The sequence below is a fragment of the Stenotrophomonas tumulicola genome (genome assembly GCF_014117215.1).
GTDB classification, from domain to species: domain Bacteria; phylum Pseudomonadota; class Gammaproteobacteria; order Xanthomonadales; family Xanthomonadaceae; genus Stenotrophomonas; species Stenotrophomonas tumulicola.
Genome location: NZ_JACGXS010000009.1, coordinates 57,672 through 113,509 on the forward strand (window position 1 = coordinate 57,672; position 55,838 = coordinate 113,509).

Consider the following 55,838-nt stretch of genomic DNA (forward strand, 5'->3'; position numbering starts at 1 on the left):
GGAGGTTCAGGCCGACGGCGGTGGGGCCGAGTTCCAAGCGCTGCAACGTCTGGCTGGCGCGCGCTTCGGCATAGGCATAGTGGCCCTGTTCGCCTTCGTGGCGGAAGCGTGCATACAGGGCTGCGGCGGTGGAGGCCGGTTGCAGCGAACGCGCGCGTGCGCTGTCGAACCAGCAGCCGTCGTCATCCTTGCGCAGTGGCGCGCCGCACAGGGGGGCGGGCACGTAGTAGCCGTTACCGGTGAGCAGGCCGATGGGGTAGGGGCTGTCGTTGGCATTCCAGGCGCGACGGTGGCCGGCCACGTGCTCTGCGCGCAGCAGGTCGGCACCGATGAACCAGCGGTCGCCACTGCGCGTGGTGCCGCCGGTGGCCGCCTGCAGCCGGTTCTGCGCGCCATCGCCATGGCTGCTGGTGCCGGTCTGGAGCATGGCTTCGGGGCCATCGGCGTGGTCGCGCAGGATGATGTTGACCACGCCGGATATCGCATCCGCACCGTAGATGGCGGACGCGCCGCCGCGCACCAGTTCGATGCGTTCGACGAAGCTGAGCGGGATGCCGCCCAGGTCGGTCAGTGCGCCTTGTTCCAGCGACACCATCGGGTAGCGCGGCAGGCGCCGGCCGTTGACCAGGAACAGGGTGGCGCGTGGCCCCATGCCATCCAGGCTGGTGGTGGCCGCCGCGCCCATCGGCAGGTACATCGAATCGCCACTGCGTGCGCTGCTCAGTGGCGAATGGCTGTTCATGCCCGGGAGCTGGCGCAGCAGGTCGTACAGCGAGCCATGGCCGCTGCGCAGGATGTCCTCGCGTTCGATCACCGCCAACGGCAAGGTGGTCTGCACGCTGGTGCGCGGCAACCGGCTGCCGGTGACCTGCAGGGTGGGCAGCGCCACCGAGGCGGGGCCGGTGGCTGCGGCAACGGCCGGCGTTGCTGGGGTGGGTGGCTTGGGCGTGGCCGGCGCAGGCGCGGCTGCCTGGCGGCGCACCACGTAGACGCCGGGCGTGCCGTGCAGCACTTTCACCGGCAGGCCCTGCAGCAACTGCTCCAGTGCGGCGTCCGGGGCATGCCGTCCGTGTACCCCGCGCGAGCGCAGGCCGCTCAGTTCGGCGGCATCGAACAGCAGCGCCTGGCCGCTGCGCTGCGCCCACTGCTGCAACGCGTCGGCCAGCGGCTGCGTGCCGATCTGGTAGTCCAGCGGCGGCGTCCGGGCTTCGCCGGCGATGCTGCCGCCGGCAAACAGCATCAGGCACAACGCTCCGCGGTGGAAGCGATGCAGCAGCGTGCCGGGCGCGGGAGGTGCCACGGCTGGATCAGTGCGCGCGCTGCAGGACCAGCGCCCCATCGCTGCGTGGATGCCCTTCGATGGCCCAGCCCAGCTGCAGCGCCTCCAGCAGTGCCTGCTGGTCGCCGGCGCGGAAGCGGCCGGTGAACGCCAGCGCGGCAAGCGATGGATCGGTGATGACCAGTGGCGTGGCGGTATAGCGGTTCATCTGTTCGGCCACTGTCTGCAACGGCGTGCCATCGAATACCAGCGTGCCCTGCAGCCAGGCCTCGGCGCTGCCTGCCGGCAATGGCGGCCCGGTTTCGATGCGGCCGGTGGGCAGCACCTGCAACTGCTCGCCGGGTTTCAACACTTTCTCGCTGGCCTGTGCGCCTGCGCTGGTAACAGCCACCGCGCCTTCCAGCAGTGCCACGCCGATGCGGCCATCGACGAAACGTTCCACCTGGAAGGTGGTGCCGATATCCACGATGGTGCTGGTGCCGGCCACTACCCGCAGGGGCTTGGTCGACGGTGCCACCTGCAGTTGCACGCGTCCGCGTTCGATGTCGATGTGCCGCTTGCGCCAGCCCACGCGCGTGGTCAGTGCGCTGCCGGCATCCAGGGTGGCCACGCTGCCGTCGGCAAGGGTCTGCAACTGCGGCACGCGGCTGTCGTTGGCAACCCGCTGTGGGGTGGGGAGGCCATCGAGCACCAGCAACGCACCCAAGCCCAATGCCAGGCACAGCCCGGCGGCGGCTGTTGCGGCGCGCGGCAGCAGCCGGCGGCGCGCTGCTGCCGGTGCGTGCCGGATGGGGGCTGGTTGGGGCGGGGTGGCCACGCGTGCGGCGGCGGCGCGCAGCCACGGGTCATTGGCATTGGCCGCGGTGTGCAGGTGCAGGGCCTCGGCTTCGGCCCAGGCGTGCAGGTGCGCGGGGTCTTCGGCCAGCCAGTCTTCGAACGCGTCGCGTTCGGCGCTGCTGCAGTCCGCGGCATCCAACCGTGCCACCCATTCGCTGGCACGGGCAAAGACAGCTGCGGCCGTGGTTGCTGCCGGCGATGCATTTCCGTGGTTGCTCATGGTGTACCTCCATCCTTGCCGGATGCGCCCGGCCCCAGGTCTTCGCGCAATCCCTGCAGTGCACGGGCGATGTGTTTTTCCACGGTCTTGGCGGTGATGCCGCAATGCCGGGCGATCTGCGAATAGCTCATGCCGGTGATGCGGTTGAGCAGGTAGACCTCACGGCAGCGCTCGGGCAGCCGGGTCAGCGCTTGCCGAAGCCTGCCCAGCATCTGTTCGGATTCGGCATGGTGCAGCGGATCCGGGCCGGCGGCGCGCGGTTCGTCCGCCATGCCCTGGTCGGCCAGCGACAGGTGCTGGCGCACGTGCGGCGAGCGTCCGCGGTCGGCCAGGCGGTTGCGCGCGATGCGGTACAGCAGCAGGCGCAGCTCATCCAGCGGGTGCTGCTGGTAGCGCATCAGTCGTTCCATGCTGTCCTGTGCGATGTCCTCGGCGTCTTCGGGGCTTGCGCCACGTGCGCGCAGGAAGGCGCACAACGGCACGCGCTCTTCGCGCAGGAAGGCGGCGAAGGCCTCCGGTACCCGGGGCAGCGCAGGCGTGCTGCGGATCAAGGGAGACGGAGTGGACAGGGGGCACCTCGGACTGCGCGCGACAGCTGGAATCCCCGAGTTTTACGCAATGCCGGCCGCAGGGGGAAGTGTGCAACGGCCGGGGCGCATAACATGAACGCATTTAGAAATTATTTCAGGCAGAAGACGGGGGAGGTTGGTGCGCTGAACCGTTGAGTAAGTGTTCCGCATGGTGCGGACCTTGGTTTCAACGGGGAACAACGAATGAAGCAATCGGTGCTGAGTGTCGCGTTGGCAGGCCTTCTGGGCGCGGCCGCGATGGGAGCTGCCGCGGATGCGGCGGCAATGGGATTCCACATCAACGGGGACAAGGTGTTCCTCAGCGGCGGCGTGACCTATGCCGACGTGGTGGCGCTGCCGGCGCTGCTGGCCAAGGCGCAGGCTGAAGGGCACCAGATCCGTGAGGTGGTGCTGCGCACCTCCAACGGCGGTGCGCTGGTCAGCGGTGAATACCTGCAGGCCGTGATCCGCACCGCAGGCCTGGACACCATCGTGTCCGGCCATTGCATCTCGTCCTGTTCGATCATGCAGTCCGGCGGCGTGCAGCGCTACATGGCCGGCGACCTGCCCACCGTGGATTCGGTGCAGATCCATGCGGCCAGCAGCGGCGGACGGGTGATCTACTCGCCCTCGCCGCGCATGACCGGCATCTACACCCGCAACTACGGCGGTGGCATGGACAGCAACCTGCTGCACAAGGCCATGTTCGAAGTGGTGCGGCCGAATGGGCTGCTGGTGTTCAGCGACCCCAGCCGCACCACTGGTGATTCGGTGAGCTTCGATCCGGATGGCAGCGGCGCCAACCGCGAGACCTTTCCCGGCCAGGACATCTTCAACAACAACATCATGACCGCGCAGGGCTACCACGACCCGGGCGATACGCTGCATGTCACTGCCGATGCCAGCGGGGACATCAACCCCGGTTACCTGCGCACCGGCAAGTTGCTGCAGGCCTTCGTGGACGATGACTTCGCGCGCTGGGACGACGACAACTACCAGACCACCTACATCAACCTGGCCCAGTCGATCTACAACGCGTCCGGTGACGGACCGCAGGGCATCGGTGCCGGCTCGATCCAGGATTACCTGGGTGATCCGGAAATGCAGGCGCTGCTGCTGTCCAAGCTGCGGTTGGACGAGCTGGATGCCAGCGTGCTGGACGATTCGGCCGGCGTGATCCGGGTATCCAACGGCGCGGTGTGGCAGACCGCTGCCACCACCGGCGCTGATTACATGCTGGTGGAAGACGGCACCATCGCGCTGGAGGGCGGTGCGCTGCGCGCAGCCGAAGTGCGGGTGCAGGCCCCCGGGGTGCTGGTGGGCCACGGTGACATCGCCGCGCCTACCCTGGACCTCGACGCCATGTACGGCGGCGCCGGGCCTTCCTGGCGCGAGGATGGTTTCAACCGCCTGCGTGTGTATGGCGCACTGATGCCGCGCGGTGGCGACCTGGTCACCCACGGCTACGTCAACATCATGCCCGGCGGCAGCGTGCTGTTCGACGTGACCGAGGCCGGTGGCACCGATACCGGGCGCCTGCGCGTGGGCAGCTTCTACGACGGCGGCGCCAACGACGGTGCGCTGGTGATCGCCGAGGGCGCGCACCTGGCCTTGAACGTGGCGCGTGGTTTCTATTCTGACGGCTACCGCCGTGACCTGGTGGAAGGGCCGATCTACGAACAGGGCTTCGATGGCGTGGTGCGGCTGGGTGATGCCGACTACAGCGCCAGCATCGCAGAGGGCGAGGTGTTCCGACCGCGCCACAACTCGCTGCTCAGCTTCAACGTCAACCAGGTGGAAGATGGGCTGTGGCTGACCGCCAACCCCGGCTTCGACCAGCTGGAACTGTTTGCCAATGCGCGCTCCGGCGATGGCCTGGGCCAGGTGCTGGCAGCCGCCGCCAACGGAAATCCTTCGGCGATGAAGCCGCTGCTGGGCGCGCTGCAGTTCGCCGACCGCGATGTGATCCAGCAGCAGGCCGGCGCACTGCGCGGTGATGCGCACGCCACCCAGCGGCTGGCTGACCTGGCACTGGTGGGCACCATCGGCAACGTGGTGCAGCAGCACCAGTTCGCCACGCGCAGCAGCGGTGGCGACAGCACCGGGCTGGCGGTACAGGCGGCGCAGGCCGCATCGGCGCAGCCGGGCATGGCCAGCGGCAGCCTGTTCAACCAGCTGGCGATGCATCTGGTGGAGCCGGCCACCACGGCAGGTGGATCCACCACCGATGCCGGTGGCCAACGTGGGCATGGCATATGGGGCCGCGGTTTCGGCGGCCAGGGGCGCATTGATGGCGGCGATGGCGTGGCCGGCATGACCCATACCATCGGTGGCGTGGTGGTGGGCGCGGACACGCGCCTGGCCGACGACAAGGTCGGCCTGGGCGTGAGCGTTGCAGCAGCGGACATGTCGACCAAGGGCCGCGATGGCGCGGCATTCACGGGTGACGTGCGTGCGCTGGATATCGGTGGCTACCTGGATGCGACCTATGCGCGCGGCTACCTGTCCGCATCGGTGCGTTACACCGACCTGCACCACGATACGCGCCGCAGCATCACCGGCATCGAGGGGTTGGAGGCATCGTTACGCGCCAAGCATGACAGCAGCGCGGTATCGGCGCGGCTGGAACATGGGTTCTCGTTCACCACGGCCGGTGGCGCGGTGATCCAGCCGCTGTTGCCGGTGCTGGATTACACCCGCCTGTCGCGTGCACGTTTCAATGAAGGTGACGCACCCGGTGCGCTGCTGGGCCGCGACGATGGCCTGGAAAGCATCCGCGTCGGCGCCGGGCTGCAGTTGTTCAAGACCTTCCAGGGCAACAACGGCGAGCGCATCACCCCGCATGCCCGCGTGGTCTGGCAGAAGGAGCTGGGCGATTCATCGGCACGCTATGCCACTGCGTTCACCGGCGCGCCAGACCTGGTGTTCGGCGCGGACAGCCGTGCACTGGGCGAACAGCTGCTGTCGTGGAACCTGGGCGTGACCAGCAGGGCCAGCGAGCGCCTGTCGGTGATGCTCGATTACGTGGGTGAACGCCGTGATGGGCAGACCCAGAACGCGGTGATGCTGGGCCTGGGATACCGGTTCTAAGGCCACCGCCGGCGCCTTGCCGGCGACGTGGCATGACTCCCGCCATGCACAGCGCGTGCATGGCGGTTCCTGCAGAAGCAAGCGCCGTCAACCGAAAGAGGATCCCGTAATGCGCAATCACGTAGCTACCGCCCTGGGTGTCGCCGTTTCCCTGTGCCTGGCCAGCTCTGCTGCCTGGGCACAGTCCTCCGCGCCGAAGGTCTGGTCGCAGGGCATGGATAATGAAACCGGGTACAGCAGCTTCATCGTCAAGTACCGCGACGGCACCACGAAGCGAACCTCTGCCGCTGCCGCGAAGGCGGGCATCAGTGCGCGCTTCGGCCAGCAGCAGCGCAGCAAGCGCTCGCTGGCTGGCGGCCTGGCCGCGCGGCTTTCCTACCAGCGCCGATTGGGCGTGGACGCTGATCTGTTGCAGGCCGACCAGGAGTTGGATCGCGCCGAGGCCGAAGTGCTGATGCGCAGGATCGCCGAGGATCCGGACGTGGAGTACGTGCAGCCCAATTACCTGATGCGTGCCTTCGCCGCGCCCAACGATCCGCGTTACGGCGAGCAGTGGCACTACGCCGCTGGTGCCGGTGGCGCACGTTTGGAAAATGCCTGGGACCGATCGACGGGGGCCGGCGTGGTGGTGGCGGTGGTGGACAGCGGCATCCTGCGCAATGCCGACCTGGATCCGAACATCCTGCCGGGCTACGACATGGTGTCCAGCACGCGGCCATTCTCCGATGCCAGTTGCCGGGGCAGCCAGATGCTGCCCGGCTGCGGCGGCTCGGACGATGGCAACGGCCGCGATGCTGATCCATTGGATGCCTCCAACGTGGGCCACGGCACGCACGTGGCCGGCACCGTGGCGGCGGTGACCAACAACGCGCGTGGCGTGGCCGGCGTGGCGTTCGATGCGCGCGTGGTACCGGTGCGCGTGCTGGGCAACCAGGGCGTGGGTGGCTCGGCCGACATCATCGATGGCATGTTGTGGGGCGCGGGCGTCGCGGTGCCCGGCGTGCCGGCCAATGCCAACCCGGCCGAGGTGGTGAACCTGAGCCTGGGTGGGCGACGGGCGTGTTCGCCGGCCGAACAGGACGCGATCAACCGGATGGTCAACCGCGGCACGATCGTGGTGGTGGCCGCCGGCAATTCCAATACCGATGTGTCTGGCTTCGCCCCGGCCAACTGCAACAACGTGGTGGCGGTGGCCGCCAATGATCGCAATGGCAACCGGGCGATCTATTCCAACTACGGGCAGCGGATCGACATCACCGCGCCCGGTGGCGAAACCTGGAGCTGCCCGGACCGCGGCGAGTTCCTGCCGCTGGACACCACGCCCACTGCGGCGGCCTGTGGCCGCGTGCTGGAGCATCCGAACCAGGGCGTGCTGTCCACGCTGGGCAACAATACCTACGGCTTCGATGCAGGCACCTCGATGGCGGCGCCGCATGTAGCTGGCGTGGTGGCGCTGATCCAGTCGGTCTCGGCGGTGCCGCGCAGCACTGCGGACATCAAGGACCTGCTGGCGCGCACCGCACGTGCGATTCCCGCCGCGCAGTGCCCGGGCGGCTGCGGGCCCGGCATCCTGGATGCGGACGCGGCGGTGAGGGAGGCTACGCGCTAAGCCAGGCGGCGCCGTTGCCGGCGCCGGTACCGGAAGCATGATGGTGCGTGGCAGGTGGGGTTGGTCGTGGGGCAGGGGGGTATCCCACCTGTTACCATGCGTAGGACCAGCCAGCCTGTCCACGCGCCTGTTGCGTGGGTGGCCGCCACAGTGCACCCGCACTGCAGACGCGGCCACGCGAGCCAAGGATTTTTCCCCTGACTCACACAAGGATGCTTCCGTGGATTCGAAATTTTCAAAGCAGCCGGGCATGGCCCGGTTCTACCGGGCAGCCGTGCTCGGCCTGGCCATCGCCATGGCCTTCGGCGCTCCTGCGGCCGTCGCCGCCACGCCCACTGCCGCCGTGCAACGCAACGCCGTGGCCCAGGGCCTGTACGAGCTGGCCTACAGCGCGAAGCAGGATGCGGTGTACGTAGCTTCTTCCGGCGGCTTCGGTGATGACGCCGGCCCGGCACAGGTGCTGAAGCTGGATCCGGACACGCTGGCCGTGCAGGCCAGCATCCCGCTGGAACGCAAGGGCTTCGGCGTGGTGCTGGACGATGCCAACGACCGCCTGTACGTGGGCAACACCGTGGACACGTCGGTGACCGTGGTGGATACCGCACAGGGCAAGGCGATCGGCATCGTGCAGTTGATGGAGAAGAAGGTCGGCAAGGACGGCAAGGCCAGCTATACGCATGATCTGCGCGAACTGGTGGTGGATGGAGCCAACAACCGCCTGTACGTCACCGGCCATTCGGGCGAGGGCAGCGTGCTGTTCGTGGTGGACACGCAGTCGCTGGCACTGCTGGATACCATCCCCGGCCTGGGCAATGCGAAGGCACCGGGCCTGGCACTGGATGCGCCCAACAAGCGTGTATACACCAGCAACCTGCTGGGCGAAGTGGTGGTGGTCGGCACCGACACCGGCAAGGTGGAGCAGCGTTACAAGGTAAGCGCCGAGCAGCCGATGAACATCGCGCTGGATCCGGCCGGATCGCGCCTGTTCGTCACCGACCAGGGTTCGGAGATGATCCGCAAGTACCAGGGCAGCAGCATCGAAGGTTTCGCCTCCACGCACCCGGGCAAGCGCGTGCTGGTGCTGGATCGCACCACCGGCAAGGAGCTGGCCAGCATTCCCGCCGATGCCGGCACGCTGGGCATCCTGCTGGATGCACCGCGCAAGCGCCTGTACGTGACCAACCGCGAGGCCGGTTCGGTGACAGCGTATGACAGCGACAGCTACAAGCCGGCAGGCACCTGGTCGGTACCGACGCACCCGAACAGCCTGGCGCTGGATGCGAAGAACAACGTGCTGTACGTGACCATCAAGAATGGCGAAAAGGACGAGAAGGGCACGCAGGAAAGCGTCGCGCGGATCGCCCTGTAACCGCCATCGCACATGATGGGTTCGGTAGAGCGGGGCCATGCCCCGCTTGATGCATGACAACCACTGATCACGTCAGCTGAAGAGCAGCGGGGCATGGCCCCGCTCTACCGGGCAGGGCGGCGGTAGTTGACGGGCCATGCCCGTCACCGGCAGAGGCAGCAAGGCATGACAGGACAGCGGTAGTGACGGGCCATGCCCGTCACCGGCAGAAGCAGCAAGGCATGACAGGACAGCGGTAGTGACGGGCCATGCCCGTCACCGGCAGAGGCAGCAAGGCATGGCAGGGCAGCGGTAGTGACGGGCCATGCCCGTCACCGGCAGAGGCAGCAAGGCATGGCAGGGCAGCGGTAGTGACGGGCCATGCCCGTCACCGGCAGAAGCAGCGGGGCATGACAGGACAGCGGTAGTGACGGGCCATGCCCGTCACCGGCAGAAGCAGCGGGGCATGGCCCCGCTCTACCGGACAGCGCGGTTGGTAGTGACGGGCCATGCCCGTCACCGGCAGAGGCAGCGGGGCATGGCCCCGCTCTACCGGGTTCGTGGTTTGTGCTCGCAGCGGGGGTAGTTGGTGCACGAGTGGAACTCGCCGTACTTGCCGCTCTTCTTCACGATCACGCCGGTGCCGCAGGCGGGGCAGCGTTCTTCGCGTACCGGCTTGCCATCAATCGTGGTCACCTGCACGGCACCTTCGCGTTCCAGTTCGTCGAGGAAGCTGGAGCGCTTTCCCACCACCGTGAACATCGCCACCGAGCGCCGTGCGCGTGTCAGCGCGACATAGAACAACCGCCGTTCTTCTCCCAGTGGATAGGTGTCGCCGCTGGGCATCGCCAGCGACAGCACGGGGTCATCCGCGCGCGTGTTGGGAAACGCGCCGTCCAGCATGCCGGGCAGGATCACGTAGTCGGCTTCCATGCCCTTGCTGCGGTGTGCGGTGAGGAAACCCACCTCCATCGTCGCGCCGAAGCGCGCCTTCCAGTTGCTGGGCAATGCAGCGCGGTCGGCGTTGTAGCGTCCCAGCACGAACACCTGCAGCCTGCCGTCACGGCCGGCCGGGATGGCACCGGCCAGGCAGGCCTCGTGCAGCCGCTGCAGGTACTGGCCGACGGCGTCGGTGATCTGTTCGCGTGACGCCACCTGGAAGGCCTGCAGCACCGGGCCGTGGCTGGGCGTGCTGGAGCGCACCTGCTTGGCAATCTGCGACGGGTTGGCGCTGATGAAGTGGCTGGACACATCGCACAATGCCTGTGGGCAGCGGAACGTCTGCTCCAGCCGCAGCACCTGGCCCTGCCCGAACCATTGGCGGAACCGTGTCATCACCGAGACGTCGGCACCGGCGAACCGGTTGATGGACTGCCAGTCATCGCCCACCGCGAACAGGAATCTTCCCGGCGCCTGCACCAACGCACGGCACAGGCGTGCGCGGGCCCGCGATGCATCCTGGAATTCGTCAGCCATCACCAGCCTGTAAGGCGACACGTAGCGCCCCTGCTCCAGGTGTTCGGCGGCCTGGTTGAGCATGTCCTCGAAATCGATGGCGCGCTCTTCATCCAGCGCATCGTCCCAGGCCTGCAGGACAGGACCGGCGATTTCCAGGAAGCGCCGATGGCGTTCCTTGAAGACATCGTCGGGCATCGCGCGCAGGCGCTCGGCCATGTCGCCCAGGCTGAGGCAGTTGCTCTTGGCGTGGCTGATGAAGGTGCGCATCAGGCCGATCAGCTCGGTGTCGGGCATCGGCTTCTGGCCGTCGTCCGGGATGTCGCGGTCGGGATTGGGGTCCACCTCGACACCGCCGGCAGACAGTGCGTCGTCCAGGTCCTCGAACGCCCAGCCCATGCGCAGACCGTGCGAGCTGGTCTGGATGGTGCGGCGGCCCGCGTGCTGCCGCAGGGCATCCTGCTGGCCGCCATGTGCGTGGCAGAGATCCGCATCCGGGTAATGGAAGCGGGCCGGCTGCTGGCGAAAGGCTTCGGCCCCGGCATCAAACGCGTGTGCCCGGTCGTAGGCGTAACGCACGCCGTTGTAGAAAAGCCAGTCGGCCAGCACGCAGTCTTCGACGCTGCGCACGCGCTCGCCCTGCAGCGTGCGCACATAGCCGGTGCCCTCCTTGTCCCAGCCATCGGCATCCATCGCACCGCCCAACAGGGGCAGGTCGCGGCCGAAAACCAGCCGGAACATGTCCCATTGGGTGCGGAAGGCATGCGAGCGATCCTTGAGCCGGTCGACCAGGTCGGCCAGCTTGTGGAAACCCAGCGCTGCGTCCACGGCCCAGTCCGGCACGAAGGGGCGGCGTCCGGTTGCGTTGGCGATGATGGCCAGGCCCAGGGCATGGAAGGTCCGGGCTTCAACTGCGGCGCCGGCCATGCCGGCACGTGCGAAGGCACGGTCCGCGCGCTGTTGCAGTTCCTTTGCCGCTTCCTTGTTGAAGGCCAGCATGACGATCTGGTGGGGTTCGGCGTAGCCGCGATGGATGGCATAGGCGGCCTTGGCCACCAGGGTAGACGTCTTGCCGGAGCCGGCTGCGGCCACCACCTGCACGCGGTTGTCGAAGCAGATCACCGCATGCGCCTGCTCATCGGTGAGGGGCCTGCTTTCCACACGATCCAGCAGCGACCGTGCGGCGTTGCGTTCAGAGGCCAGGATCTGCGCGTTCACTGCCTCGCTGGCGGCCGTCCAGTCCTGCTCCCACAATTCCAGTTCGACCAGCGCGGAGTCGCGTGCATCCTCGTCGTCATGCAGCGCGGGATCGCTGAACAGGTCGTGCAGCGTGTCGATCCCTACCTCGACCAGCGTGGGCGGGCGCATGGCCAGCAGTGCCTGCAGGCAATCGTGGCTGATCCAGCGGTGCTGCGCGCGGTGGTGCGTGAGCAGGTCCTCGGCATCGCCATTCCATTGCCGCATCGCATCGAGGTGGCGCACCAGGGTGGCACGGCGTTGTAGCGGCTGCCGTGCCGGATCGGCGTCGTCCAAGGCGGTGCGGGGGGATTTCCAATACGGGGCCATGCGTGTTCCGGTCCTGCCAATGCCTTCGGTGCTGCGCCAGCGGCCGACGACGGCATGGATGCAGCGTTGCATGATAGGGCAACGGCGATCCGCGCCGAAGGGTGCAGGCGGGAGCGCACGGGGCCGGTAACGGGCGTGCACGCCATGTCATGGCGGCCGGGCGATCTTTCACGATGCCCACAGGTTGCGCGCCGTAGCGTGGGGTCTTGTCCTGTTTCCATGGAGTTTCCATGACTGCTCCCCGCGTTCGCCTGCATATCGAAGATTCCGGCGGTGCTGGCCGCCCTGTCATCCTGATCCACGGCTGGCCGCTGTCGGCGGCGTCCTGGAAGGCGCAGTTGCCGGTGCTGCGCGACGCCGGCTATCGGGTGATCAGCTACGACCGGCGTGGCTTTGGCCGCTCCGACAAGCCCGCCGATGGCTACGAGTACGACACGCTGGCGGCCGACCTGGCGGGCATCATCGAGGACCTGGACCTGAAGGAGGTGTCGTTGGTCGGCTTCTCGATGGGCGGCGGCGAGGTGGCGCGTTACATCGGCAACCACGGCGAAGCGCGCCTGCACAGCGTGGTGTTCGCCGCCGCGGTTCCACCGTATCTGCTGAAGGGCAGCGACAACCCGGATGGCCCGCTGACCCAGGAGGCGGCCGACGGCATGGCGGCGGACCTTGGAAAGGACCGCGAGGCGTTCTTCGACGGCTTCACCAGGACGTTCTTCAGCGCCAACGGCAAGCTGAAGGTGACCGAGGCGCAGCGTCTTGAAGCGGTGGCCCTGGCCCATCAATCGGACCAGACCGCGGCGTTGGGCTGCATGCACGCCTTTGCCACCACCGATTTCCGCGCCGACCTGGAGCGGGTGGCGGTGCCGACGCTGGTCATCCATGGCGACAGTGATGGCACCGTGCCGTTCGAGGGCTCCGGCAAGCGCACCCATGCGGCCATCGCCGGCAGCGAGCTGATACTGCTGAAGGATGCGCCGCACGGTTGCAACGTCAGCCATGCCGATGAGTTCAACCTGGCGCTGCTGAACTTCCTCAAGAAGTAAGCTTGGGTCCGGATCCTTCTCGCGAAGCGGGATCCGGGCCCCTCTCTTCTTGCACGGATACGCATGAAAATCACGCTGTGGACCTGGCTGCTGCTGGCGGCCTGTGGAATTGCCCAGGCGGCTGAAGCCGACCGCCGCATTGCGGTGACCATCGACGACCTGCCGTGGGCGCGCCTGGATGAGATGGCGCCGCCGGACCTGCAGGCGCGCCACCAGGCGTTGTTGCAGCAGTTGCGCCTGGCCGATGTGCCGATCGTCGGTTTCGTCAACGAGAACAAGTTGGAAGCGGACGGCGTGGTGCAGCCGCAGCGCGTGCAGATGCTGCGTGACTGGCTGGATGCCGGCTACGCGCTGGGCAACCATACGTATTCGCACATGGATCTGAATGCAAAGGGCGTGGATGCCTTCCAGCAGGATTTCCTGCGTGGCGAGCAGGTGCTGCGGCCCCTGCTGGCCGAGCGCGGACAGGTGCCGACGTGGGTGCGCCACCCGTACCTGCGTGCGGGCCGTACGCCCGCGGACCGCCAGTTGATGGCGTCCTTCTTCGCCGGGCATGGCTATCGCATCGCACCGGTCACGGTGGACAACGGCGAATGGGTGTGGGCGTTCGCCTATGCCAACGTACTCAACGGACAGCCGCCATCGGCCGAACGCGAAGCGGCGCTGGAACGGCTGCGACGGGGCTACGTGCCGTACATGCTCAACAAGCTGGATTACTACGAACGGCAGTCGCAGGCCCTGCTGGGCTATGCGTTGCCACAGGTCTGGCTGATGCATGCCAACGAACTCAATGGCGCGGTATTCGCTGAGCTGGCGGCAGCGACGCGGCGGCGCGGCTATCGCTTCATCAGCCTGGATGAGGCGCTGCGCGACCCTGCCTATGCGCGTGGCACGGACGGTTACGACGGCCGCTATGGTCCGAGCTGGTTGCACCGCTGGGCGATGGCCGAGAACAAGCCAAAGGACTTCTACGCCGGCGAGCCCGTGGTGCCCGATTGGGTGAAGCGGTTGGCGAAGGTGGATTACGAGTAATGCGGCAGGTGCCGGGCCCTGCCTGCAGGATCGAGGACGCCGCTATCCTTTTTTCACGGCCAGCACGCCATCCAGCGCCAGCTCCGCCTTGAAGCCGGCCTTTTCCAATCGCCTGGCGACCTCGCGCGGCACATCACGGCCACTGGTGAGCCTGTTCGGTGCACCGGTGTAATGGAACAGCCGGCCGCCCTTGCGGATGACACGTGCGAGGTGGTCGTAGAACACCTGCGAATACAGTTCGCCGGCGATGCCAAAGCGCGGCGGGTCATGCAGGATGGCATCGATGCTGTTGCTGGCGACGTGTTCGATCTCGCGTGAGATGTCGCCCTGTGCGATCTGCAGCCGGCCACCGGCGGCCGGTGCGTCCGGATCCGGCGACCACGGGTTGAGCGTGCGCAGCCACAACACATCAGGATTCTTTTCGAACGAACGTACCTGGCCCACGCCTGCCTCCAGGCAGCACGCGGCGAAATAGCCCAGGCCACCGCAGGTGTCGAGTACCACCTTGCCGGCCGGCGAGACCAGCTCCACTTTGCGTCGCGCATCCTCGAACGGCGATACCTTGGCGGTGGGCAGCATCTTGATGCCGTCGATCTCGAAGGTCGGTGCGCCCCAATCGGTCGGCACCAGCTTGATCAAGGACGTGGCAAAGCGCGAGATCGGCGCGAATCCTTCCCCGTCCCAGAAGTACAGCGTACGGTCCTTCAGCTTGCCCGGCCACGGATAAGGCTGGCCACGGAAACCGAAACCTGCCGCCGACAGTGCGACGTCGTCCTGGCTGCGCAGCAGGTCCAGCGAGCCTTGCCACTGGCTGGCACCGCCGTCGAAGGCGCGTTGCAGGGCGATGGCGGAGTCGCGGGTCAGCAGGGGACCGGTGTAATGAGGCACGGCGGGGGGCGTCGGACGGGGCAGCACATCATAGCGGAGCGCCGCCGCCGTCCGGCCAGGCGGGGGCGGCAATGGGTCAATGGACGTGGTGCATTTCCAGCGTGACGTGCACCAGTTCCTCGTGGATGCCCAGCGCATCGCGCAGCGTGTCGGCGTCCAGCGTGGGGTCGCTGCTGACCACGCTGGCACTGACCGCATACTTGCCGCGGCCCACCTGCCATACATGCAGGTCGGCCAGGCGCGCGGCCCACGGCCCCTGTTCGATCACCTCGCGCACCTCCTGCACCACCGGTGCATCCATCTGCGCATCCAGCAGGATGCGCCCGCTGTCGCGCAGCAGTCCCCACGCCCATGCGGTCACCAGCAAGGCACCGACCAGCCCCATCACCGGATCCAGCCAGGCCGCGCCCCATAACTTGCCGCCCAGCAGCGCGATGATGGCCAGCACCGAGGTGGCGGCGTCGGCCAGCACATGCAGGTAGGCCGAACGCAGGTTGAGGTCGTGGCCGTGGGAATGCCCATGGGAGTGCCCATGATCGTGGCCGTGGGCAGCGGGAGCGTGGTCGTGCTGATGATGCGCATGGCCGGGGCTGTCATGCAGCCACCAGGCGCACAGCAGGTTCACTGCAAGCCCCACCACGGCGATGGCGATGGCCTGGTCATAGTGGATCTGCGCAGGTGACCACAGCCGCTGCAGGGACTGGAAGGCCATCAGCGCGGCCACCGCCAGCAGCGCCATTGCACTGGTATAGCCGGCGAGGATCTCGATCTTCCACGTGCCGAAGGCGAAGCGCGGATCGGCCGCATAGCGACGGGAGCAGCGGTAGGCGAACACCGCCAGGCCCAACGCCAGCGCATGCGAACTCATGTGCCAGCCATCGGCCAGCACCGCCATGGAGTTGAACCACCAGCCGCCGCTGATCTCCACCACCATCATCACCACTGTCAGCCACATGGCGCGGCGCGTGTTGCGTTCGGCCAACGGATTGCCATCGTCGAAGCGATGGTCGTGGCGGCGTGAGTCGGCGATGGCATCGAGCTGCATGGGGCATCCAGGCTGGTTTGGTTTATACCCCCATAGGGTATACCATCAGCTGCATGGCACACGTAACCAAGAACCAGAAACAGCTGCTCACCCGCGTACGCCGGATGGGCGGGCAGGTTGCCGCGTTGGAGAACGCATTGCAGCAGGGCGGCGACTGCGCCGATGTGCTGGTGCAGGTGGCAGCCGTACGGGGGGCGGCGCACGGACTGCTGATGGAACTGTTGGCCGATCATCTGGCCGAACACGTGGTCGGCGCCGACGATGAAGCGACCCGCGCAAGCGAAGCACAGGTGCTGGTGGAACTGCTGCGTCGCTACGGCAAGTAGGGCGGCCAGGCGTGGCCATCCACGGGATGGGCTTGCCGACGGACGATAATGTTATAAAGTAACATTTCCTGTCCCAGTGAAGCCGTAGCGCCGCATGAACACTGCACCCCACGCCGACCGTCGCCTGCCTGTCACCGTCCTGTCCGGATTCCTCGGCGCGGGCAAGACCACCCTGCTCAACCAGATATTGCGCAACCGCGAGGGCCTGCGGGTGGCGGTGATCGTCAATGACATGAGCGAAGTGAACATCGATGCGCAGCTGCTGCGCGAGGGCGGTGCGGCGCTGAGCCGCACCGAAGAGACGCTGGTGGAGTTCAGCAATGGCTGCATCTGCTGCACGCTGCGTGATGACCTGCTGCAGGAAGTACGACGGTTGGCGCAGAGCGGTCGCTACGATTACCTGCTGATCGAATCGACCGGTATCGGCGAACCGATGCCGGTGGCGGCCACCTTCGCGGTGCGCGATGGGCAGGGCTTCAGCCTGGATGACATCGCGCGCCTGGATACGCTGGTGACGGTGGTGGACGGCAGCAGCTTCCTGGCCGACTTCAGCTCAACCCAGCGGCTGGAAGAGCGTGGCCAGCAGGCCGGGCCGGACGACGACCGGGGGGTAGTGGACCTGCTGTGCGAGCAGGTGGAGTTCGCCGATGTCATCGTGGTCAGCAAGGTGGACTGCGTGGACGATGACCTGCTGCAGGATACGTTGGCCGTGTTGCGGGGCCTGAACCGGGATGCACGCCTGCTGACCGCCGTGCATGGCCAGGTGCCGCTTGGCGAACTGGTGGGCACCGGCCGCTTCGATTTCGAGCGTGCGCGCCAGGCCCCGGGCTGGGTGAAGGAGCTGCTGGGCGAGCACACGCCTGAGACCGAGGAGTATGGCATCACCAGTTTCGTCTACCGGGCGCGCCGGCCATTCCATCCCACCCGCTTCGCGCGGATGCTGCAGGCGGGGCTGCAGGGAGTGATCCGCAGCAAGGGCTGGTTCTGGCTGGCCAACCGGATGGACTGGGTGGGCGAGCTGCATACCGTAGGCGCGGCCACCCGCACGCAGGCCGCGGGATTCTGGCACGCAGCGCGCGAGCGGGTACGGGCGGGCGAGGAAGATACCCTGCCACGGCTGCCACCGGCGCCGCTGCCCTACAGTGAACTGGGTTGGGTGCGGCAGCAGGCGCACTGCTGGACCGCCCCGCTGCCTGCGGCCGATGGCAGCGACCTGCAGGGGCAGGCCGCGCTGCAGGCACTGTGGCATCCGCTGTGGGGTGACCGGCGGCAGGAACTGGTGGTCATCGGCGTGCACATGGACCAGGACGTGGTGCGTGCGGAACTGGACGCCTGCCTGCTTGACGATGCGGAGCTGCGTGCCGGGCCGATGCTGTGGCACGGCCTGCCACAGGCGTTTCCGGCGTGGCAGCGCGCCGTGTCGTAGCGCCAGGCCACGCCCGGCGGCAAGGCACCCTGGCCGTCGTCACCAGGCGTGCAGCTGCCACCCGCTTGCCGCGTCCACCCGCAGCACGTGGGTGGGCTGCATGGCCTGGACCAGGTGGGTATCGTGGCTGACCATCAGCAACGTGCCGTGGTACTGGGCCAGCAATGTTTCCAGCACGGCCAATGCATCGAGGTCCAGTGCATTGCCCGGTTCGTCCAGCATCAGCAGGCCAGGCGTGGGATCGGCATACAACGCGCACGCCAGCGCGGCTTTCAGGCGCTCCCCCGCGCTGAGCGTGGCGGCTGGCCGTTCGATCCGGCCGGCATCAAGCCCCAGCAGCGCGAGCCGGGTGCGCAGGTTGGCCACGGTTGCGTGCGGATTGGCCTCCTGCAGGGCAGACAGCGCGCTGCCATCGGCAGGCAGCGCAGTCAGTTGCTGGTCCAGCAGCGCGCAGGGAACAGCGAGCTGCACCCCACCGCTGCGTGGCGGGAGCCGTCCGGCCAATACCTGCAGCAGGGTGGACTTGCCACTGCCGTTGTCGCCCACCACCGCCACCCGCTGCCCACGCTGCAGCACCATGTCCAAGGGCGCATGGCAGCCGTGCGGCAGGACCAGCCGGGACAACTGCGCGATGCGCTGCGCGCCTTGTCCTGCGTCGGGCGCGAATGCCGCCAGTTCCGCTGGCGCCTGCACGCGTGCGGCGGCGTCGCGAACGCGCGCGGCGCTATCGTCCAGGCGTTGTTCCCGCACCTGCGACTGCCGCCCTGCGCTGGCCTGCGCGCGCTGTTTCTGCAGGCCCAGCAGGATGGGGGCCTGGTTTGCCCCGCGTGCGTCGCGGTCACCGCGTGCCTGCCGCCGCTGTGCCCGTTCCTGCAACGCGCGCGTTTGCCGCTGCTGCTGGCGATGCTGGTGCCGCGCATGGTCCAGCGTTGCCTGCAGGCCGGCCAGCTGCGCGGCCTTGGCCTGCGCATAATGCGAATAGGGCCCGTTGAAGCGATGCAGGCCGTGCGCATCCAGTTCGACGATGCACGACATCCGCTCAAGCAGGTCACGGTCATGGCTGATGACCAGCAGCCCGCCGCGCCACTGCACCAGTTGCTGCAGCAACTGCGCGCGGTGCGGGGCATCGAGATGGTTGCTGGGCTCGTCCAGGATCAGCCAGTCGGCGGCGCTGGCCCATGCCCCGGACAATGCCACCTGCATGGCCTGGCCACCGCTGAGGCGGCTGGCAGGATCCCCGGGTTGCAGGTCCGCTGGAAGCCCGCCGTCCACCCAGTGCTGGTGCAGGCGTTCGTGCAGGTCCCAGCGATCGTCGACCAGGCTGAAATCGCCTGGGTCGACGCTGCCGGCTGCAATGCGATCCAGTGCAGCCAGCACCGGCGCCACGCCGGCCAGCTCGCCGACGCTGCCGTGCGGCACGCCACTGAGCGCCGGCAGCAGGAATACCCGGCCGCCCCCATGGCAGCGCCCCTGGCTGGGTGGCGAGCTGCCGGCCAACAGGCGGGCCAGCATGCTCTTGCCCACGCCGTTGGCACCGACCAGCCCGGTGGCGATCGGTTCGAAGGAAAAGGAAAGTTCGGAAAACAATGCACGCCCATCAGGCAGGCGGCAGGTCACGCGGTCAAGCGTGAGCGGATGCGTGGTCATGCGACCTCCAGCAGATGCCATCGACTCCCCCTGCGCACAGGGGCGGGAAGATTCAGGCCGTCAGGAAGACGGCGGCATCAATGGCGCATCGGCGTGGACCTCCAGGTTGACGTGGGAAGTATAGCGGGGCCGGATGAACGGTGGACACCTGCGTGCGGGCGGGCGGCCGGCCGGGGCCTTCGCGCCCGATCAGCCGCGCAGCGGGTTCTGCATGTCTTCGCGGGCGCTGCCATACAGCGCGCGGCGCCGCTGGTGGAAGGTGATGAACTCCTCGCTGCGCAATGCCTTGGAAAACAGCCAACCCTGGCCGAATTCCACCTGCCGGCCATGCAGGTAGGCCAGCTGTGCTTCGGTTTCCACGCCTTCGGCAACGACGAACAGGCCCAGCGTCTTGGCCATGTCGATGATGTGCCCGGTGACCGGGCTGGTGGCGCTGTCGGTGCCGATGGCATCGATGAACGATTTGTCGATCTTCAGCGCATCCAGCGGAAGCTGCTGCAGGTATTGCAGGTTGGAATAGCCGACCCCGAAATCGTCGATGGCGACGGCATGCCCGGAATGCCGTGCTGCGGTGATCACCGCGCGCGCGCGTTCGATGTCCATGAAGCCGCGTTCGGTGGCCTCCAGCCAGATCTGCTGGTTGGCGATGCCGGTGCCGGCCAGCTTGCCTGCGATCACCTTCAGCGCGCGGCCAGTGATCATGTCGTCGGGCGCCAGGTTGATGGCGATGTGTGCGCTGCGGTCTTCCACCAGCAGCGACCGCATGTCTGCGATGACCCGGTCGATCACCAGGTCGGTGATCGTCTCGACCAGTTCGCCTTCTTCGGCCATCGGGATGAACAGGTCCGGCCGTACTTCGCTGCCGTCGGAGCGCTGCCAGCGTATCAACGCCTCGGCGCCCACGCAGATGCCGGTCTTCAGTTCGATGATGGGCTGGTAGGCCACGTACAGTTCGTTGCGCTGCAAGGCCAGGACGAGCTCGCCCTGCATCGAGTGGTGGCGCTGCGACATCCACGCTATGCCGGCCACGCTTGCGATGGCCAGCGCCAGGCTGAGCGGAAAGAACACCCAGAACTGCTGTTCGAAGACGGTGCGCCGGGAGATGCGCGGCGTGGTCACGATGGCCAGCCATGATTCACTGCGTGCGCTGGCGAACAGGGTGCGGTCATCCATGCCGCTGCGCGGGTTGCGCAGCAGGGAGGCCAGCAGTTCCTGGTCGGGCAACGTCTGCTGCGCGATCAAGCGTCCATCGGGCGTGGCGATGGCGGCGTGGACGTCATGCATGCCGATCACATCGATGAAGTGGCCGGGGTCCATCAGGGCATCGTAATCACCAAGCCGCAGCGACAGCATGCGCCGGCCGTAGGCAGCGCGTGGCTCCACGTCCAGCTGCAGCGCGGCACCGTCGGCGGTGGTGTGGTCCGGTGCCGCCCACTGCACGGCGGCGTCGGCCGGGTCGGCCTGGCCCCAGGAACTGCAGCGCATGCGTCCTTCGCGGAAGTAGCTGATCTGGTCCACCGAAGAGGTGGTGACCACTTTCGCCTGCATCTGCCGGACGTGCTGCCGGCTGCAGGGTGGCAGCGTGACCCGCTGCATGGCCTGCAACGCAACCAGTGCCTGGCCATAGGAACGATCGGCACGCTGCAATGCGCGGTCGGCGGATTCCTGCAGCTGGGCCTGCGCCACGTGCGCGGCCTGGCGCCAGCTCAGCCAGGTCATCAGGGTCATCGGCACTACCAGGGCGAGGATGGCCACGCCGATCATGATGGGCAGGATGCGTGTGCGGTACATGGGCTGGCCGGTGGCGGATGACGAGGTACTCGGTCCGGCCATGCGCAGGCCGCCCTTGCGCGCAAGCCTATCTGAACAGGAACAGCCGCTACGGGTTTGTGGCGCCCAGGCCGCCTGCCTGCGTACGCGATGCTGGAGGAGCGCGTGGCGAACGCGACAGAAGGGGCCTTCATCCTGGGTTCGCGGCCGCAGGCACATCATCCGGCCGCCCTCCCATGCAGGCCAGTCGATGATGCGGACCGCGGCACTGTGCACGCTGTTGTTGAGCCTGGCCTGCGGCATTGCCGATGCACGCACCGTCTACCGCTGCGTGCGCGGCAACAGCGTGAGCATGGCGACCGCGCCGGAGCCTGGATCGCGTTGCACCGCCAGGGAGATCGACGACACGGCCGTGCAGGCGCCGAACCTGTGGGGAAACATGGGAGTGTTCAGCGGTGTTTTGTACGAGCGCGAACAGGACGGGCGCCTGGTGTATTCCACGCGCAACCTGCCGGGATCGCGCGTGTACCTGAAGTTCACCGTGGCCACGCCGCCCGGCGAGCCGGCCCATGAGGGACTGGGGAAAGTCGGCCCGGCCCAACTGGCACCGCACGCGCGCCAGTTCAAGGCGGCGGCCAGGGCCACCGGGGTGGACGATGCCTGGCTGCGCGCCATCGCCCATGCGGAAAGCAACTTCGACGCCGCCGCGGTATCGCCCAAGGGCGCGCTGGGCGTCATGCAGCTGATGCCGGAAACCGCGCGTGAGTATGGAGTGGCCGACCCGCTGTCCGCGGCGCAGTCCATCGACGGCGGCGCCCGCCACATGCGTACGCTGCTGCGGCGATACCACGGCGACCGGACGTTGGCGGCGGCCGCCTACAACGCAGGCATCGGTGCGGTGACGCACTACAAGGGCGTGCCACCTTATGCCGAAACGCTGGCCTACGTGGACAAGGTGATGGCGCTTTACGCGCGTTACCGCCAGGCAATGGGCATGGGCGTGGAAGTGCCGGCGCGTTGACCGTCGACGGCGCGATGGCACCGCCTGCCCACCCGCCGCCCCTTCCCCGCGCCGCGCACAACCCGTATCGTCGCCCGCTGCAGCGATGAAAGGGATGCCGATGGCACGCAGGCGATGGATCATGGGGGTGGCGGCGCTGACCGCGCTGGGTGTGCTGGCGACGTTCCTGCCGCAGCCCGTGGAAGAGGCGCTGCCACAGGGGCCGGCGCCTACCCTGCTGGGGTGGACGGCGCAGATCGGATCCCTGGCGGGTGATGGCATCGCCGGTGTACGCGATGGCGCAGCGGAACTGGCCCGTTTCTCCGATCCCTATGCACTGCTGGCGCTGGACGATGGCGCGTTGCTGATCGCCGATGGCGGCGATGGCAATCGAATCCGCCGGCTTGGCGTGGATGGCCGGGTGGGGACCTTGGCAGGCAGCAGCGAGGGCTTCGCCGACGGCCCCGCGCTGCAGGCGCGGTTCCACACCCCATCCGGTCTTGCGCGCGGAATGGACGGCACGGTGTACGTAGCCGACACCGGCAACCATGCGATCCGCCGCATCGGCGTGGATGGCCAGGTCACCACGCTGGCCGGCGGCGAGCGCGGCTTCGTGGATGGGCCGGTGGCGCAGGCACGCTTCGATGCGCCCATGGGCGTGGCGGTGGACGCGCAGGGCAACGTGTACGTGGCCGATACCTGGAACGACCGCATCCGCGTGATCGGCACCGATGGCCAGGTGCGCACGCTGGCCGGCGCCGAGCCGGCGCATGTCGATGGGTTCGGTGGCGTCGCGCGCTTCGACACCCCGGTGGCGTTAGCATGGGACCACGATGGCGCGTTGCTGGTGGCGGACTTCTTCAACAATGCGATCCGCCGGGTGCGCCTGGATGGGCAGGTCGACACGCTGGTGGCCAATGGCAACGTGATCAACGGCCCGCTGTCGATGGTGCTCAGCCATGACGATGTGCTGTACGTAGGAGACCGTGCCGGGCGCATCGTGCAGGTGTCCGCGCAGGGGCACCAGATCGCCCTGGTCGGCACCGGGCGCGTCCCTCGGCTTGCCCGTGCCAGTGGGCTGGCGCTGGCGCCTGATGGCAGCCTGCAGGTGGCCGATGCAGCGGCATGGCGTCTGCACCGCGTGGTGCCGCTGGCACCGGGCGAACAGCCGGCCCCTGCGTTGGTGGGACCGGCCGTGGATGCGCCGTTGCCGCGCAGCGAGGGGCGCTGGCCTCTGGCCCCGCAGCTCGGCTGGCATGAGGTGGTCGGCACGCTGGGCGAAGTGCGCGGCAACTTCCGCGGTGAGAGCCGCCACCACCTGCACGACGGCTTCGATGTGCGCGGCGACGTCGGCCAGACGGTGCTGGCCATTGCCGATGGCAAGATCGACAGCCCGTTGTCCAGCTGGAGCGTGGGCGGACAGGCCGAGGGGCTGGCCGTGGGTACGCTGCGCTACCTGCACATGCGGGTGGGTCGCGACCCGGCAGGACGGGCGTTCGACGAGCGCTGGCAGCAACTGCTGGATGGCGATGGCAAGCTGGAACGCATCCGCCTGAGGCGCGGCACGCGCATCCATGCAGGCGACCGGCTGGGCAGCATCAACAGCCAGGCGCATGTGCACCTGAGCGTGGGCAGCAGTGGCTTCGAACGCAACGCGGCCATGCTGGGCTTCACCGGCTTCGTCGATCGCGTGCCACCGCGCATCACCGATGTCGCGCTGCTGGATGACGCCGACCAGCCGTTGGCGGCAACTGCAGGAGGGCGCGTGCTGGTGCCGCGTGACGGCCCGGGCGTCCAGATCGTGGTGGAGGCCTGGGACCAGGTGGACGACAACCTGGCCCGCCGTCGGCTTGGGCTGTACCAGGTGGGCTACCAGGTCCTGGACGCCGGCGGCATGCCGCTGGCCGGTTACGAGCAGCCGCGCTGGAACATCGTGTTCAACCGCATGCCGCCGCAGCAGGAAGCGGTGAAGGTGGCATACGCGCCGGACAGTGGGATCACCGTGCATGGCAGTGCGGTCACCCGCTTCCGCTACCTGGCCACCAATACGGTGCGCGATGGGCTGATGCAGGTGGGCCGCTGGCAGCCCGCCGCGCTGCCGGCCGGTGAGTATGTGCTACGTGCGCATGCCCGCGACCACAGCGGCAATGATGCGGTGGGGCAGCGCGACCTGCACGTGGTGCTGCGGTAGGGCGCGGGCCAAGGACCCGCTCCATCCGGGTTTTCCCCGGTGATATCAGGCGCCGACGCGTTCGCGTTCGGCGTCCATGTCTTCCAGCGGCCGCACCTCGATGCTGCCGAAACGCGCCCAGGGGAACTCCCGGGCGATACGCAGCGCGTGCTCGCGGTCATCGGCCTGGATGAGGTTGAAGCCGGCCAGCAGCTCGCGGGTTTCGGCGAACGGCCCATCGATGACGCGCTCCTGCCCGCCGCGCACGCGCAGCGTCCGGGCCTGGTCGACCGGTTGCAGTTTCTGCGATGCCAGCAGGATGCCTTGTGCCTGCAGGGCATCGGCATGCTGCAGGCAATCGCGCATCAATGCATCGAACTCCTCGCTGGGCAACGCCTGCAGCAGGGTGGGTTCGATGTAGATCAGGAGCAGGAACTGCTGCATGGCCCGGGTCCGTCGAAAGTGGGTGTCCATGATGGACCAGTGCCGCGCAGGATCGTGTTGCAGCGCCGCAGAAATTGTCGATCACGGATGTCGATTTCCGTGTCCCTGGTTCGTCGACATGATGAAGGCCCGGCAGAACCGGGCCACGGCAGGAACACGGACATGAAAGTGATGGTCATCGTGAAATCCGATGCGCGGATCGAGACGGGGGCACTGCCCTGCCATGCCGAACTGGAGTCCATGGGCCGGTTCAACGAAGAGCTGGTGCGGGCAGGCGTGATGCTGGCAGGCGAAGGCCTGCACGCGAGCAGGCGTGGCCACCGGATACGCTTCAACGAACAGGGCCGCGAGGTCATCGACGGGCCTTTTGCCGATCCGACGACGCTGGTGGCCGGTTTCTGGCTGTGGCAGGTGCGCTCGCTGGATGAGGCGCTGGAATGGGCACAACGCGCTCCGTTCGGGCCCGGTGCCGAGCTGGAACTGCGCCAGGTGATGGCTGAAGAGGACTTCGGCGACGCCTTCACCGAGGAACTGCGCGGACAGGAGCAGCGTCTGCGTGATGCGCTGGATGCGCGCTGAAACCCCCTTGTTTCCCCACACTTCCACTACTGGAGCTGGACCATGAAACTGATTCCCTTCCTGGACTTCAACGGCCAGGCCCACGAGGCGATGGCGTTCTATGCCAACGCACTGGGGGGCACGGTGACTTCGGAAATGAAATACCGGGACATGCCACCGTCCGACGGCATGCCCGGCTGCAACGAGATGCCGCCCGAGACCCTGGACCATGTGGCGCACGCGCAGCTGGAGGTGGGCGGTGCGGTGCTGATGGCGGCCGACGGGCCCAGCGATGGCAAGGGCGGGGCCACCACGATCAACGTGGAGGTGGGCAGCGTGGAGGAGGCCGAGCGTGTGTTCGCCGCGCTTGCCGAAGGCGGCGAGGTCCGCATGCCGATCGCCGAAACGTTCTGGGCGCTACGCTGGGGCATGCTGGTGGATCGCTACGGCAAGCCGTGGATGGTCAACTGCATGAAGCCTTCCTGACCTGGAGACATGACCCATGAGCACACCCTATGTACAGATGGTCTTCGTCAACCTGCCGGTGCGTGACGTGGAGGCCGCCAAGGGCTTCTTCCTCGCCTTGGGTTACGACTTCAATCCGACTTTCAGCGATGAGAACGCAACCTGCATCGTCATCAGCGATTCCATCTTCGTGATGCTGCTGGCCAACGCGTTCTTCCAGCAGTTCACCGACAAGGCCATCGCCGATGCACGGCAGTCCACCGAGGTGATCACCTGCCTGTCGGCGGAAAGCCGCGAGGCGGTGGACGCGCTGCTGGACAGGGCGCTGGCGGCAGGTGCGAGCGAGCCGCAACCCGCGCGCGACCTTGGCTTCATGTACCAGCGTGGCTTCCAGGACCTGGATGGCCACCTGTGGGAAATCGCATACATGGACGGCGAGCCGGCTTGATGCAGCAGCGGCTGGATACCCTGTGGCGGATGGAGTCCCCCGCGCTGATCGCGCGGGTGGCACGCATGCTGGGTGGCGATATCGGCCGTGCCGAAGAACTGGTCCAGGACTGCTGGCTGGTCGCGCTGGAGCGCTGGCCCGCCGAAGGCATGCCGGACAACCCTGGAGCGTGGCTGATGACCGCTGCCCGCAACCGTGCCATTGATGTGCTGCGACAACACCAGCGCGTGGCCGAGCAGCACGCGCGCTGGGGCGAGGTGCTGCATCCTGCGGCGCCGGTGGCCCCCGACGACAGCGACGCGCTGGGCGATGATATCGGCGATGACCTGCTGCGGCTGATGTTCGTGGCCTGCCACCCGGTGCTGCCGGCCGATGCGCGGGTGGCGTTGACGCTGCGCCTGCTGGGTGGGCTGTCCACGCAGGAAATCGCCCGCGCGTTCCTGTTGCCAGAGCCGACCATCGCCCAGCGCATCGTGCGCGCGAAGCGGACGCTGGCGCAGAAGCAGGTTCCCTTCGAGGTGCCACGCGAGGCGGCGCTTCGCGAGCGCCTGCAGTCGGTGCTGGAGGCCATCTACCTGGTGTTCAACGAAGGCTATGCTGCCAGTGCCGGCGATGACTGGATGCGGCCGGCGCTGTGCGAAGAGGCGCTGCGCCTGGGACGCGTGCTGGCCCAGCGTTTGCCGCTGCAGGCCGCGGTGCATGGCCTGCTGGCACTGATGGAACTGCAGGCATCGCGTAGTGCGGCGCGGGTCGACGCCACCGGGCACGCCGTGTTGCTGGACCAGCAGGACCGCGCGCGCTGGGACTGGCTGCAGATCGGGCGTGGCCGCGCCTCGTTGCAGGCGGCCCTCCAGCTGGGTGGCGATGATGAGCCCTATGTGCTGCAGGCTGGGATTGCCGAATGCCACGCCCAGGCGCGCGAGGCTGCGCGTACCGACTGGTCGCGCATCGCTGCGCTGTACGCGCGCCTGCTGGAGGTGCAGCCATCACCGGTGATCGCGTTGAATGCCGTGGTGGCCGTGTCGCGTGCGGAGGGCCCCTTCGTTGCCTGGGCCAGGCTGCAGCCACTGCTGCAGGACCCACGGCTGCAGGGGCACGCCCCGTTGTGGGTGGTGCGTGGCGAGCTGCTGTCCCGGCTGGGGCGCACGGAAGATGCCCGGCAGGCCTTTGCCCATGCTGCGGCACTGACCACCAACGGGCGCGAGCGCGAGGTGCTGCTGGAGCGTGCACGCGATCCCGGCTAGCGCGTGGCCACTTGTTGGCGGGCATCCCGGCGCCAGCGCGTTCACGTGGCTTACACTCGGCTTCTTTGGTCGTTCCTGCTGGAGAGCGCAATGAAGCGATTGGTGATGGGTGTGTTGGCGTTGTCGGTGTCCACCGCCGTGATGGCGGCGACGCCGAAGTTCGATGGCGGGCGGATCTCCGCCGACGTCAAGGAACTGGCGTCGGATGCGTATGAAGGCCGTTCCCCGGCCACCGCCGGCGAGCAGAAGACCATCGCCTTCCTCAGTGCCCGGTTCGCCGAGGCGGGCCTGCAGCCCGGCGGCGACCTGCAGGACGGCAAGCGCCTGTGGACCCAGGCGGTGCCCCTGCTCAAGGGCGACATCGTGGGTACGCCAGAGCTGGCGCTGCACCAGGGTGGGCAGGCCCTGCCACTGGAGCAGGGCAAGCAGATTGCCGTGCGCGCCGCCATGAACGGTGCCAACCAGGTCGACATCAGCAAGGCGCCGCTGGTGTTCCTTGGCTATGGCGTGAAAGCGCCGGAGAAGGACTGGGACGATTTCAAGGGCGTGGACCTGCAGGGCAAGATCGCCGTGGTGCTGGTCAACGATCCGGATTTCGAGACCGGAAAGGGTGACTTCGACGGCAAGGGCATGACCTGGTACGGGCGCTGGCCGTACAAGTACGAGGAGGGCGCCCGCCAGGGTGCGCTGGGCGTGCTGATCGTGCATGAGACCGCACCGGCATCCTACGGCTGGGCGACGGTGGCCGGATCGAACACCAACACGATGTTCGACGTGGTGCGCGACAACCCTGCCGAGTCGCATCCGCTGCTGGAAGGCTGGATACAGCGTGACCTGGCGGTGGACCTGTTCAAGTCGGCCGGGCTGGATTTCGAGGCGCTGAAGAAGCAGGCGCAGCAGCGCGACTTCAAGCCGGTGCCGCTGGCCGGTGCCAGCCTGGACGCGCGCTATGCGGTGAAGACCGAAGTGATCACCTCGCACAACGTGGCGGCACGCCTGGAAGGCAGCAGCCACCCGGACGAAACAGTGGTGTACAGCGCGCACTGGGACCATATCGGCGTGGGTGAGCCGGACGCACGGGGTGATCGCATCTTCAACGGAGCGCTGGACAATGCCAGCGGCACGGCATCGCTGGTCGAGCTGGCCCGCGGCTTCGCCAAGGCACCACGCACGCAGCGTTCGTTGCTGTTCCTGGCGGTGACGGCCGAAGAGAAGGGCCTGCTGGGTTCGGAGTACTACGCTACCCATCCGCTGTATCCGCTGGAAAAGACCGTGGCGGTGATCAACATGGATGGCATGGCGCCGTTCGGTCCTTCGCGTGATTTCGGCATCTACGGCGCAGCACGCTTCGAGCTGCTGGACCAGTTGAAGGAAGTCGCCAAGGGCTGGGACATCCGCTACACGCCGGACCCGAAGCCCGAAGCGGGCCTGTTCTTCCGTTCGGACCACTTCCCGTTCGCCAAGCGCGGTGTGCCTGCGCTGTCCTGGTCGGCGGGGCAGGATTGGGTAGAGGGGGGCGTGGCGGCAGGCAAGAAGGCGTCTGACGACTACACTGCCAAGCGCTACCACCAGCAGGGCGACGAATGGCAGCCGGACTGGAAGTTCGCCGGTGCCGCGCGCGACCTGGAAGTGCTGTACACGCTGGGCAGCCAGTTGGCCAACGCACGCACATGGCCGAACTGGAGTGCGGAAGAAGCCTTCCGCGCCGTCCGCGACGCCAGCGCAGACCAGCGCTGAAAAAAGGGGACGGAGGGGATTAAGTCGTTTTCGTCCCCTTTGTTCTTCCTGAAAGAGCCAGAAGCAACTTAATCCCCTCCGTCCCCTTTTGGGGGGCGGAATACGGGGTTTCGTCGCGTGGCGCTTGCGGTGGCGGGCCGGCGCTCTATGCTCGGCCCATCCCAACATGAAGGCACCACCGTGTTCGCCAGTGTCTCCCTGATCTTCCGTCACCTGCTGGCCTGGACTGCGGCGCTGATCGTGGCCGGCATGGTCTGGAGCGGCATCTTCAGCGGCATGCAGGATGGTCCGGGCTGGGTGTTCGGGCTGCTGGCCATGTTCCTGATGCTGTCGGCGCTGGGCAGTGCGATCACCCACCTGCGGCGCGTCTGGCTGGTCGCCGGCCGCCTGGATGGCAGCACGCTGTCCGGGCGCCAGCGTCGCCAGGTTGAGCTGCCGCTGGATGCCGGCCCGGCGTTCTCGCTGGTGGAAGCGGCCATCGCCGAGCTGCCGCGCGTGGAGGACATTGAAAGCGCAGCAGGCAGCCTGCAGGTCCGTGCCTACGTGCGCCGTGTCGATCCGTGGAATGGCCGCCAGCCTTCGCGCTGGAACCTGCCTGCACGGCTGGCGATCAAGCGCAACAGCGTATTGGCGACGGTGACGCCGGGGCAGGGCACCTGCACGGTGACGCTGCTGTTCGAGCCGGATGCGGGCTGGTGGGCGGACCTGCTGGCACTGGATGAAGGCAGCAATTTCGAGAATGCCGAAGCGGTGTCGCGTGCGATCAGCCGCCGCGTGGCCGACCAGCGACGCGACGAGCAGGCCGCCGCCGAACAGACCCATGTGGAGAAGGAGCTGTCGGTGGCACGCCTGAACCTGCTGCACGCGCAGGTGGAGCCGCACTTCCTGTACAACACGCTGGCCAACGCGCAGGTGCTAACCCGCACCGATCCTGGCCGTGCCGAGCAGATGCTGGGGCACTTGATCCATTACCTGCGCAGTTCGTTGCCCAGCATGGAAGAGTCGGTGTCGACGCTTGGCGTGGAGCTGGATCGCACCCGTGCATACCTGGAGATCCTGCGCATCCGCATGGGCGCGCGGCTGGGCGTGGAGGTGCAGGTGCCCGAGGCGCTGCATGCGGTGCGCCTGCCGGCGATGGCGCTGCAGACGCTGGTGGAGAATGCGATCAAGCACGGCCTGGAACCGAAGCCCGGTGGCGGCACGATCTGGATCATCGCCCGTGCGTTCGACGACCACGTTACCGTGACCGTCGCCGACGATGGCCTGGGCTTCGGCCATGGCACCAGCGGCACCGGCATCGGCCTGAAGAACCTGCGTGAGCGCCTGCGCCTTACCTGTGGCGAACAGGCTGGCGTGGCCATCGTTGCCAACTTCCCCAGCGGCGTTGCCGCCACCCTGACCCTGCCACCGGCTGCGAAGGAGGCCTGGCATGCCACTTGACGCGCTGATTGCCGAAGACGAAGAGCTGCTGCGCACCGCGCTGGTCGAACAGCTGCGCCGGCTGTGGCCGGACCTGCGCATCGTGGCGGAGTGCGAAGACGGCGCCAGCGCGCTGGAGCAGCTGGCGGAAAAACAGCCCGACCTCGCTTTCCTGGACATCCGCATGCCTGGCATCAGCGGCATCCAGGTGGCACGTGCGCTGGGTGAGTTGAGTCCGCGCACGCAGGTGGTGTTCGTCACCGCGTATGACCAGTACGCCATCGATGCGTTCGAGCAGGGCGCGATGGATTACCTGCTCAAGCCGGTCAGCGACGAGCGCCTGTTGGCTACCCGCGAACGCCTGCTGGCGCGCCTGCCATCGGCCCGCAACGACGATGCGGTGCTGGAGCGCCTGTTGCAGCGGTTGGGGGCGAACCAGCAGCGGACCGATGCGCCCCCGCTGGCCTGGATCACCGCCAGCAATGGCCGCGATACCGTGCTGGTGATGCTGGAGGACGTGGTGTATTTCCGCGCGGACAACAAGTACACCACGGTGGTTACCGCCGACGGCGAAAGCCTGCTGCGCACGCCGCTGCGCGAACTGTTGGGAGCGCTGGACCCGCAGCAGTTCCGGCAGGTGCACCGCTCGACCATCGTCAACATGAAGGCGGTAGCGGCAGTTTCCCGCGACGACAGCGGGCGTGGCGTGCTGCGCCTGCGCGAACGACCGGAAACCCTCACCGTCAGTCAACCGTTCATGAGCCTGTTCCGCGGCATGTAAGCCGCGCCAGGCCAAACAGGGAAGGGCCATGCCATGCGTTATCTCACTACGCTGTTGAGCTGCCTGTTGTCGCTGTTCGGATGCCAGGAGAAAGCGACCAGCACATCGATCACGCGCGTCAACGAGCAGGGAGTGGACCTGTTGTTCAGCCGCACTTCGGTGCGTGCAGGCAGCGCGTCGTTCGAATGCGTGCGCAGCGCCAGCGGACGCTGCTATTACGAAGTGTTCGAAGAGGCGTGCGATGCGGCGCGGCATTGCGAACGCGCCGGGCTGCAACGTTTCGATGTCCGCGCGGGCCAGCAACAGCGCCAGCAGGGACTGCCCGCTGGATTCCAGAGCTGCGTCAGCAGCAGCCCGGAGCAACGTTGCCACCGCGGATGAAAAAGGGGACGGAGGGGATTAAGTCCCGATCGGCACCTGAAGTGCTGATCGGGACTTAATCCCCTCCGTCCCCTTTTTCTAGAAGGCGGGTTGCAGGGTGAGGTCGCGGTGGCTGCTGGTTTCGCCGACGTGGTTCAGGCGGCCGACCAGTTCGCTGTGTTTCCGCATCCGTCCGATCTCGGTCATGATCCGGATGTCTTCATGGCGCAGTTCGCGCTTGTTGGTGACTGCCTGCTTGTAATCCAGCACTTCCGGATAGTGCTCCGCCATGCCCAGCGCATCGGCCACGCATTCCACGCTGTCCGCCTTGGAGGTGATGCGCGCGCGGCTGTTGAACGCCTTCATCCAGCGTTCGAAGCCGGCCTGCTGGTCGAACATGTTGGCCATGAACCAGATCACGAACAGGATCGACACCCAGGAGCCGAATACGATGACCACGCGGGTGAAGGTGATGTGGAAGTCATCCCGCCACAGGTAGTTGGCGATCAGGCCGAGGATCAGCAGCGATGCCGCTTGCCAGCCGATGATCGAGGCGACCAGCCATTGGCTCTTGGCCTTGGCCAGCACCTCGACTTCCTCGCGGATCTGCTGCTCGCTGAGGCCACGCCAATGGGCGACCTGTTTTTCAAACGGGCTGTGGTACAGCTCGTTGTCGCGTAGCAGCAATCCTAAACCCTTGAACAAAGCAATCATGGCTGGCTCCTTGTGGAACGTGCGGCGTTGCGTTGACCGATGAGGCGGGTTCAGTTCTAGCACTTCCAGCGCCGTGTGCAATAAAGGCCACGCGAAGGCGCGCACCGTGCTTCAGCTGAATGCGCGGCGCGAAATTGGAATTGATGCGGCGCAAAATCGATGCCACAGCCTGCGACAAGATGTCGCAGTAAAAAGCGTGCTGCGAGTGCACATGAATGGCCGACGATGCATCTCCGCAGGCACGCAGGTGCTGCCTGAGGACGGAGAATGCGAAAACCGCGCAGACGGCGGCATGTCGGGGGTCGGCGAAGGGCCGGCACCCCGGGGAATGCGATGCGGGCCAACGGCCCGCACCCTGCAACCGGCCTTTACCAGACCTTGACGCGCTTTTCCGGTGCCAGGAACAGCTTCTGGTCCTGCTTTACTTCGAACGCCGGATACCAGGCGTCGATGTTGCGCACGGTCAGCGCGCGGAACTGCCCCGGGGCATGTACGTCGGTCAGCAGTGAGTTGCGCAGCGCCTGTTCGCGGCTCTTGCTGCGCCATGCCTGTGCAAAGCCGAGGAAGAAGCGCTGGTCGGCGCTGAAGCCTTCCAGCACCTGCGGCGTCTTGCCCTGCAGCGACAGCTGGTAGGCATCGTAGGCGGTGCCCAGGCCTGCCACGTCGGCGATGTTCTCGCCCAGGGTCAGGCGACCATTGACGTGCGCGCCGGGGAACGGTTCATAGCTGCTGAACTGCGCGGCCAGCGCATCGCCGGCGGCGTTGAACTTCTCCAGGTCCTGCGGCGTCCACCAGTTATGCAGCTTGCCGGTTTCGTCGAACAGCGCACCGGCATTATCGAAACCGTGGCTGATTTCGTGGCCGATCACCGCGCCGATGGCACCGTAGTTCACTGCGTCGTCGGCGGCGCCATCGAAGAATGGCGGCTGCAGGATCGCGGCCGGGAACACCAGGCGGTTTTCCAGCGGCACGTTCATGGCGTTGATGGTCTGCGGCAGCATCGCCCATTCGCCGTGGTCCGGGGCGTTGCCCAGCTTGGCCAGGTTGCGCTGGTATTCGAACAGTTCGGCACGCTGCGCGTTGCCCAGCGGGTCGTCGCGCTTGATGTCCAGCCCGCTGTAATCGCGCCAGTTCTCCGGATACCCCATGCCGACGGTCAGGCCGGCCACCTTGGCCTTGGCGTGCGCCTTGGTCTGCGGTGACATCCATTCCAGCGCATCGATGCGCCGGGAGAAGGCGGCAATGATGTTCCTGGCCATTTCGTCGGCGCGTTCCTTGGTCTTCGCGTCGAAGTGCTTTTCCACGTAGCGCTTGCCGATCGCCTCGCCAACGGCATGGTTGGCATCGTCCACGGCACGCTTCCAGCGCTCGCTCTGCTGCGGGGTGCCGCTCAATGCGGTGCCATGGAAGGCGAAGTGCGCATCGGCGAATTTCTTCGGCAGGTAGGTGGCGGCGCGGTCCAGTGCGTGGAAGGTCATGTAATCCTTCCAGGCATCCAGCGGTTCGGTGGCGACCAGCCGCGACAGGCCAGCAACCGCCTTCGGCTGCCAGACGATGAAGTCCTGCTGTTCGCCCAGGCCGGACGCTTCGAGGAACGCGGCCCAGTCCATGCCCGGTGCCTTGGCGCTGAAGTCGTCGCGCGTCCAGGGATTGGCCCCCTTGGCCACGTCGTTGGTCTCTTCCTGGCTGGCATGTGCCTGGGCGATCCGCGTTTCCAGCGCGACGATGCGCTTGGCCTTCGCGGTGGCGTCGGCGATGCCGGCCATCTGCAGTAGGTTGCCGATGTAGTCCTGGTACTGGCGGCGCAGTTCGGCCATGCGGCCATCGCCGAGGTAGAAGTCACGGTCCGGCATGCCCAGCCCGCCCTGCACCAGGTAGGGTGCGGTACGCGAAGGCTGCAGCAGGTCCACCGACACCCACAGGCCAAACAGGCGGTCGGTGTAGAAATTGGTGGCGTTGAGCAGGTCCACGTCGGCACGGACGTCGCTGCCCAGCGCACGCGCGAGCGCGGCCTTGTCGGCCAGTGCGTCGATCGCCTGCAACTGCGGCTGCAGCGGCGCCAGGCCGCGTTGTTCGATACCTGCCTCATCCATGAAGCCGGCGTAGTAATCGCCGATCATCTTGTCTTCGCCGTCGGCCTGGCTGTTTCCGGCGGCTCCTTCGAGGATGGCGCGGGTGTCGGCCTGGGTCTTTTCTGCAATGACGTTGAAGCTGCCGAAGCGCGAGCGGTCGGCCGGGATCTCGGTGTTCTTCACCCAGCTGCCGTTGGCGAAATCGAAGAAGTTGTCGCCGGCGGCGATGCTGCGGTCCATGCCATTGGCATCGAAACCGAAACTGCCCAGCAAGGGCTTGGCGGTATCGTCGGCGGGCGCCTGCTGCTGCGCCTCGGGCGTGCCGGAGGGGGCATCACCGCCGCAGGCGGCCAACGACAGGGACAGGCTGGCGACGATGGCCAGCAGCAGGGGAGAGCGGCGCAGCGTAGGCATGGATTTCTCTGCAAACGGGAAACCGCCAGTCTAATCCCAGCCGGGGGGCGCGGTTGCCCCGGCAACCGTGCACCAGCCGAGCACGTACTGTGCCGGATGTGGCCGGATACCCCAAGCGGCCTGCGCCCGGCGGGTGGGGGCCATCAGATGGGGGACATGACCGATCACAGGCCGGCATCCAGCAAGTGGTCTATGAAGCTGCGTACCTTCGGGGCGAGGTGGCTGCGGCTGGCATACACCGCGTAGATGCCGATCGGCGGTACGTCCCAGCCGGGCAGCACGGGCTGCAGGCGGCCATCGGCCAGTGCCTGTTCCACCAGGAAATCCGGCTGCAGGATGATGCCCAGCCCGGCGATGGCGGCTTCGCGCAGCACGTCCCCGTTGTTGACCCGCAGGCTGCCGCTGACCGCGACGCTGGCTTCGCCGCCAGGCCCGCGCAGCGTCCATTGGTCGCCACCGGTCCAGTAGCTGTAGCCAAGGCAATCATGTGCCGCCAGTTCCTGCGGATGCGTGGGGTGGCCGCGTTGGGCCAGGTAAGCAGGTGATGCACACAGGCGGATCTGCGCTTCCCCCAGGCGCCTGGCGATCAGCGATGGATGCGGTGACCGGGTGATGCGGATCGCCAGGTCGTAGCCCTCTTCGACCATGTCCACCAGCCGGTCGGACAGCGACAGGTCCAGTTCCACCTGCGGATGCGCGGCGCGGTAGCTGGCCAGCAACGGGCCGAGGCGGGCGATGCCATAGCTGACCGGAGCGTTGATGCGCAGTGTCCCTGACGGTACCAACGCCTGGGCGCCGATGCTGGCCTCCAGCGCGTCGAACTCGGCAAGCAGGCGCAGGCACTGGTCGTAGTAGGCCGCGCCGGTGGTGGTCGGGCTGACCCGGCGCGTGGTGCGGTTCAACAGGCGTGTCGACAGGCGCTTCTCCAGCGCTGCGATCTGCCGGGTCACCCCGGCGGTGGACATCCCAAGTGCTTCGGCCGCAGCGCTGAAGCCGTTGCGTTCGACCACGGCGACGAAGACCCGCATGGCGTCCAAGGTGTCCATTGTTTCTTTTCCCGCAATAAACCGGCTCGGCCCATCCTATTTTTCACCGTGGCTGCTGGCAATAAGCTGGCGGCAGGTTCTTCCGAGGTTCCGCCATGACGCTGCTTCCTTCCCTCTATATCTCCCATGGCTCGCCGATGACCGCCCTGCAGCCGGGGCAGGTGGGTGGGCGCTTGGCCGAACTGGCTGCCAGCCTGCCGCGACCGCGTGCGATCGTCATCGCCAGTGCGCACTGGCCCAGCGCGCAACCGCAGGTGGGTGGGCATGCGCAGCCGCCGACCATCCATGATTTCGGTGGCTTTCCCGAGCCGCTGTACCAGATCCAGTACCCCGCACCCGGTGCCCCCATGCTGGCGAACCAGGTACAACAGCTGCTGTCCAGCGCGGGCCTGCCTGCACAGGTGGATGCGCTGCGCGGATTGGACCATGGCGCATGGGTGCCGCTGCGTTTCCTGTATCCGGATGCATCCATTCCGGTGGTGCCGCTGTCGTTGCAGCCCCATCTGGGGCCGTCCCACCAACTGGCGCTGGGCCGTGCGTTGGCCCCCCTGCGCGAACAGGGCGTGCTGCTGGTCGGCTCGGGCAGCATCACCCATAACCTGCACGATTGGCGCAATTACCAGGATGGAAAGGAAGCGCCTTACGTGCGGCCGTTCATTGGCTGGATCGAGGAGCGGCTGGCCGCAGATGATGTCGAGGCATTGCTCGACTACCGCCGGCAGGCACCTTTTGCCGAGCGCGCGCATCCCACCGATGAACACCTGCAGCCGCTGCATTTCGCCATCGGCGCGGCTGGCGAGGGCGCTCTTGGCGCGCAACGCATCGATGCGGGCATCGACATGGGCATGCTGGCGATGGACATCTACCGCTTCGACGGTGCGGGTGCATGATCGGCAGCGGTTGGCTGGCCAGCGGCCCTGCAGGGCGTGGTGATGGCACGGGCTGCAGGCTTTTGCTGTCGCGGCGCTGAGTTGGCAGCCGGCCCGCATGCGCGGAAAGGATGGGGTGTGCTAGTTTTTTCGCATTCATGGCGCTCGGCTTCCCAGCCTCCCCCCTTTCCTGCGCCGTCATCTGGATGATGCATGCACACCATTGAAGTCGTACTGGCGATGTTGGTCGCGGTCGTCGCCAGCGGATACCTGGTCCGGGTCCTGCCGTTCTCGCTGCCGTTGCCGCTGGTACAGATCGCGCTGGGCGCGGTGATTGCCGGGGTATTCAACCGCGGCCACGAACTCGACCCGGAGATGTTTTTCCTGCTGTTCCTGCCGCCGCTGCTGTTCCTGGACGGCTGGCGAATCCCGAAACAGGGCCTGTTCCGGGACAAGGGCGCGATCCTGGAGCTGGCGTTTGGCCTGGTGGTATTCACCGTGCTCGGTGCCGGGCTGCTGATCCATTGGATGATCCCGGTGATGCCGCTGGCGGTCTGCTTCGCGCTGGCCGCGATCATCTCGCCGACCGATCCGGTTGCGGTCGGCGCGATCGCTTCCAAGGCGCCCATCCCGAAGCGGCTGATGCACATCCTGGAAGGCGAGTCGCTGCTCAACGATGCATCCGGCCTGGTCTGCTTCCGCTTCGCCGTGGCGGCGGTGATGACCGGGACGTTCTCGCTGGCCAACGCGTCGCTGACCTTCCTGTGGGTGGCGGTGGCCGGGCTGGCGGTGGGCGTGGCGGTCACCCTGGGCGTGTCCACGTTCCAGCGCTGGTTGTGGCGGCGCTTCGGCGAAGAACCCGGCGCGGCGATGCTGGTGAACCTGCTGATCCCCTTCGCTGCCTACCTGCTGGCCGAAGAAGTCAACGCGTCAGGCATCCTGGCAGCGGTGGCGGCCGGCATCACGATGAGTTACGTCGAACTGACCGGACGCGTTTCCGGCAGCATGCGCGTGCAGCGTTCGGCGGTGTGGAACATGCTGCAGTTCAGCTTCAACGGCATCATGTTCGTGTTGCTGGGCGAACAGCTGCCGGGCATCGTCGAGCGTGCGATCGACACGATGAGCGAGAGTGGCCACCAGAATCCATGGTGGCTGGCGGTGTACGTGGTGGTGATCAACCTGGCGTTGATCCTGCTGCGCTTGCTGTGGGTATGGCTTTCGCTGCGCTGGAACCTGCTGCGCGCGCGCCGTCGCGGGCAGGCGCAGAACGAGGCGCCAAGCTGGCGCATCGTGGTGGCTACCTCGGTGGCCGGTGTCCGGGGTGCGATCACCCTGGCCGGCGTGCTGACGCTGCCGCTGTTGCTGCCCAGTGGCGCTCCCTTCCCGGCACGCGACCTGGTGATCTTCCTGGCGGCGGCGGTGATCCTGTTCTCGCTGGTGGGCGCCAGCGTGGCCCTGCCGCAGTTGCTGAAGGGGTTGCAGATGCCGGCCGATCCGGGCGAACGCAAGGAAGAGGACGTGGCGCGCAAGCTGGCTTCCAAGGCGGCGTTGGCCGGCGTGGAGCGGATGCGCCAGCAACTGGTGCAGAACCAGACCACCGACAACGTGCAGCTGTACAACGATGCAGCGTCGCGGGTGAGCCTGCTGTACCAGCGCAACCTGGAAAAGGAAAACGGCCCGGATGCGGACCCGGAGAAGGTGCGGCGGATGGAGCGTGGCTACCGGCAGCTGCGTGGCGCGGGGCTGACGGCCGAGCGCGAGGAACTGTTCCGGTTGACCCGCCGCGGGGTGATCTCCGATGAGATCTCGCGCAAGCTGATCCGTAACCTGGACCTGCTGGAAGCCCGCCAGCGGGAATGATGGCGGGTGCCCTCGCGGTAGCGCAGTAGCGCCGAGCCATGCTCGGCGGCTTCCGGTCCAGCAACCGCGATGCCAGGGGCAGCCGGCCGGGCATGGCTCGGCGCTACCCGCCTCCGTCGCCGTCGGTCAGGCGTCCTGCGGCTTCAGGTCGAGGTAGCGCACGTCGACCGTGCCCTTGATCTTCAGGGTCATCGGGTTGCCGCGGCGGTCGCGGGCCTTGCCGGCCTGCACGCGGATCCAGCCTTCGCTGACCGAATATTCCTCGACGTCATTGCGCTCGATGTCGTTGAAACGGACGCCGACGCCGCGCTCCAGCGCCTGCGCATCGTGGAAGGGGCTGGCCGGGTTGATGGCCAGGTGGTCGGGAGGGGTATCGCTCATTTCAGGATTCACTGTGACGGCCACCACGGCCGGCTTCATGCGGTAAAGGATACCCGGCCCGGGCGCCTGCCCCAATCGTGGCGCTTCCGGCGCCGGCCGCGAGGCCTCAGAATGCGTGGCCCCGCTCCACGAACACCAGGACTCCGACCATGCCCGACAACAGCGATTATTTCGACTTCGAGGAAGATGCCCACGATTTCGACGAAGACGACTTCGAAGCGCGGGTCTGGAACCTGCTGGCGCTGATCAATCCCGGTGACGAGGAGCTGGCGCTGCAGCAGTTCAATCGCTGGCGCGAGCTGCTGGCCGAGCAGGGCGAACCGCTGGAGGCCGGCAGCGACTGGCTGCCGTCGCTGTTCAGCGCGATCGGCTGGCAGAGCGGCTTCGAGGTGGAGCGTGATGACCTGGATGCGCTGATGTCGGCGGTCAATGAACTGTCCGCGCGCTTCAACCTGCAATTGGACTGGGGCGGCGACCTGGATGATGAGGACTTTGCCGCCGGGCTGGACGGGGTGCAGCTGATGTCCACTGCCTTCGACCGCCTGCGCGAGCGGAATTACACGCTATGGAGCGTGGATGCCGGCAGCGATGGCTTCACCGCCTGGATGGCACTGACCCGCGATGACGATGCGATGCTGGCACTGTGTTCGCTGTTGAACGTGGAAGTGCGGCTGGGCAGCGATCCGTTCTGACCTGTCACCGCTGCCGGTATTGCGCACGGGCGTTGGCGATGACGGCCTTCAGCAGGGCACGATCGGTGTGCCGCGAGATCGGCCGCGCGCCCAGCGCGATCGCCTTTTCGCGCAGCGGTGCGGGGACATCGTAGTGGGCGCCGCTGGCGAGGTCCTGGAACGCTCGCCGCGGGATGCCGAGCTGCATGGCCATGGCGTGCAGCTCGGGCAAGGTGTCGGCCATCAGGTGCGCCCAGCGCTCGCCGCGCCAGGGATGCACTGCATCGTCGATGTAGACCGTCACCGTAGCGTCGCCTGGGCTCAGGCCTGCGGCTTCTCGTCCGCAGCTGCCGGTGCTTCGGCAGGGGTTTCCACGGCAGCCTCTGCATCTGCATCAGCCACGTCGGCATCAGCCGCGACATCGGCTGCTTCCAGCGCTTCGCCAGCGGCGTCTTCGGCATCGATGGTGTCGAATTCCGCGGCCAGCTCGTCCAGGTAGGCGTCGGCGTCGAGGTTCTTCTCCGCCGCGACTGCGTTGATCATCGCGCCCAGGCCTTCGGAGTACTGCAGTTCGACGATGCGGCCTTCCTTGCCCTGCACGTTGGCGAGGTGCTTGAGCATGGCCAGCATCGGCATCGGATCGTCAGCGTTGCCCATGGTCTGGCCGCCGATGGAAAGCAGCCACTGACGGCCCTGCAGGCCGATGGCGGCGACCACCTGGCCTTCTTCGTTGGTCAGCACGGCGTGGTTCTGCACCTGCTGCTGGTCGCCCAGGCGCAGGAACGGACGCTTGGCCTGCTGCTTCTTGCGCTTGTCGCGCTTTGCTTTGGACAGCTTGGACATGGGATGGGGCTACCTGCAAAAGGAAAGACGACCATTGTAAGGGGCCATCGCAGGCCGCGCTCAGCAGCGTGGGGACGGGGCCTGGTACGGAATCAGCCTGCCTGCCCGGCTTCGGCCCCGCCACGCTGCAGTGGATCGGGATACGGCTCTCCATTCGCGGTGAACGACAGTGAGACCGAGTTCATGCAGTGGCGTTCAAAGGTGGGCGGTGGGCCGTCGGGGAACACGTGGCCAAGATGGCTGCCGCAACGCGCGCAGGTCACCTCGGTGCGGATCATGCCGTGGCTGACATCGCGGATTTCACGCACGTGTTCCGGCGCGAAAGGAGCGAAGAAGCTGGGCCAGCCGGTGCCGGAATCGAACTTGGTGCTGGAACGGAACAACGGCAGGGCGCACAGGCGGCAGCAGTAGACGCCGTCGCGCTTGTTGTCCAGGAACACGCCGCAGAACGGCGCTTCGGTACCGTGCTGGAGCAGCACGCGCGCTTCATCTGGGCTGAGGCTGGCGACCAACGCCTGGCGCTGTGCGTCGGTGGGGGGCGTGAGATCGAAGTCGCTCATGCGGGTTCTCCTGGGGGATGCAGTGCAGATGGGGCCTGCGCTGCCGTCATGCAAGCGTGGGCCATTCATGGCGGGCACACGGAAAGCGCTGCATCCTGCAGTTCTTCGACGCTGGAGTCGTGCCATGAACCGTTCACCGATCCTGTTGCTGGGACTGCTGCTGCCTGTGATGGCGTCGGCGCAGATCGCTTCGCCGTCCAGCCCGACCTCCACCCGCGGCGCCACCCAGGTGACCGCGCCGCCGCAGCCGCCGGCTCCGCAGCCGGCCAGGCCGGTGCAGCCTGCGCCGCCATCGCCGGTGCAGGCACCGCGTCCCATCGCCGCGCCGCCGCCAGCGGCCGGGCCGATCCGCAGCACTGGTCCGGCCCAGGTGGCGCCGCGGCCGGCAAGCACGGCACCGGCGAAAGTCTATGACCGCGATGGGCGCATCATTCCTGGGGTGAAGCCGGCCGGCCAGAACCGGGTATTCGACTCGCGCACTGGCCGCTATTACGACAGCGTGCCGCAGGGTACGGATTCGAAGATCAAGCCCTGATCGAGCAACAGCAACAGCAACAGCTAACGTCAAAAGCAACAGCTGCAGGGCTGGGGGTTGGTAGGGCGGGGTGGGTTGGCGGGACGCGCCGTGAACCCGTCCATGGGGGCTCCTGTTCGGCTCCTGCCTCACAAGGTCCCGCCAACCCACCCCGACCCCCCTTCGACAGGTCCATGCGGCGTCGGATAGCGCCGGGCCATGCCCGGCGGAATGGGGTGATGGGGATGGGTAGAGCGGGTCCATGACCCGCTGCTCTTGTTTCCGGTGCCGCGCCAACGGCAGCGGGGCATGGCCCCGCTCTACCATTTTTTTCTTGCGCGGCAGGCGGCCACCCGCCCGGCCACCCCCCCAGATGCAGCCCGAAAGCCCACCAGCCGCGAGGGGGCTCCGCCCGTTCGACCACCCCCGCGGTCAATCGGGTACCGGCAGGCTCCAGGTCTCCTTCACCTCTTCCATCACGATGTAACTCTTGGACTCACGCACGTGTGGCAGGGTCAGCAGGGTGCTGCCCAGCAACTTGCGATAGGAGGCCATCTCGCTGATGCGGGCCTTCAGCAGGTAATCGAAGTCGCCCGATACCAGGTGGCATTCCAGCACGTTTGGCAGCTTCAGCGCCGAGCGGCGGAACTCCTCGAAGATGTCGCCGGATTTGTAGGCCAGGCTGATCTCGACGAAGACCAGCAGGCTGGCTTTCAGCGCGGTCGGATCCAGATGGGCGTGGTAACCGGTGATGATGCGTTCGCGCTCCAGCCGCCGCACGCGCTCGGTGCATGGGGTGGTCGACAGTCCGACGCGTTCGCCCAGCTCGGTGAAGGAAATCCGGCCTTCGTCCTGCAGGATGCGCAGGATCTTCCTGTCAATTTTGTCCAGGTCACGGGTGCGCGATGCCATGCCTTCGCCTTTGAATGTTGTATTTCAGTGGAATATCCTGCTCTGCTTTCAAAAATCGAGCAAATACGCTGGCTTGTGCTGACTATACTTCCCTGATTATGGTCCCGGCGTGCTTCTGCGCAGGGGAATGATCGGGTTGGAGAGTCACATGCGCGTACTGATCCTCGGCAGCGGCGTCATCGGCACCACCAGTGCCTGGTACCTGCGCCAGGCGGGTTTCGAAGTCACGGTCGTCGACCGCCAGCCCGGTCCGGCGCTGGAAACCAGTTTTGCCAATGCCGGCCAGCTGTCGTTCGGCTATACCTCGCCGTGGGCGGCACCCGGCGTGCCGAGGAAGGCCATCGGCTGGCTGTTCGAGAAGCACGCGCCGTTGGCGATCCGGCCGGGCATGGACCTGGCCCAGTACCGTTGGCTGTGGCGGATGCTGCGCAACTGTACGCACGAGCGTTATGCCATCAACAAGGCGCGCATGGTGCGCATGTCCGAATACAGCCGCGACTGCCTGAACCAGCTGCGCGAGGAAACCGGCATCGATTACGAAGGCCGTGAGCTGGGCACCACGCAGCTGTTCCGCACCCAGCAGCAACTGGATGCTTCCGCGCAGGACATCGAAGTGCTGGCCCAGTACGGCGTGCCCTACGAAGTGCTGGATCGCGCCGGCATCATCGCCGCCGAGCCGGCGCTGGCCCACGTGGACGGGTTGGTTGGTGCGCTGCGCCTGCCGCGCGACCAGACCGGCGACTGCCAGCTGTTCACCCGTCGGCTGGCGGCGATGGCGGCCGCAGCAGGGGTGGAATTCCGCTACGACGTGGATATCGCCGGCGTGGAGCACGATGGCGACCGCATCACCGGCGTGCGGGTGGACGGCAAGCTGGAAACCGCTGATCGCTACGTGGTGGCGCTGGGCAGTTATTCGCCGGCGCTGGTGGCACCGTTGGGACTGGACCTGCCGGTATATCCGCTGAAGGGCTACTCGCTGACCCTGCCGATCACCGACCCGGCCATGGCGCCGACGTCGACCATCCTCGACGAAAGCTACAAGGTGGCGGTGACCCGCTTCGACAACCGGATCCGCGTGGGCGGCATGGCCGAGGTGGCCGGCTTCGACCTGTCCCTGTCCCCGCGCCGCCGGCAGACGCTGGAGCTGGTAGTAGGCGACCTGTACCCGAAGGGCGGTGACCTGTCGCGCGCGGAGTTCTGGACCGGGCTGCGTCCGGCCACGCCGGATGGCACGCCGGTGATCGGTGCCACGCCCTTCCGCAACCTGTTCCTCAACACCGGGCATGGCACGCTGGGCTGGACCATGGCCTGTGGATCCGGGCGTTACCTGGCCGACCTCATGAGTGCGCGCCAGCCGCAGATCAGCACCGAAGGCCTGGACATCTTCCGTTACGGCGGCAAGGCCATTGCATCGCATGTGGAGAGCCGCGAATGCGCCCTGCCCGTGCGTTGATCGACCTGCAGGCGCTGCGCAGCAATTACCGGCTGGCACGCGAACTGGGTGGTGGCAAGGCGTTGGCGGTGGTCAAGGCCGATGCCTACGGCCACGGCGCGGTGCGCTGTGCGCAGGCGCTGGAGGCCGATGCCGATGGTTTTGCGGTGGCCGCGATCGAGGAAGCACTGGAACTGCGGGCAGCGGGTATCCGTGCGCCGATCCTGTTGCTGGAAGGCTTCTTCGAGGCCAGCGAATTGCCGCTGATCGCCGAACACGACCTGTGGACGGCGGTTGGCTCGCCCTGGCAGGTGGATGCATTGGCGGCATATGAGGGACCGGCGGCCATCACGGTGTGGTTGAAGCTGGACAGCGGCATGCACCGGTTGGGGCTGGACGTGGCGGCATTCCGGGCGGCGCACGCACGGCTTTCGGCGCTGCCGCAGGTGGCTGGCGTAGTCATGATGACCCACCTGGCGCGCGCCGACGAGCTGGACAGCGAGCGGACCCATGAGCAGGCCGCGACTTTCGCCGAGGCGATCAAGGGCCTGCCTGGCGAGACCAGCGTGTGCAATTCGCCGGCGCTGCTGGGCTGGCCCGACGTACGCAGCGACTGGGTGCGCCCGGGCCTGATGCTGTATGGCGCCAATCCGCTGGCTGCAGCGTCTGCGCTGACCGCCCGCCTGCGGCCGGTGATGAACATGCGGTCAAAGGTGATCGCCGAACGCTGGATCGAAGCGGGCGAGCCGGTGGGTTATGGCGCGCGTTTCGTCGCCAGCGAGCGCACCCGTGTTGGCGTGGTGGCGATGGGATATGCGGACGGTTACCCGCAGTTCGCGCCCAACGGCACGCCGGTGGTGATCGATGGCCAGCCGGGCGTGCTGATCGGGCGGGTGTCGATGGACATGCTGACGGTGGACCTGACCACGCATCCGCAGGCAGGCGTGGGCAGCGACGTGGAGTTGTGGGGAGGGCAGGCACTCAGCCTGTCCGAACTGGCTCCGCGCTGCGGAGTCAGTGCCTACCAGCTGCCATGCGCGGTGAAACGGGTACGGCGCGAGTACGCTTGAAGAAGGGCCGATCCCCGGCGGGGATGCGGCCCTGGGCCCCTGGGCATCAGTTCGCGGCGATCTGCTTGGCCAGGTCGCGGCGCACCCAGTCGTCGATCAGCTTCTTCTCATAGCGCAGCGGGTCGCTGTCGCCCTGCCTCCCGGTGCCGCCGTGCAGGAAGCCGGAATCGCGCAGGGTCGCCTCGCCTTGGTCCAGGACCTGGCCGTCGCCGCCCTTCAACGTATATTCGAACTGGATGCGCGGCGGATAGATGTCACGCAGGATCCGGATGTCGTTGGCACGCGGTCCGTGCCAGGGCTCGAAATCACCGGCGCGCTTGATGTCCACCATCGTGATGTCCAGCGTCTGGCCAGGTTGCAGCGTCTTGGTGGCCGCGCTGCGGAACTGCTTGGCCAACTGCTGGACCCAGTCGCCGCGTTCGGCCTCGAAGCGGTTCGGGCTGTTGCGCAGCTCGGTGAACGTGCGTGGATCGTTCCACTGCACGCTGACGGGACCTTCAGCCTGCAGCGCACGGGGGGCCTGCGGGTCGGTGACGGTGCGCGGGGCGGCAATGGCCGTGGCGGCCAGCATGGCGAGCGAGCCTGCCAGCAGCAGGCGGTGAAGCGAGAGACGGCTCATGACCTGACTCCAGGCGCCGTAGCACGGCGCGATTATCGTGTAACTGCAGTGTGGGCCCGCATGCAGGGCGGAACAAGCGCCTGCGGCCGCCACGCCGGCGTGCCGCTTAGTGGCAATTCATCACCGTGGACATGACCATTGGTGCTTGACGCTGCGAATACGCTGTCTGGACCATGCTATGTCCCTGTTACCGGCTTGCGCACGCCCTTGTCCCCAGTCAATTCAATCCTGGAAACACTGCCCCGACCTTCCCTGGCCGGCCAAGGCTCCATGCATGGCGAACTGCTGGACCAGATGAATGCCGGTTTCTGCGTCCTCCAGGTGTTGTTCGAGGGGGACCGACCGGTGGACTATGTCTTCCTCGAAGTGAACGACGCCTTCGAGCGCCATACCGGCCTGGTGGACGCGGTGGGCAAGCGCATGATGCAACTGGAGCCGAACCACGAATCGGAGTGGCTGCGCATCTATGGACATGTGGCGCGTACCGGTGAGCCGACGCAGTTCGAGCTGGAAGCCAAGGCGCTGGGACGGTCCTATTCGGTGGATGCGGTACGCGTCGGTGCTGCGGGAGAGAACAAGGTCGGCGTGCTGTTCTTCGACGTCAGCGTACGCAAGCGCATGGAAGGCGAGCTGGGTGAAAGCGAAGCGCGTTTCAGCGCCTTGGCCGATGGCCTGCCGATGCCTGTCTGGGTGCTGGATGCGCAGGGCCACGCACGCTTCGTCAACAGTGCCTTCACCGAGTTCTTCGGCGGTGACGAGAACCGGGTGCCGGAAGACGTCTGGCGCGGCCTGGTGCATCCGGATGACGCCTCCGTGTTCGATTATGAGCTGCGCGAGGCACTGGCTGCGCAGCGTTCGATGCAGACGCTGGTTCGCGCGCGGCGCGCCGACGGCGAGTGGCGCTGGCTGGAGATGAATGCCCGGCCACGGTTTTCCAGGGCCGGCCATTTCATCGGCCTGGCAGGAAGCAGTCCGGACGTCACCGAGCGCCGCGAGATCGAACTGGCGCGCGAGGAGTTGTTGCAGTCCGAACGCGCGGCGCGCAGTGCGGCGGAAAACACCGCGCGGTTGAAGGACGAATTCCTGGCCACGCTGTCGCATGAGCTGCGTACGCCGCTGACGACCATCCTGGGCTGGAGCGAACTGCTGCTGCAGCGCGTGGACGCCGACAGCCCGCTGCGCAAGGGACTGGGTGTTATCGCCAGCAGCGCCACCGCACAGAAGCGGCTGATCTCGGACATGCTGGACCTGAGCAGCATGCTGCTGGGCAAGGTGCAACTGGAAGTGGAAGTGCTGGACCTGTGCGACCAGATGCGCGAAGCGATGGGCGCGCAGGAACTGGTGGCCGAAGGCAAGGCGCTGGACGTCAGCCTGGAACTGCCCGAAGGGCCCTGCCTGGTACTGGGCGATGCCACGCGCATGCAGCAGGTGCTGTGGAACCTGATGTCCAATGCGATCAAATTCACCCCTGCCGAGGGCAAGGTGAAGCTGCGCCTGGAGGACGCCGCCGATGGCTGGCAGATGACCGTGCAGGACAGTGGTGATGGCATCGCGCCTGAATTCCTCAACCATCTGTTCGGACGTTTCCGCCAGGCCGACGGGACCACCACGCGCCGCCATGGCGGGCTGGGCCTGGGGCTGGCGATCGTGCAGCAGCTGGTGGAACTGCACGGCGGCACGGTGACCGCCGCCAGCGATGGCCATGGCCACGGTGCCACCTTCACCGTACGGCTGCCGCGCTACCAGCCTGGGCAGAACGCGCGCCCGCTGCGCGAGGTGGTCAGTGGCGGGCCGATCATCGAGGCGGTGATCGAACCCTATCCGCTGCGCGGCCTGCACGTGCTGGCGGTGGAAGACCAGGTGGAAGTGCTGGAATACCTGCGTCGCATGCTGGAGGAGCAGGGGGCATCGGTGACCGCCGCCGCATCGGCAGGGGAGGCGCTGGCGCTGCTGGCCGAGAACCAGCATGAAGAGTTCGACGTGCTGCTGACCGATATCGGCATGCCGGGCATGGATGGCTATGGCCTGATCCGCACGCTGCGCGAAGACATGGCCGTGGATGCCGATGCATTGCCTGCGGTGGCGGTAACGGCGCTGGCACGTGCCGACGACCGCCGTCGCGCGCTGGCATCGGGCTTCCAGGAGCATGTCGCCAAACCGTACTCGGTGGCCCAGCTGGTGTCCGCGGTACGCCATGTGCGCGCGCCGCCGACGCGCGCCGCGTTGCATTGAACATCCACGATACCCGGAGAGGTTGACGCCGCCATGTCCCGTACCGCGCCCCGCATCCATCTCGACCCGGCCCGCATCGCTGCGCTGGAAGCCCTGCTACCGCAGCTCAATGATGGAACGCGTGTCGAGCTGACCCTGTCCGACGGGCGCCGCGTGCTGGGGACCGTGGCGGTGCGGCCGACGCTGCAGCAGTACCGCGACGCCGGCGGTGACGAAGGCAGCAACGGACAACTGCGGCTGGACGACCTGGACACGCCGGTGCAGCAGCACGTGGTGTGGCTGGACGAAATAGCGGCCATTCGCACGCTGCCGCCGATCGCCGGCTAGCGCAGCCAGCGACTGCCCTGGCCGGCGCGCTTCGGCCCCCGGTCAATGCTCGAACAGGGACGCCTCCGCCTCGAAGCGGCGTTCGTACGCCCTTTCGTCGGCGACCCGGGTCACTTCCTCATCTGCCATGTCCGGGGCCCCGTACACCGCATAGGCCACGCTGCCGTCTGCCGTCTTGCCGAGCTGGTGCAGCCGATAGCGTGAATGCCCGCCACCGGTGTCCTGGGGGTAATGCACCGGCGGATGGCTGCCCTCCAGATCCATTTCGCTGTTGTCGACCACGCCACCGACGAACAAAGCACGCATGGGATATCTCCTTGGATTCGAGGGGTCCCTTACCCTGACCGCTGGTGCGTTCGCGCCGCATCAAGGGGACGTTTGCATTTCGCAAAGCCGCGCCGCGCCGCCAAGCTGCGGGTGGCGACCCGGTACAATGGGTGCCCCCCGAGATACCAAGGCTTACCCGCCCGATGGCCGCCCGTGACGATGCTCCGCTGCAGACCCTGTTCCTGCCGTTCGCCCAAGGGCAGCTGCGCTGGCCCGAAGGCCCGGTGGCTTTCCTGCGTGCGCGTGATGGTTGGCCATTGCGCGAGCACGCGCAGGGCCGGGACTTGAGCTGCGAGCAGAGCTTCGCCCCGTTCGCGCAGGCGCTGCAATCGGCTGGCTGGCAGGTTTCACCGCGGCTGGGCGAAGACCAGGCCGGCCGCTTCGGCGTGGTGCTGGTGCTGCCCCCGCGGCAGCGCGACGAGGCCCGCGCCCTGTTCGCCCGTGCGCTGCAACTGCTGGCACCGGGCGGCGTGGTCGTGGCCTGCCAGTCCAACGACGAAGGGGCACGCTCGGGTGAGGGCGATTTCAAGCAGTTGACCGGCCTGGGCGGCAGCCTGGCCAAGAACCATTGCCGGGTGTACTGGAGCGCTCCGGCGCAGGGCCAGCATGACGCGGCGCTGGCCGAACGCTGGGCCACGTTGGATGCGCCACGGAAGATCCTTGGCGGGCGCTTCACCAGCCGCCCCGGCGTATTCGCCTGGGACCGTACCGATCCTGCCTCCGTGCTGCTGGCCGAGAACCTGCCGGCCGACCTGGCAGGACGTGCGGCCGACCTGGGCGCCGGTTATGGCTATCTTTCCCGCGAGCTGCTGGAGCGCTGCCCGAAGATCACCGCGCTGGACCTGTATGAAGCGGAGGCGCGCGCGCTGGACTTGGCGCGGGTCAACCTGGCCGAGCCGCCGCGCGCGCTGCCCCTGCAGTTCCTGTGGCGCGATGTCACCGCCGGCATCGAACCGGGGTACGACGTCATCATCAGCAATCCGCCGTTCCACACGCCTTCCCGCGAAAACCGCCCGGACATCGGCCAGCGCTTCATTGCCGTGGCGGCGCAGGCGCTGAAGCGGGGAGGACGGCTGTTCGTGGTGGCCAACCGCCATCTCCCTTATGAGCACGTGCTCAACGACAGTTTCGGCACGGTGCGGGTGATCGCCGAGCGCGACGGCTTCAAGCTGCTCGAGGCGGTGCGTGGAGGCAGCCGGTGAAACTGGTCAAGCTGATCGCCAACCTCGGATATGGCAGCCGCAAGCAGGTGCAGTGGTTGTTCCGCGAAGGCCGTGTCACCGATGCCGACGGCGAGGTGCTGTACGCCGACGACCAGGTGGCGCATGAAGCGATCCGCGTCGACGGCGAGCCGCTGGATCCCCCCGTTGGCCTCACCATCGCGTTGTCGAAGCCACGCGGAGTCACCTGCTCGACCAAGGACAAGGGACGGCTGGTCTACGACCTGCTGCCACCGCGCTTCCGCGACCGCGACCCGGTGCTGTCCACGGTGGGGCGCCTGGATCGCGATACCAGTGGCCTGCTGCTGCTGACCGACGATGGCCTGCTGCTGCACCGGATCATCTCGCCCAAGGCCAGGCTGCCGAAGGTGTACGAGGTGGAGTTGGCCGAAGACCTGCGTGGTGATGAAGTGGCGTTGTTTTCCAGCGGCACCCTGATGCTGGAATCGGAGAAGACGCCGTTGTTGCCGGCCGAGCTGGAAGTGCTGGGCCCGCGCAACGCGCGGCTGGTCCTGCACGAGGGCCGTTACCACCAGGTGCGGCGGATGTTCGCCGCCGCCGGCAACCACGTGCAGGCGCTGCATCGCAGCCGCGTCGGCGGGCTTGGCCTGGAAGGGTTGGAAGAGGGACAGTGGCGCCAGCTGGGTGCGGCCGACCTGGAAACCCTGTTCGCGCCGTGAGTGCCGTCGCCGCTTTGCCTTATCGTCCCGACGCCGTGATCTTCGACATGGACGGCTTGATGATCGACAGCGAGCGGGTGTCGATCGGCTGCTGGAACCAGGCTGCGCTGGAGTTGCAGGTTCCGCTGCCGGAGGGCTTCTTCCTGCACATGGTGGGGCTCGGTGAGCGCGATTGCCGCGTGCTGCTGCAGCGCCACGTCGATGGCGCCGGGCGCATCGACGCATTGTTCGCCCGCTGCCACCAGCTGTACGAAGAACGCACGCAGGCGGGACTGCCGTTGCGCCCCGGCATCATCGAACTGCTGGACCTGCTGCAGGCAAACGGCATGCCGCGCGCAGTGGCGACCTCCACCCGGCAACCGCGCGCCAACCGCAAGCTGGCGGCCAGCGGATTGCTGCCGTACTTCGACGCGGTGGTGACCAGCAGCGATGTGCAGCATCCCAAGCCGGCGCCGGACATCTACCTGCTTGCCGCGCAGCGGCTGGAACAGCACCCTGCGCGCTGCCTTGCACTGGAGGATTCGCCGGCCGGTACGCGTGCTGCGCTGGCTGCCGGCATGACCGTGATCCAGGTGCCGGACCTGGTGCATCCGGACACGGCCCAGCGCGCGCTGGGCCATCGCATCGTCGATTCACTGCACGATGCGCGGGCGCTGTTGGTGCCCTGGCTGGTTGCATGACCCGGTAGAGCGGGGCCATGCCCCGCTGCATTGCGATCGGCCATGTAGCAGGCTGGTGCCGTCGATCCGCTCCGGTCGGGCTCAGGCCCGGCCGAACACCAGCGCGGCGTTGGTGCCGCCGAAACCGAAGCTGTTGGACATCACCGTGTCCAGCTTCTGCTCGCGGCTTTCGCGCAGGATCGGGAAACCTTCCACCTTCGGGTCCAGTTCGCTGATGTTGGCCGAGCCGGCCACGAAGCCGTCGCGCATCATCAGCAGGCAGTAGATCGCCTCGTGCACGCTGGCAGCACCCAGCGAATGGCCCGACAGTGCCTTGGTCGACGACAGCGGCGGAATGGCGTCGCCGAAGACCTCGCGGATCGCGTTCAACTCGGTGACATCGCCCAGCGGCGTGGAGGTGCCATGGGTGTTGAGGTAGTCCAGCGGACGGTCCACGTGTTCCATGGCCATCTTCATGCAGCGCACCGCGCCCTCGCCTGAAGGCGCGACCATGTCGGCACCATCGGAGGTCACGCCGTAGCCGATCAGCTCGGCATGGATGGTCGCGCCGCGTGCCACGGCATGGTCATAGTCTTCCAGCACCAGCATGCCGCCGCCACCGGCGATGACGAAGCCATCGCGATCCTTGTCGTACGGACGCGAAGCGGTGGCAGGGGTGTCGTTGAAGCTGGTGGACAGTGCGCCCATGGCATCGAACATCACGCTCATCGACCAGTGCAGGTCTTCGCCGCCGCCGGCGAGCATGATGTCCTGGGCACCGTGGCGGATCAGGTCGGCGGCCGCACCGATGCAGTGCGCGGAGGTCGCGCAGGCCGCCGACAGCGAGTAGCTCAGGCCCTTGATCTGGAAGGAGGTGGCCAGGCACGCCGACACGGTGGAGCACATCGTGCGCGGCACCATGTACGGGCCGACCTTGCGCACGCCACGGCTGCGCAGGATGTCAGCGGTTTCCACCTGCCATTCGCTGGAGCCGCCGCCGGAGCCGGCGATCAGGCCGGTGCGGGGGTTGCTGACCTGCTCCGTGGTCAAGCCGGCATCGGCGATCGCATCGCGTGCGGCCAGGTAGGCGAAGGCCGAGGCGTCGCTCATGAAGCGCTTGAGCTTGCGGTCGATCAGGGTATCCAGCTCCAGGTCCACGCGGCCGCCCACCTGGCTGCGCAGGCCGGCTTCGGCATGGTCGGGCAGTGCGGTGATGCCGGCACGGCCTGCACGCAGGTTGGCCGACACGGTATCCAGGTCGTTGCCCAGGCACGAGGTGATACCCATTCCGGTAATGACGACACGACGCATCAGAAGTTCTCGGTGGAAGTGAAAAGACCCACGCGCAGATCCTTGGCGACGTAGATTTCGCGGCCGTCGACCAGCATGCGGGCGTCGGCCTGGGCCATCACCAGCTTGCGGTTGATGACACGGGTGATGTCGATTTCATAGGTGACCAGCTTGGCTTCCGGCAATACCTGCCCGGTGAACTTCACTTCGCCGCAGCCCAGTGCGCGGCCTCGCCCCGGGGCGCCCAGCCAGGTGAGGAAGAAGCCGGTGAGCTGCCACATGGCATCCAGGCCCAGGCAGCCGGGCATCACCGGATCGCCAGTGAAGTGGCAGCCGAAGAACCACAGGTCCGGGCGGATATCCAGTTCTGCGCGTACCATTCCCTTGCCGCAGGAGCCACCATCGTCGCGGATGTCGGTGATGCGATCGAACATCAGCATCGGGTCGTTGGGCAGGCGGCCGGCGCTTGCGCCGAACAGTTCACCGCGGGCGCTGGCCAGCAGCTGGTCGCGGTCGAACGCGTGGAGACGAGTCATGGAAAGCACGATCCTGGAAGCGAAGAACGGGTCATCAAGCGTGCGAGGATGCACGAGCAGAATGGTTTCAATCAAACATTTCCACCGTACGCACGCGTAGTGTGTACAGCTGAAAGCGCGCATCCTGTTGATGTGCAACGACCATACTTCGGCGTGTGGCCTACCAACGTCGAATGCCCCTTCACCCGCTGCAATGAGCCTATGCGCAAGATCATCCACGTTGACATGGACGCCTTCTACGCGTCGGTGGAGCAGCGCGACGATGCGTCGTTGCGCGGCAGGCCGGTAGTGGTGGCATGGCGTGGGGCGCGTTCGGTGGTGTGCGCGGCTTCGTACGAGGCGCGGGTATTCGGCGTCCGTTCGGCAATGCCGGCGGTGCGCGCGGAGCGCCTGTGCCCGGATGCGGTGTTCGTGCCGCCGGATTTCGCCCGCTACAAGGCGGTATCGCGGCAGGTACGGGAAATATTCCTGCGCCATACCGACCTTGTCGAACCGCTGTCGCTGGACGAGGCTTACCTGGATGTCACCGAGTCGAAATCCGGGCTGGCGCTGGCGACCGACATCGCGCGCGACATCCGCGCGCAGATCCGCGAGGAAACCTCGCTTACCGCCTCGGCCGGCATCGCGCCGAACAAGTTCCTGGCCAAGATTGCATCGGACTGGCGCAAGCCGGATGGCCAGTTCGTCATCCCGCCGCAGCGCGTGGATGCCTTCCTGGCCCCGCTGCCGGTGAAGAAGGTGCCGGGGGTAGGCAAGGTGATGGAAGGAAAGCTGTCCGCGCGCGGCATCGTGACCTGTGGCGACCTGCGTGCGTGGCCGCTGGCGGCGCTGGAGGAAGCATTCGGAAGCTTTGGCCGCAGCCTGTTCAACCGTGCGCGCGGCATCGACGAGCGGCCGGTGGAACCGGACCAGCCGGTGCAGTCGATTTCTTCCGAAGACACCTTTGCCGAGGACATCCCGCTGGAGGCGCTGGCACCGGCGATCGTGCAGTTGGCGGAGAAGACCTGGAACGCCACCCGCAAGACCGATCGCACCGGCCATACGGTGGTGCTGAAATTGAAGACCGCACAGTTCCGCATCCTCACCCGCAGCTATACGCCGGAGCGGCCACCGGAATCGATGGAGGAACTGCGCGACATCGCCCTGGCGCTGCGCGCCCGCGTGGATCTGCCGCCGGAAACACGCTATCGGCTGGTCGGCGTTGGGCTGGGCGGCTTCCGCGAGCGCGAAGCCGCCGTGCAGGGCGACCTGTTCGAAAATGGGGACGGAGGTAATTAAGTGGTCTTAATTACCTCCGTCCCCATTTTTCAGTACGCCGCGGTGATGATTTCGCGCGGGTAGGCGTGGTTTTCCAGCTCGGCGACGAAGGCCGCGCCATAGTCGGCGTAGCTGATGTGGCTGCGGCCCTGCGCATCGGCAAGGAAGCTGCGGGCCTGTACGCGGTACTGGCCGCGTTCTTCACCGGGGCCGATTTCCGCAGCGGGCGAGAAGAACGTCCAGTCGATGTCCTCTGCGCTGCGCAGCAGTGCCAGCGCGTCGCGTGCAGCCAGCGCAAAGGGCTTGTAGGCGGCGGGGAAATCCGGGGTGTCCACCAGCTGGACGCCGGGTGCGATTTCCAGGCTGCCGGCACCGCCGACCACCACCAGCCGAGGCACCGCGGCGGTACGGGCAGCGGCCAGCAGCTGTCCGGCGACCACCGTAATCTGGCTGATGTCATCGCCCGGGCGCGGGCCGTAGGCACTGGCCAGCACGTCATGGCCGCTGATCGCGCTCGCCAATGCGGCGGTGTCATCCAGTGCGGCCACCGCCAGCGAGGCACCTTGCAGTTCATCCGGCAGGTCTTTTTTGCTGCGCACGATGGCGGTGACCTGATGGCCGTTGGCCAGGGCATGGCGGGCGATCTGGCGCCCGATGTTGCCGGTGGCGCCGACGAGGGCAATCTTCATGGGAGGAGCTCCGTTGCGGTTGATGTGGCCACTGTAGATCGCCGGAATGGATCGAAAAACAGCGTATAACGGTCATGTTTATTGCATGGATCGAGCATATGGACCGATTGACCGGCATCGATGTGTTCATCGAAGTGGCCGAGCGAGGCAGCCTCACTGCCGCCGCCGATGCCCTGGCGATGTCCCGGCCGATGGTGACGCGCCATCTGGCTGGACTGGAAAGCTGGCTGGGGGCGCGGCTGCTGCACCGGACCACGCGGCGTATCAGCCTGACCGGGCCCGGTGAAGCGGCCCTGGCCAGGTTCCGGCAGATGCGTGGCATCAGCGCTGGACTGCAGGACGAACTGGCCAGCGACGACCCGGAGCCGCACGGGACGCTGCGGGTCACCGCCAGCGTGTCCTTCGGCCAGATCCACCTGGCGCCGGCAGTGGCCGAGTTCGTGCAGCGGCACCGGCAGGCGCGCATCGAAATGTTGATGGTCGACCGCATCGTCAACCTGGTGGAAGAGCGCATCGACCTTGCCGTGCGCATTTCGCGGCAGATCGACCCGGCCCTGATTGCCCGCCGGCTGGCGTCTTGCCGATCGGTGTTGTGCGCGACGCCGGCCTACCTTGCCCTGCACGGCACGCCTGGCAGCGCCGAAGCGCTGGCCTCGCACAACTGCCTCACCCACCACTATGTCGGCAAGGGCACGTGGCGCCTGCAGCGCGATGGACGCGAAGTGGCAGTGGGCGTTGCCGGCAACATCAGTGCGAATGATGCGTCCCTGTTGCTGGAGGCCGTGCGCGCCGATGCGGGTATCGCGATGCTGCCGATGTACCAGGTCCACCCGCTGCTGCAGCAGGGAGAGCTGGTCGCCCTGTTGCC

52 protein-coding genes (2 of these 52 cut by a window edge) are annotated in these 55,838 nt (G+C 67.1%); 30 read left to right on the forward strand and 22 right to left on the reverse strand.

All coding sequences use genetic code 11. The annotated features are described in order from the left end of the window. The 3 genes from H4O11_RS15105 to H4O11_RS15115 all read right to left on the reverse strand — a co-directional run. Nucleotides 1-1,240, reverse strand: partial view of a TonB-dependent receptor gene (locus tag H4O11_RS15105; RefSeq protein WP_182340456.1) — the 5' end (the start) only. The gene continues 1,487 nt to the left of window position 1, outside the view; 1,240 of the gene's 2,727 nt are visible here — the first part of the coding sequence; its start codon is at nt 1,238-1,240; the stop codon falls past the left edge of the window. 67 nt (nt 1,241-1,307) lie between these two features. Further along, nucleotides 1,308-2,336, reverse strand: coding sequence for a FecR family protein (locus H4O11_RS15110; protein WP_182340282.1), 1,029 nt, complete (start codon nt 2,334-2,336; stop codon nt 1,308-1,310). Beyond that, on the reverse strand, nt 2,333-2,887 hold the full coding sequence (locus H4O11_RS15115; protein ID WP_246333523.1) for an RNA polymerase sigma factor: 555 nt from the start codon (nt 2,885-2,887) through the stop codon (nt 2,333-2,335). The genes H4O11_RS15110 and H4O11_RS15115 overlap by 4 nt, the downstream gene beginning before the upstream one ends. A 222-nt stretch (nt 2,888-3,109) precedes the next feature. Here H4O11_RS15115 and H4O11_RS15120 point away from each other — a divergent pair, with 222 nt between their 5' ends. The 3 genes from H4O11_RS15120 (at nt 3,110) to H4O11_RS15130 (ending at nt 8,973) form a co-directional block, all read left to right on the forward strand. Beyond that, nucleotides 3,110-5,995, forward strand: a complete 2,886-nt coding sequence (locus tag H4O11_RS15120; RefSeq protein WP_182340284.1) for an autotransporter family protein — start codon at nt 3,110-3,112, stop codon at nt 5,993-5,995. 109 nt (nt 5,996-6,104) lie between these two features. Further along, nucleotides 6,105-7,604, forward strand: coding sequence for a S8 family serine peptidase (locus tag H4O11_RS19460; protein WP_281367600.1), 1,500 nt, complete (start codon nt 6,105-6,107; stop codon nt 7,602-7,604). Between the two features lie 250 nt (nt 7,605-7,854). Beyond that, nucleotides 7,855-8,973: a YncE family protein gene (locus H4O11_RS15130; RefSeq protein WP_182340462.1), complete on the forward strand. Its 1,119-nt coding sequence runs from the start codon at nt 7,855-7,857 to the stop codon at nt 8,971-8,973. Nucleotides 8,974-9,501: 528 nt separating this feature from the next. Here H4O11_RS15130 and H4O11_RS15135 read toward each other — a convergent pair. After that, nucleotides 9,502-11,973, reverse strand: coding sequence for a UvrD-helicase domain-containing protein (locus H4O11_RS15135; protein ID WP_246333524.1), 2,472 nt, complete (start codon nt 11,971-11,973; stop codon nt 9,502-9,504). Nucleotides 11,974-12,203: 230 nt separating this feature from the next. Here H4O11_RS15135 and H4O11_RS15140 point away from each other — a divergent pair, with 230 nt between their 5' ends. After that, nucleotides 12,204-13,016: an alpha/beta fold hydrolase gene (locus H4O11_RS15140; RefSeq protein ID WP_182340288.1), complete on the forward strand. Its 813-nt coding sequence runs from the start codon at nt 12,204-12,206 to the stop codon at nt 13,014-13,016. Between the two features lie 63 nt (nt 13,017-13,079). Then, complete coding sequence (locus H4O11_RS15145) at nt 13,080-14,048, forward strand: polysaccharide deacetylase family protein (RefSeq protein WP_182340290.1); 969 nt, start codon at nt 13,080-13,082, stop codon at nt 14,046-14,048. Nucleotides 14,049-14,090: 42 nt separating this feature from the next. Here H4O11_RS15145 and H4O11_RS15150 read toward each other — a convergent pair whose 3' ends face one another. Then, nucleotides 14,091-14,936, reverse strand: a complete 846-nt coding sequence (locus H4O11_RS15150) for a class I SAM-dependent methyltransferase (RefSeq protein ID WP_343042845.1) — start codon at nt 14,934-14,936, stop codon at nt 14,091-14,093. A gap of 76 nt (nt 14,937-15,012) precedes the next feature. Further along, nucleotides 15,013-15,981, reverse strand: coding sequence for a CDF family Co(II)/Ni(II) efflux transporter DmeF (gene dmeF / locus H4O11_RS15155; RefSeq protein WP_182340294.1), 969 nt, complete (start codon nt 15,979-15,981; stop codon nt 15,013-15,015). Nucleotides 15,982-16,034: 53 nt separating this feature from the next. On the opposite strand from dmeF, the gene H4O11_RS15160 reads away from it, so the two are divergent. Beyond that, on the forward strand, nt 16,035-16,307 hold the full coding sequence (locus tag H4O11_RS15160) for a metal/formaldehyde-sensitive transcriptional repressor (RefSeq protein ID WP_182340296.1): 273 nt from the start codon (nt 16,035-16,037) through the stop codon (nt 16,305-16,307). Nucleotides 16,308-16,401: 94 nt separating this feature from the next. After that, nucleotides 16,402-17,733, forward strand: coding sequence for a GTP-binding protein (locus tag H4O11_RS15165; protein ID WP_182340298.1), 1,332 nt, complete (start codon nt 16,402-16,404; stop codon nt 17,731-17,733). Between the two features lie 39 nt (nt 17,734-17,772). Here H4O11_RS15165 and H4O11_RS15170 read toward each other — a convergent pair whose 3' ends face one another. Together H4O11_RS15170 and H4O11_RS15175 are read right to left on the reverse strand one after the other, a co-directional pair. Further along, nucleotides 17,773-19,380 carry an ATP-binding cassette domain-containing protein gene (locus H4O11_RS15170; protein ID WP_182340300.1) on the reverse strand — a complete coding sequence of 536 codons (1,608 nt, stop codon included), beginning with the start codon at nt 19,378-19,380 and terminating at the stop codon, nt 17,773-17,775. 189 nt (nt 19,381-19,569) lie between these two features. Next, a complete protein-coding gene (locus tag H4O11_RS15175; protein ID WP_182340302.1) occupies nt 19,570-21,171 on the reverse strand; it encodes an EAL domain-containing protein in 1,602 nt (533 codons plus the stop codon). 229 nt (nt 21,172-21,400) lie between these two features. On the opposite strand from H4O11_RS15175, the gene H4O11_RS15180 reads away from it, so the two are divergent. After that, on the forward strand, nt 21,401-22,171 hold the full coding sequence (locus H4O11_RS15180) for a lytic transglycosylase domain-containing protein (RefSeq protein ID WP_182340304.1): 771 nt from the start codon (nt 21,401-21,403) through the stop codon (nt 22,169-22,171). A gap of 100 nt (nt 22,172-22,271) precedes the next feature. Next, a complete protein-coding gene (locus H4O11_RS15185; RefSeq protein WP_182340306.1) occupies nt 22,272-24,341 on the forward strand; it encodes an SMP-30/gluconolactonase/LRE family protein in 2,070 nt (689 codons plus the stop codon). Nucleotides 24,342-24,386: 45 nt separating this feature from the next. Here H4O11_RS15185 and H4O11_RS15190 read toward each other — a convergent pair whose 3' ends face one another. Then, complete coding sequence (locus tag H4O11_RS15190) at nt 24,387-24,764, reverse strand: YciI family protein (protein ID WP_182340308.1); 378 nt, start codon at nt 24,762-24,764, stop codon at nt 24,387-24,389. Between the two features lie 162 nt (nt 24,765-24,926). Between H4O11_RS15190 and H4O11_RS15195 the strand changes: the two genes are divergently transcribed. The 8 genes from H4O11_RS15195 to H4O11_RS15230 all read left to right on the forward strand — a co-directional run bounded on the left by H4O11_RS15195 (nt 24,927) and on the right by H4O11_RS15230 (nt 31,797). Then, a complete protein-coding gene (locus H4O11_RS15195; RefSeq protein ID WP_182340310.1) occupies nt 24,927-25,343 on the forward strand; it encodes a YciI family protein in 417 nt (138 codons plus the stop codon). 42 nt (nt 25,344-25,385) lie between these two features. Beyond that, nucleotides 25,386-25,808: a VOC family protein gene (locus H4O11_RS15200; RefSeq protein WP_182340311.1), complete on the forward strand. Its 423-nt coding sequence runs from the start codon at nt 25,386-25,388 to the stop codon at nt 25,806-25,808. A 16-nt stretch (nt 25,809-25,824) separates the two neighbouring features. Beyond that, nucleotides 25,825-26,235: a VOC family protein gene (locus H4O11_RS15205; protein WP_182340313.1), complete on the forward strand. Its 411-nt coding sequence runs from the start codon at nt 25,825-25,827 to the stop codon at nt 26,233-26,235. Continuing rightward, complete coding sequence (locus H4O11_RS15210; RefSeq protein WP_182340315.1) at nt 26,235-27,479, forward strand: RNA polymerase sigma factor; 1,245 nt, start codon at nt 26,235-26,237, stop codon at nt 27,477-27,479. The genes H4O11_RS15205 and H4O11_RS15210 overlap by 1 nt, the downstream gene beginning before the upstream one ends. Before the next feature lie 90 nt (nt 27,480-27,569). Then, nucleotides 27,570-29,216, forward strand: a complete 1,647-nt coding sequence (locus tag H4O11_RS15215) for a M28 family metallopeptidase (protein WP_182340317.1) — start codon at nt 27,570-27,572, stop codon at nt 29,214-29,216. Between the two features lie 180 nt (nt 29,217-29,396). Next, nucleotides 29,397-30,656 (forward strand): histidine kinase, encoded by a 1,260-nt coding sequence (locus H4O11_RS15220; protein ID WP_182340319.1) that lies wholly within the window; start codon nt 29,397-29,399, stop codon nt 30,654-30,656. Continuing rightward, a complete protein-coding gene (locus H4O11_RS15225; RefSeq protein WP_182340321.1) occupies nt 30,646-31,416 on the forward strand; it encodes a LytR/AlgR family response regulator transcription factor in 771 nt (256 codons plus the stop codon). The genes H4O11_RS15220 and H4O11_RS15225 overlap by 11 nt, the downstream gene beginning before the upstream one ends. Before the next feature lie 33 nt (nt 31,417-31,449). Next, on the forward strand, nt 31,450-31,797 hold the full coding sequence (locus H4O11_RS15230; protein ID WP_182340323.1) for a hypothetical protein: 348 nt from the start codon (nt 31,450-31,452) through the stop codon (nt 31,795-31,797). A 78-nt stretch (nt 31,798-31,875) separates the two neighbouring features. Here H4O11_RS15230 and H4O11_RS15235 read toward each other — a convergent pair whose 3' ends face one another. From H4O11_RS15235 to H4O11_RS15245, 3 genes are all read right to left on the reverse strand, one after another. Beyond that, the gene (locus H4O11_RS15235) at nt 31,876-32,490 is read right to left on the reverse strand and encodes a hypothetical protein (protein WP_182340325.1); all 615 of its coding nucleotides are present in this window, start codon (nt 32,488-32,490) and stop codon (nt 31,876-31,878) included. A gap of 368 nt (nt 32,491-32,858) precedes the next feature. Next, on the reverse strand, nt 32,859-34,976 hold the full coding sequence (locus tag H4O11_RS15240) for a M13 family metallopeptidase (RefSeq protein WP_182340327.1): 2,118 nt from the start codon (nt 34,974-34,976) through the stop codon (nt 32,859-32,861). Between the two features lie 164 nt (nt 34,977-35,140). Continuing rightward, nucleotides 35,141-36,022 carry a LysR family transcriptional regulator gene (locus H4O11_RS15245; RefSeq protein WP_182340329.1) on the reverse strand — a complete coding sequence of 294 codons (882 nt, stop codon included), beginning with the start codon at nt 36,020-36,022 and terminating at the stop codon, nt 35,141-35,143. Nucleotides 36,023-36,117: 95 nt separating this feature from the next. On the opposite strand from H4O11_RS15245, the gene H4O11_RS15250 reads away from it, so the two are divergent. Both H4O11_RS15250 and H4O11_RS15255 read left to right on the forward strand, forming a co-directional pair. Further along, nucleotides 36,118-36,912: a DODA-type extradiol aromatic ring-opening family dioxygenase gene (locus tag H4O11_RS15250; RefSeq protein ID WP_182340331.1), complete on the forward strand. Its 795-nt coding sequence runs from the start codon at nt 36,118-36,120 to the stop codon at nt 36,910-36,912. 192 nt (nt 36,913-37,104) lie between these two features. Next, nucleotides 37,105-38,751: a Na+/H+ antiporter gene (locus H4O11_RS15255; protein ID WP_182340332.1), complete on the forward strand. Its 1,647-nt coding sequence runs from the start codon at nt 37,105-37,107 to the stop codon at nt 38,749-38,751. A gap of 126 nt (nt 38,752-38,877) precedes the next feature. Here the strand turns inward: H4O11_RS15255 and H4O11_RS15260 are convergent, their stop codons facing one another. After that, nucleotides 38,878-39,132 (reverse strand): DUF3297 family protein, encoded by a 255-nt coding sequence (locus tag H4O11_RS15260; protein WP_182340334.1) that lies wholly within the window; start codon nt 39,130-39,132, stop codon nt 38,878-38,880. Nucleotides 39,133-39,281: 149 nt separating this feature from the next. Here H4O11_RS15260 and H4O11_RS15265 point away from each other — a divergent pair, with 149 nt between their 5' ends. Next, on the forward strand, nt 39,282-39,824 hold the full coding sequence (locus H4O11_RS15265; RefSeq protein WP_182340336.1) for a DUF6630 family protein: 543 nt from the start codon (nt 39,282-39,284) through the stop codon (nt 39,822-39,824). Between the two features lie 4 nt (nt 39,825-39,828). Here H4O11_RS15265 and H4O11_RS15270 read toward each other — a convergent pair whose 3' ends face one another. From H4O11_RS15270 to msrB, 3 genes are all read right to left on the reverse strand, one after another. Further along, a complete protein-coding gene (locus H4O11_RS15270) occupies nt 39,829-40,107 on the reverse strand; it encodes a DUF4031 domain-containing protein (protein WP_182340338.1) in 279 nt (92 codons plus the stop codon). A 17-nt stretch (nt 40,108-40,124) separates the two neighbouring features. Next, nucleotides 40,125-40,646 (reverse strand): hypothetical protein, encoded by a 522-nt coding sequence (locus H4O11_RS15275; protein WP_182340340.1) that lies wholly within the window; start codon nt 40,644-40,646, stop codon nt 40,125-40,127. A 92-nt stretch (nt 40,647-40,738) separates the two neighbouring features. Continuing rightward, nucleotides 40,739-41,206, reverse strand: coding sequence for a peptide-methionine (R)-S-oxide reductase MsrB (gene msrB, locus H4O11_RS15280; RefSeq protein WP_182340342.1), 468 nt, complete (start codon nt 41,204-41,206; stop codon nt 40,739-40,741). Between the two features lie 124 nt (nt 41,207-41,330). On the opposite strand from msrB, the gene H4O11_RS15285 reads away from it, so the two are divergent. Continuing rightward, nucleotides 41,331-41,741 (forward strand): classical arabinogalactan protein 4, encoded by a 411-nt coding sequence (locus H4O11_RS15285; protein WP_182340344.1) that lies wholly within the window; start codon nt 41,331-41,333, stop codon nt 41,739-41,741. A 411-nt stretch (nt 41,742-42,152) separates the two neighbouring features. Here H4O11_RS15285 and H4O11_RS15290 read toward each other — a convergent pair whose 3' ends face one another. Next, the gene (locus H4O11_RS15290) at nt 42,153-42,632 is read right to left on the reverse strand and encodes an Lrp/AsnC ligand binding domain-containing protein (protein WP_182340346.1); all 480 of its coding nucleotides are present in this window, start codon (nt 42,630-42,632) and stop codon (nt 42,153-42,155) included. Nucleotides 42,633-42,780: 148 nt separating this feature from the next. Here H4O11_RS15290 and H4O11_RS15295 point away from each other — a divergent pair, with 148 nt between their 5' ends. Continuing rightward, on the forward strand, nt 42,781-44,085 hold the full coding sequence (locus H4O11_RS15295) for a D-amino acid dehydrogenase (protein ID WP_182340347.1): 1,305 nt from the start codon (nt 42,781-42,783) through the stop codon (nt 44,083-44,085). After that, a complete protein-coding gene (alr, locus tag H4O11_RS15300) occupies nt 44,064-45,134 on the forward strand; it encodes an alanine racemase (RefSeq protein WP_182340349.1) in 1,071 nt (356 codons plus the stop codon). The genes H4O11_RS15295 and alr overlap by 22 nt, the downstream gene beginning before the upstream one ends. 46 nt (nt 45,135-45,180) lie before the next feature. On the opposite strand, the gene H4O11_RS15305 is transcribed toward alr, so the two are convergent. Next, nucleotides 45,181-45,753 carry a DUF3016 domain-containing protein gene (locus H4O11_RS15305; protein ID WP_182340351.1) on the reverse strand — a complete coding sequence of 191 codons (573 nt, stop codon included), beginning with the start codon at nt 45,751-45,753 and terminating at the stop codon, nt 45,181-45,183. A gap of 270 nt (nt 45,754-46,023) precedes the next feature. Between H4O11_RS15305 and H4O11_RS15310 the strand changes: the two genes are divergently transcribed. Continuing rightward, nucleotides 46,024-47,985 carry a hybrid sensor histidine kinase/response regulator gene (locus tag H4O11_RS15310; protein ID WP_182340353.1) on the forward strand — a complete coding sequence of 654 codons (1,962 nt, stop codon included), beginning with the start codon at nt 46,024-46,026 and terminating at the stop codon, nt 47,983-47,985. 33 nt (nt 47,986-48,018) lie between these two features. After that, a complete protein-coding gene (locus H4O11_RS15315) occupies nt 48,019-48,312 on the forward strand; it encodes a DUF3247 family protein (RefSeq protein ID WP_182340355.1) in 294 nt (97 codons plus the stop codon). 42 nt (nt 48,313-48,354) lie between these two features. Here the strand turns inward: H4O11_RS15315 and H4O11_RS15320 are convergent, their stop codons facing one another. Continuing rightward, a complete protein-coding gene (locus H4O11_RS15320; RefSeq protein WP_182340357.1) occupies nt 48,355-48,618 on the reverse strand; it encodes a hypothetical protein in 264 nt (87 codons plus the stop codon). 164 nt (nt 48,619-48,782) lie between these two features. Here H4O11_RS15320 and H4O11_RS15325 point away from each other — a divergent pair, with 164 nt between their 5' ends. From H4O11_RS15325 to H4O11_RS15335, 3 genes are read left to right on the forward strand one after another with little or no spacing between them, the layout of a single operon-like run. Continuing rightward, on the forward strand, nt 48,783-49,841 hold the full coding sequence (locus H4O11_RS15325) for a class I SAM-dependent methyltransferase (RefSeq protein ID WP_182340359.1): 1,059 nt from the start codon (nt 48,783-48,785) through the stop codon (nt 49,839-49,841). Then, a complete protein-coding gene (locus tag H4O11_RS15330) occupies nt 49,838-50,539 on the forward strand; it encodes a pseudouridine synthase (protein ID WP_182340361.1) in 702 nt (233 codons plus the stop codon). The genes H4O11_RS15325 and H4O11_RS15330 overlap by 4 nt, the downstream gene beginning before the upstream one ends. Then, nucleotides 50,536-51,219 carry an HAD-IA family hydrolase gene (locus H4O11_RS15335; protein WP_182340363.1) on the forward strand — a complete coding sequence of 228 codons (684 nt, stop codon included), beginning with the start codon at nt 50,536-50,538 and terminating at the stop codon, nt 51,217-51,219. The genes H4O11_RS15330 and H4O11_RS15335 overlap by 4 nt, the downstream gene beginning before the upstream one ends. A gap of 81 nt (nt 51,220-51,300) precedes the next feature. Here the strand turns inward: H4O11_RS15335 and fabB are convergent, their stop codons facing one another. Both fabB and fabA read right to left on the reverse strand, forming a co-directional pair. Next, nucleotides 51,301-52,509: a beta-ketoacyl-ACP synthase I gene (gene fabB / locus H4O11_RS15340; RefSeq protein WP_182340365.1), complete on the reverse strand. Its 1,209-nt coding sequence runs from the start codon at nt 52,507-52,509 to the stop codon at nt 51,301-51,303. Further along, nucleotides 52,509-53,024 (reverse strand): 3-hydroxyacyl-[acyl-carrier-protein] dehydratase FabA, encoded by a 516-nt coding sequence (fabA, locus tag H4O11_RS15345; protein WP_182340367.1) that lies wholly within the window; start codon nt 53,022-53,024, stop codon nt 52,509-52,511. The genes fabB and fabA overlap by 1 nt, the downstream gene beginning before the upstream one ends. A gap of 201 nt (nt 53,025-53,225) precedes the next feature. Here fabA and dinB point away from each other — a divergent pair, with 201 nt between their 5' ends. After that, nucleotides 53,226-54,302 carry a DNA polymerase IV gene (gene dinB / locus H4O11_RS15350; RefSeq protein ID WP_182340369.1) on the forward strand — a complete coding sequence of 359 codons (1,077 nt, stop codon included), beginning with the start codon at nt 53,226-53,228 and terminating at the stop codon, nt 54,300-54,302. Nucleotides 54,303-54,331: 29 nt separating this feature from the next. Here the strand turns inward: dinB and H4O11_RS15355 are convergent, their stop codons facing one another. Then, the gene (locus H4O11_RS15355) at nt 54,332-54,970 is read right to left on the reverse strand and encodes an NAD(P)-dependent oxidoreductase (protein WP_182340371.1); all 639 of its coding nucleotides are present in this window, start codon (nt 54,968-54,970) and stop codon (nt 54,332-54,334) included. A 98-nt stretch (nt 54,971-55,068) separates the two neighbouring features. On the opposite strand from H4O11_RS15355, the gene H4O11_RS15360 reads away from it, so the two are divergent. Further along, nucleotides 55,069-55,838, forward strand: partial view of a LysR family transcriptional regulator gene (locus H4O11_RS15360; RefSeq protein WP_182340373.1) — the 5' portion only. 133 nt of this gene lie beyond the right edge of the window; 770 of the gene's 903 nt are visible here — the first part of the coding sequence; it begins with the start codon at nt 55,069-55,071; the stop codon falls past the right edge of the window.

Bases quoted from the DNA above. Each gene is read 5' to 3' on its own strand.
- H4O11_RS15110 (WP_182340282.1), bottom strand. From the start codon at position 2,336: ATGAGCAACCACGGAAATGCATCGCCGGCAGCAACCACGGCCGCAGCT.
- H4O11_RS15120 (WP_182340284.1), top strand. From the start codon at position 3,110: ATGAAGCAATCGGTGCTGAGTGTCGCGTTGGCAGGCCTTCTGGGCGCG.
- H4O11_RS19460 (WP_281367600.1), top strand. From the start codon at position 6,105: ATGCGCAATCACGTAGCTACCGCCCTGGGTGTCGCCGTTTCCCTGTGC.
- H4O11_RS15130 (WP_182340462.1), top strand. From the start codon at position 7,855: ATGGCCCGGTTCTACCGGGCAGCCGTGCTCGGCCTGGCCATCGCCATG.
- H4O11_RS15135 (WP_246333524.1), bottom strand. From the start codon at position 11,973: ATGGCCCCGTATTGGAAATCCCCCCGCACCGCCTTGGACGACGCCGAT.
- H4O11_RS15140 (WP_182340288.1), top strand. From the start codon at position 12,204: ATGACTGCTCCCCGCGTTCGCCTGCATATCGAAGATTCCGGCGGTGCT.
- H4O11_RS15145 (WP_182340290.1), top strand. From the start codon at position 13,080: ATGAAAATCACGCTGTGGACCTGGCTGCTGCTGGCGGCCTGTGGAATT.
- dmeF (WP_182340294.1), bottom strand. From the start codon at position 15,981: ATGCAGCTCGATGCCATCGCCGACTCACGCCGCCACGACCATCGCTTC.
- H4O11_RS15160 (WP_182340296.1), top strand. From the start codon at position 16,035: ATGGCACACGTAACCAAGAACCAGAAACAGCTGCTCACCCGCGTACGC.
- H4O11_RS15165 (WP_182340298.1), top strand. From the start codon at position 16,402: ATGAACACTGCACCCCACGCCGACCGTCGCCTGCCTGTCACCGTCCTG.
- H4O11_RS15170 (WP_182340300.1), bottom strand. From the start codon at position 19,380: ATGACCACGCATCCGCTCACGCTTGACCGCGTGACCTGCCGCCTGCCT.
- H4O11_RS15175 (WP_182340302.1), bottom strand. From the start codon at position 21,171: ATGTACCGCACACGCATCCTGCCCATCATGATCGGCGTGGCCATCCTC.
- H4O11_RS15180 (WP_182340304.1), top strand. From the start codon at position 21,401: ATGATGCGGACCGCGGCACTGTGCACGCTGTTGTTGAGCCTGGCCTGC.
- H4O11_RS15185 (WP_182340306.1), top strand. From the start codon at position 22,272: ATGGCACGCAGGCGATGGATCATGGGGGTGGCGGCGCTGACCGCGCTG.
- H4O11_RS15190 (WP_182340308.1), bottom strand. From the start codon at position 24,764: ATGCAGCAGTTCCTGCTCCTGATCTACATCGAACCCACCCTGCTGCAG.
- H4O11_RS15195 (WP_182340310.1), top strand. From the start codon at position 24,927: ATGAAAGTGATGGTCATCGTGAAATCCGATGCGCGGATCGAGACGGGG.
- H4O11_RS15200 (WP_182340311.1), top strand. From the start codon at position 25,386: ATGAAACTGATTCCCTTCCTGGACTTCAACGGCCAGGCCCACGAGGCG.
- H4O11_RS15205 (WP_182340313.1), top strand. From the start codon at position 25,825: ATGAGCACACCCTATGTACAGATGGTCTTCGTCAACCTGCCGGTGCGT.
- H4O11_RS15210 (WP_182340315.1), top strand. From the start codon at position 26,235: ATGCAGCAGCGGCTGGATACCCTGTGGCGGATGGAGTCCCCCGCGCTG.
- H4O11_RS15215 (WP_182340317.1), top strand. From the start codon at position 27,570: ATGAAGCGATTGGTGATGGGTGTGTTGGCGTTGTCGGTGTCCACCGCC.
- H4O11_RS15225 (WP_182340321.1), top strand. From the start codon at position 30,646: ATGCCACTTGACGCGCTGATTGCCGAAGACGAAGAGCTGCTGCGCACC.
- H4O11_RS15230 (WP_182340323.1), top strand. From the start codon at position 31,450: ATGCGTTATCTCACTACGCTGTTGAGCTGCCTGTTGTCGCTGTTCGGA.
- H4O11_RS15235 (WP_182340325.1), bottom strand. From the start codon at position 32,490: ATGATTGCTTTGTTCAAGGGTTTAGGATTGCTGCTACGCGACAACGAG.
- H4O11_RS15240 (WP_182340327.1), bottom strand. From the start codon at position 34,976: ATGCCTACGCTGCGCCGCTCTCCCCTGCTGCTGGCCATCGTCGCCAGC.
- H4O11_RS15245 (WP_182340329.1), bottom strand. From the start codon at position 36,022: ATGGACACCTTGGACGCCATGCGGGTCTTCGTCGCCGTGGTCGAACGC.
- H4O11_RS15250 (WP_182340331.1), top strand. From the start codon at position 36,118: ATGACGCTGCTTCCTTCCCTCTATATCTCCCATGGCTCGCCGATGACC.
- H4O11_RS15255 (WP_182340332.1), top strand. From the start codon at position 37,105: ATGCACACCATTGAAGTCGTACTGGCGATGTTGGTCGCGGTCGTCGCC.
- H4O11_RS15260 (WP_182340334.1), bottom strand. From the start codon at position 39,132: ATGAGCGATACCCCTCCCGACCACCTGGCCATCAACCCGGCCAGCCCC.
- H4O11_RS15265 (WP_182340336.1), top strand. From the start codon at position 39,282: ATGCCCGACAACAGCGATTATTTCGACTTCGAGGAAGATGCCCACGAT.
- H4O11_RS15275 (WP_182340340.1), bottom strand. From the start codon at position 40,646: ATGTCCAAGCTGTCCAAAGCAAAGCGCGACAAGCGCAAGAAGCAGCAG.
- msrB (WP_182340342.1), bottom strand. From the start codon at position 41,206: ATGAGCGACTTCGATCTCACGCCCCCCACCGACGCACAGCGCCAGGCG.
- H4O11_RS15285 (WP_182340344.1), top strand. From the start codon at position 41,331: ATGAACCGTTCACCGATCCTGTTGCTGGGACTGCTGCTGCCTGTGATG.
- H4O11_RS15290 (WP_182340346.1), bottom strand. From the start codon at position 42,632: ATGGCATCGCGCACCCGTGACCTGGACAAAATTGACAGGAAGATCCTG.
- H4O11_RS15295 (WP_182340347.1), top strand. From the start codon at position 42,781: ATGCGCGTACTGATCCTCGGCAGCGGCGTCATCGGCACCACCAGTGCC.
- alr (WP_182340349.1), top strand. From the start codon at position 44,064: ATGCGCCCTGCCCGTGCGTTGATCGACCTGCAGGCGCTGCGCAGCAAT.
- H4O11_RS15305 (WP_182340351.1), bottom strand. From the start codon at position 45,753: ATGAGCCGTCTCTCGCTTCACCGCCTGCTGCTGGCAGGCTCGCTCGCC.
- H4O11_RS15310 (WP_182340353.1), top strand. From the start codon at position 46,024: ATGCATGGCGAACTGCTGGACCAGATGAATGCCGGTTTCTGCGTCCTC.
- H4O11_RS15315 (WP_182340355.1), top strand. From the start codon at position 48,019: ATGTCCCGTACCGCGCCCCGCATCCATCTCGACCCGGCCCGCATCGCT.
- H4O11_RS15320 (WP_182340357.1), bottom strand. From the start codon at position 48,618: ATGCGTGCTTTGTTCGTCGGTGGCGTGGTCGACAACAGCGAAATGGAT.
- H4O11_RS15325 (WP_182340359.1), top strand. From the start codon at position 48,783: ATGGCCGCCCGTGACGATGCTCCGCTGCAGACCCTGTTCCTGCCGTTC.
- fabB (WP_182340365.1), bottom strand. From the start codon at position 52,509: ATGCGTCGTGTCGTCATTACCGGAATGGGTATCACCTCGTGCCTGGGC.
- fabA (WP_182340367.1), bottom strand. From the start codon at position 53,024: ATGACTCGTCTCCACGCGTTCGACCGCGACCAGCTGCTGGCCAGCGCC.
- dinB (WP_182340369.1), top strand. From the start codon at position 53,226: ATGCGCAAGATCATCCACGTTGACATGGACGCCTTCTACGCGTCGGTG.
- H4O11_RS15355 (WP_182340371.1), bottom strand. From the start codon at position 54,970: ATGAAGATTGCCCTCGTCGGCGCCACCGGCAACATCGGGCGCCAGATC.